This window comes from Kitasatospora sp. NPDC022785, assembly GCF_055561295.1.
Map to the genome: position 1 here is coordinate 56309 of NZ_JBVHHB010000031.1, position 56402 is coordinate 112710.

The following is a 56402-nucleotide window of genomic DNA, read 5'->3' on the forward strand; positions in this document are numbered from 1 at the left end:
ACTCGGCTTCCTTCTTCGTCTCGACGCTCGCACTGAGGATGATCCGGACTCCCTTCAACGGACGCCGCCGCCGTACCGGGGCGACGGTCCGGGCTGACATCAGCGCCGGTGTACGCCTTGTCATGGGGCATCCTGCGCTTCGGAGCGTCGCGATGCTGTCGGTCTTCTTCAACATCCTGAGCGGGACTATCTGGTCGCAGATCGTCTACTTCGCCCATGTGCACCTCGCCGCCGACGGCACCCAGGTCAGTCTGCTGTTCGCTGCGGACGGCGTCGGCATCGGTGCCGTGACCTTCGCCGCGGGCCGGATCACCCGGCGCCTCTCCTTCCGCAGCGTCATCCTGGGCATGCCCACCGCGTGGGGCTGCCTCATCTTCGCCATGTCCCGCAGTTCCTCGTTCTGGCCGTCCTGCATCCTGTGGGCGGCGGCCGCCGGGTTACCCGTCCTGTTCGCCATCCGCACCCTCACACTCCGCCAGAGCATCGTGCCCGAGGAGTACCTGGGACGAGTCCAGTCCGTCGCCATGGTCATAGCCGGCGCCGGACAGCCGATCGGCGCGCTGGGCGGCGCCTGGCTGATCCAGCGGACCGACCGGGTCGCGGACGTCTACGCGGGCATCGCGCTCGCCGTCGTGGTGAGCACCCTGTCGTTCTGGGCGGGCCCGCTCGGCAAGCCCGACAGAGTTCTCGTCCCGGACGTGCCGGCCGAGGGATGCCGCGGTGAAGCTCGACCGTCCGCTTGAGGTGCGATGTCCCGTCGCGGACGCCTCGCTCCGAGGGGGGCGTTGCCGCTAACCGGAAGGAGGAGGTCATAGGCCGAAGTCGCCCACGGCTTCGGGCATTTCCGGGCGCGCGTTCGGGTACGCGTCCTACGATGGTGCTCCGGGCACGGGGCCTCGGCACGGGTGAGGTGGGGGCCGCCGGCACCGTGGTCGGTCAACAGGGGAGGACGGATGGATCCGCTGGCACTGGCAGCCGGATCCGCGTTGGTGGGCGCCATGGCCACCGACGCGTGGCAGCAGGCGCGTTCGGCGACCGTGGCACTGTGGCGCAGAGTCCGGCCGGAACATGCCGACGACGTGGGGAGCGACCTGGACGTTCTTCGCCGTCAGGTGCTGGCCGCGCGGGTGGCCGAGGACGCCGATACCGAGCAGGCACTGGCCGCGCCGTGGCGCCTGCAGCTCCAACAGCTCCTGCGCACCGTGCCGGGATTCGCTGACGAGCTGCGCCGCCTCCTCGACGATCACCTGTTGCCGATGCTGCCCGAGGAGCGACGGGAGGGGCCCGCCCAGGTCGTCATGCGGGCGGAAGCCCACGACCACGCACGAGTCTTCATGGCGGGCCGGGACCAGCACATCACGGGTGAATGACCGAGCCAGGGGATGAGGTCCCCCCGTCGCGGGTGACCCGGATGGAGGCGACCGCGCACGGCCGGGCGAAGGTCTTCCAGGCGGATCGGGACATTGTCATCCGCACCATCAACATCAGGGCCGGGAAGAGCGTCCCGCTCGTCGCCGCCCTGCTTGTGGCCGTACCGCTGGCCGTACTGGTTCTCTCCTTCGTGCCGGTCGGCCAGGTGCTGGGAAGCCGGGGCGGGGTCACCTGGCTGATCGTGGGGATGGCCGCGTCGGCGGCGGCGTCCCTTCCGCTGCGCAGAGAGTGGCAGCGGCTGCGCCGGGCCCGGTTGAGCACGAGTCCGGAGCTCAGACAGCGCCTCGCCGAGCAGATGGACGCAGCTGCCGAGAACCTGGCCCATGAGGTGCGCCGCGAGTGCGAGCGGGAGGAGGCCGTCCGCCGGCTCGGCCACCCGCAGCCCCTCGCGGTGCGTTGGCTCACCGCGGAGGCCTTCTCCGATCACTGGGCCAGCATCCGGGCAGGTGAGTCCGACGAGCCGCTCGACCTCGCGGGAGACTCCCGCGACGTAGCCGCGCTCTACTCCCGTGTGCCCTCCGGGCGCCTGCTCGTGCTCGGCCCGGCTGGGAGCGGCAAGTCCGTCCTCGCTCTGCGCCTGGCCCTGGAGTGTCTGACGCTGCGACAGCCCGGCGCACCGGTCCCGGTGATCCTCCGGCTCGCCTTGTGGGATCCGACCACGGAAGGCTTCGCCGCTTGGGCGGTGCGACGCCTGGCCGCCGACTACCCGGCACTGGCAGCACGGAGCGTCGGCGGGTCGCGCCTCGGCGAGGAACTCCTCACTGCGGGGCGGCTGTTGCTGGTCCTCGATGGATTTGACGAGATCGACTCCACCGTCCGTGCCGCCGCGCTGAAGGCGCTCCGCAAGGAGCTGCGTCCATCGGACCGCTTCGTCATGACCAGCCGGATCGCCGAATACGACGAGGCGAGCAGGGCAGTGGGTTCGGCGCTGCCGGGAACGGCCGCAATCCGGCTGCAGCTCCTGTCGTTCGACGAGGTGGCCCGGTACCTCCGCCACAGCGCCGGCACGGCGACAGCCTCGGCCTGGGACGCGGTGCTCGCCCGGCTCACCGGTCCGCAGCCCGGTCCGCGAACCCGGGCGGCGCGCGAGGCTCTCTCCACTCCGTTGGGAGTCGCCCTCGCGCGCGCCGCGTACAGCAACACCGGACGCGACCCTGCCGAGCTGCTGGACATCCGGCGGTTCCCGGACAGCACCGCGATAGGGCATCACCTGCTGGACCAGCTCCTGCCCGCGCTCTACGCCGACCGCCCGGAGGAGGCACTGCGGCATCTCTCCTACCTCGCTGCCCGACTGGAGTCCCGGGGCGAACAGGACCTGGCCTGGTGGCGGCTGGGGTGGGTGTCGCGCGTCGTCGGCCGGGCGGTCGGCGCGCTGATCGCCTCGGCCGTGGTGGTTGGCGCCGTCCGGTACCTGTTCGGATCGGCTCAGGTGGATCTTGTCGAAGGGACAGCTCTGCCGGTCTGGCTCGTGTGCGCGGTACTCGGGCTGGCCGGTACCCTCGGCCTCGTCGTCTCGTTTCCCGAACTGCCGTGCACACCCCGCTTCTTCAGCCGCCCGAAGTCGTTCGTTCGACTTCTGTTGACCTTCATTCTGCCGTTCGGCGGCCTGCCGGTGCTGGCCGGCGCGGCGATGGGGGTTCCGGCGCTGGCCGTTCCGTGGTCCCTGCCCGTCGTCGGCCTCACCCTCGCGAACCTGTTTCCCAGGTGGCCGGAGGCGGCGGCGAGCAGCCCTCGCGAGGCTTTCCGGTCTGACCGCCGGGTGACCGTGGTCTCGCTGGGCCTGGCAAACATCGCCCGCTTCAACACGCCGGTGCTGCTGGCGGCCGGGGTCTGCGCGTTGCCCGTAGCGATGCTGCTGACGTGGCGGGATTCCGGCGGACGCGACGCGGTCGGTGCTGGCGACTGGGCCGTCGCCGTCGGCGCTTCAGCTCTCGCTCTCATGGTTCTCGGGGCGTCACTGTCGGCGTGGAGCGCCGCCGTGGCCTCCAGGGTCTGGCCGTGGCTCACAGGCCGTCTCCCCTGGGATGTGCCGGGGCTTCTGGACGACGCGCACCGGCGTGGCATCCTGCGCCAGGCCGGCATGGTCTACCGGTTCCGCCACCTCACGCTTCAGCAGCGGCTCGCCGCCCAGGCCGCACACGTGCCGTTCCACCGCGTGCCTTCCGCCGCGGCAGGGCGCATCCGGCGGCTCGCCAGGAAAGCCGCCGCGGCGCTGCTGACCGGCACGACCTTTCTCGGCGGAGTCGGCATGTGCACTGTCACGGCGGAGCTGCCAGGCGCGCCGGGGCCGCGATTCTCCGTGCCGCCGGCTTGCGAGCTTCTGGGCCCCGTCGAATTCCAGAACGTGCTGAGCGCCAGTCTCCACCCGGACGACTCCGTGACGCCGGCAGGCCGCCCGTGCATGTGGCTGCAGGACCGAGACCGAGAACTCCGCTGGCAGAGTGCGTTTCTCCAGGTGGAAGGCTATGAGCCCCGTGGTGGCAAAAGCGCGGTGCAGGCCGCGGAGTGGCACTTCTCGGCCGCTACGGACCAGGACTACCAGGCCTCCCGAATGACCCGCCGCGTCGTCGGACTGGGCAACGAGGCCATCACGACGGTGGCGCAGCGCAACGCCGCGGTGACAGTCGTTGTACGAGTCGACAACCTGATCCTCACCCTCGAGCTCATCCCGGAGCCCACGGACGCCTTCACAACGGACGACGAGGTGCAGCGCAGCGCCGGGGCCGCCGAGCGACTGGTGTACCTCGCCCTCGAACGGCTCGGCCCGCCCGGCACCCCAGCCGCGGGCTGAACGTGAGGTCGTCGTCCTCCGGTCCGCGGAACGCGCGGAGCGCCCGCAGGGCGCCGAACCCGCGAGAACCCCGCCGGCCGGTGCCTGAGCTGGAACTACGACGGCGCGTCGTACGTCGTAAAGGCGGGTGATCGGCCGGGGGGACAGGCCGCCTCGGCACGTTAGGCTGAACTTTCGGGGTGCGGCCTGGGTGCCGCCATCGGATCGACGCCGAGACCGCCGGCCAGGCACCGCCGCGTGCCGCCACCGCGGCTCGTCCTGCCACGGAGGTACTGGCCTTGCACATCGACGCCTGGATCGAGAGCGTCCCACCGGGTGCGGTCTACGCCCTGGTCGCCCTGATCATCGGGCTGGAGTCCCTGGGCATCCCGCTGCCCGGGGAGATCGCGCTGGTCTCGGCGGCGCTGCTGTCCGCGCGCGGTGTGGTCAGCCCGGTCTGGGTGGCCGTGTGCGCGATCCTGGGGGCGATCATCGGCGACTCGATCGGCTACTCGATCGGGCGCAAGGGCGGGAAGCCGCTGTTCGAGAAGCTGGGGCGGAAGTTCCCCAAGCACTTCGGGCCGGACCACCTGGCCACGGCCGAGCGCTCGTTCCAGAAGTGGGGCATGTGGGCGGTCTTCTTCGGCCGCTTCATCGCGCTCCTGCGCATCTTCGCCGGGCCGCTGGCGGGCGCGCTCAGGATGCCGTACTGGAAGTTCCTGATCGCCAACGTGCTCGGCGGTGTGGTCTGGGCCGGTGGCACCACGCTGCTGGTGTACCAGGTCGGCAAGGTCGCCGAGCAGTGGCTGAAGCGCTTCTCCTGGCTGGGCCTGGTCCTGGCCGTGCTGGTCGGCATCTCCTCGGCCTGGCTGATGAAGCGCCGGGCCGCCAAGGCCGCCCGGGAGCGCGAGGCCGAGGAGGCGGCGGCCGCGACCACCGCCGCGGAGCCCGCACCCGCCGTCGACTGACGGACCGCCGGAGCCGGCACACCGCCGGTTCTGCACGCGACTGCCTTCAACCTCTCAAGTAGGTTCGCGCGCTGGTTGCGGGCTCGGTGCACGGCTGGATTGTCAGTGGCTCCGGCTAGCGTCTGGGACATGGTGGTTCGGGCACCTTCTGCTGGGGCGGTGTCGTCGCCCGAGGGGGCGGCGACACCGTCCGGATCGGGGCTGCGCTCCTTCGACGCGCCGTTCCTCGTCCAGGGACCGTCCTGCGTAACGGTCCGCACGCGGTTGCGGCTGACGGCAGACGAGGCCACGGTGGTACGCGCTGTCGGCGTGCACCGGGGCTCCCTGGCCGGTCGGGATCTGGCGGCACGGTGTGGGGACGGGCTGGGGCACACCACCGAGCGGTGGCGGTGCGTAAGCGGGAGCTGACTGCGGAGTCGTCATCGCGGTGGGCGGGGAGCATTACGAAAGCCACCCACGACCAGTGGGCGCTGGCGCGGAGGGGCCAAGCCGCGCATCTGGAGACTCTCGAGACCGGTATCGCGGTGATCCGCCATCGGCTGTCCCTACCCGTCGGCGAGAAGGGGACCAATCGTGCTCCGGGTGGCTATCGGTCCCGCCAGGAGTGGCACGTGAAGTCCCGTCGTCTGGCCGTACTGGAGGAACGTCGGGGGAAGGTCGCCGCCGATCGTGTGGCCGGGGTCGTACATGTGGTCCGCGGAGCGAAGAGGCTCGCGAATACCCGCCACAACCTGGCCGCGGCTGATCTCACTGTCGGGCAGTGGCGGCAGCGCTGGGATGACGCGCGGATGTTCCTATCCGCCGACGGGGAGTCCGGGAAGCGGTACGGCAACGAAACCATCCGCGTCACCCCCCGCGGCACCGTGAGTGTCAAGTTGCCGGTCCCACTCGCCCACCTCGCAAACGACCGGCACGGGCGGTACACCATCACCGCGCAAGTGGCCTTCCGACACCGGGGTCGGGAATGGGCCGAGCACATCGAGGCCAACCGCGCTGTCGCCTACACCATCCGCCATGACAGCGACCGCGATCGCTGGTACCTGGCTGTCTCGTGGCAGCCCCCGGCAGTCCGCGATATCCCTCTGGCCGCAGTGCTGGCGTGCGGTGTGATCGGCGTGGACACCAACAACGATCACTATGCCGCCTGGCTCCTTGACACCCATGGCAATCCGATTGGTTCGCCACGCCGTTTCGACTATGACCTGACCGGTGGGGTGGACCGTCGGGATGCGCAGATCCGCCACGCGACCACGCGGCTTTTGCACTGGGCGCGGAAGTGTGGCGTCGCGGCGGTCGCAATCGAGGACCTGGACTTCACCGATGGGAAGACCCGGGAGAAGCACGGCCGCCGCAAGCAATTCCGGCAGCTCATCTCCCGCTTCCCGACAGCGCGGCTTCGCTCGCGTCTGGTGTCGATGGCCGCTGAGGCAGGCATCGCGATCGTCGCCGTGGATCCGGCGTACACCTCTCGCTGGGGTGCCGAGCATTGGCAGAGGCCGACCGGCACCCCAGCCCGGAAGACCACCCGCCACGAGGCCGCGAGCCTCGTGATCGGGCGGCGCGCACAGGGTCACCCGGCCCGGCGACGGACACAACCGCCCCGTAGCGACCGGAGTGATCGTTACGGGCATCGGAGCGTCCAGGCCCGGCCGGGGGACCCCGTGTGCGAGGAAGCCCGCCCCCGTCGTCCCGGACCGCGGACACGATCCGTAGCGCCCGGACGCGGAGTGAACGCGGTCAACCAGGACCCCCAAGACCGTTCGGGGTGTCCGGCTGATGCGGGGACCTGGCAACAGGACTTACTCCTGCGCAGTCCTAGGAACGGTAGCATCGAGCTACCCCGGCGGTGGCATGTAAAGCGGCAGGTGGAGGGCACAATGGCGGAGCAGGCGCAGCAGACGTGGGACGCGGTGGACGCGTACTTCTCCGAGAAGCTGGTCGGCCGTGATCCGGTGCTGGAGGCCGCGGTGGCCGCCGCCGACGCGGCCGGGCTGCCGCGGATCGCGGTGGCCCCCAACCAGGGCAAGCTGCTCCACCTGCTGGCCCTGACCCAGGGCGCCCGGCGGATCCTGGAGGTCGGCACGCTCGGCGGCTACAGCGCGATCTGGCTGGCCCGGGCGCTGCCCGCGGACGGCAGGCTGATCACCCTGGAGATCAGCCCGGCCCACGCCGAGGTCGCCCGGGCCAACCTCGCCCGGGCGGGGCTGCAGCAGGTCGCCGAGGTGCGGGTCGGCCGCGCCGCCGACGCGCTGGCCGCCCTGGTGGCGGACGGCGTCGAGCCGTTCGACCTGGTCTTCATCGACGCGGACAAGACGGGCAACCCCGAGTACTTCGCCCGGGCGGTCCAGCTGACCCGGCCCGGCTCGCTGATCGTCGTCGACAACGTGGTGCGCGGCGGAGCCGTGGCCGACGCCGGCAGCACCGATCCGGCGATCACCGCCACCCGGCGGCTGCACGACCTGATCGCGGCCGAGCCGCGGGTGACCGCGACGTCCGTGCAGACCGTCGGCACGAAGGGCTACGACGGGTTCACCCTGGCCCGCGTACAGAGCTGAAGTCGGTACACCGGCAGGCGAGAAAGCAAGGAGCGCGAACGGCATGCGAATCGGACTGCTGGGCACCGGCCCCTGGGCGGAGCGGGTGCACGCGCCCGTCCTGGCGGAGCACCCCTCCTACGAGTTCGCGGGCGTCTGGGCACGCCGCCCCGAGGCGGCCGACGCGCTCGGCGCGGCCCACGGCGTCCCCGGGTACGCGGACCTCGACCGGCTGCTCGCCGAGGTGGACGCCGTCTCCATCGCCCTGCCGCCGACCGTGCAGGCCGACCTCGCGGTGCGCGCGGCCGAGGCCGGCTGCCACCTGCTGCTGGACAAGCCGGTCGCGCTGACCGTCCCGGACGCGCGGCGCGTGGTCCGGGCGACCGAGGCGCACGGTGTCGCGTCGGTGGTCTTCTTCACCGTCCGCTTCGGCGGCGAGCAGATCCCGTGGATCGAGAAGCAGGCCGCCGCCGGTGGCTGGTTCACCGGCCGCTCCGACTGGCTCGGCTCGGTGTTCGCCCCGGACAGCACCAGCCCGTACGCGGCCTCGCCCTGGCGGCAGGAGAAGGGCGCGCTCTGGGACGTCGGCCCGCACGCGCTCTCCGTGTTGCTGCCGGTGCTCGGCGACGCCACGCAGGTGACGGCTGCGGCCGGCCCGCTGGACACCGTCCACCTCGTCCTGCGGCACGCCGGCGGCGCGTCCAGCACGCTCGCGCTCAGCCTGACCGCGCCGTTCGCGGCCGGTGGCACGGGCATGGAGCTGCGCGGGGAGTCCGGCGTGGTTCACCTCCCCGAGCGTGGCGAGGGCCCGGTCGCCGCCCTCCACCGTGCCCTGGACGCCCTGGCGGAGTCCGCCCGTAGCGGCGAGCCCCACCCGTGCGGGGCCGCCTTCGGCCTGCGCACGGTGGAGATCCTCGCCGCCGCCGAACGCTCGCTCGCCTCCGGCGGCCCGGTCGAGGTCTGAGCCGTCGCGGCGCCGTCGGCGCTTCGTGCCACCGCGGCACCGGGCGCCCGGCCCGGCTCGGCCGTCGTGCTCGGCCGTCGTGCTCGGCCCCCGCCCGGCCCCCGTGCCCCCGACACGCCCCGGCGGCGGGGTCACGCCGTCACGCCCGCCCCGCCGTCACGCCCGCCCCGCCGTCACGCCCGCCCCGCCGTCCCCGGGCGGCGGTCGGCCGGGCGGGCCGGGGGGATGGACGGGGCGTGGAAGTCGCGCGGGCCGGTCCAGAGGGAGGGGACGGCGTCGCTGCGGCGGGCCAGCTCGTAGGCCAGGGCCTCGTAGTTGACGCGCCAGCCGTGGAAGTGCGGCCACGCGTCGGCGGTGGCGCGGTCACGGGGGAAGCCGGCTGCGGTGATCATGGCGACGGCCGCGTCGAACTCGGTGTAGGTGAGGCGGATAGGCGTCTCCGGGTCCGGATCGGGGTCGAAGCCGACGCGCAGCGAGCGGGCGATGTCGCGCAGCGCGGTGAAGCCGGCGCGCAGGACGAGGCGTGCCTCGGGCGGGGCCGTGCGCGGGCTGACCGCGAGGTGGATAGCGGCCGCGTCCATGACGGCGACCAGGCCGACGACCCAGCTCCGGTTCGGCTGCGGGGAGCGGAAGGAGAGCAGCACGGGGTAGTTGGAGTGGCTCTCGCCGATGTCGGCGGCGAGCCGCTCCCAGTCGCGGTAGAGCTGGGGGAGCGCGGTCTCGGTGTCCACCAGGGACTGGCGGGCGAGCAGCTCCGGCCCCCAGGCGGGCTCGCCGGCGCGGGACTGCAGGAGGGTCACCTCCACCTCGCGGCGGTTGTAGGCGCTGTACAGGGTGGGCAGGTAGGCGATCTGCAGGGCGATCACCAGCGGGCCGCTGGCGGCGGCGAGGAAGTCGATGACCGAGAGGTGGAGCCGGTCCCCGCTGGCGAAGCCGAGGGTGAAGAGGCTGGACCCGGCCTCCCGGAAGGAGACCGTCCAGTCCAGCTCCGAGGTGCCGTGCAGCAGCAGCGTGTAGGCGACCAGCATGCTGCCGAGCCACACTCCGAGCATGCCGACCAGGATCAGCGGGGCCAGCCAGGTCTGTGCCCGGTCCTGTGCGCGGTAGGTGCCGAACGGTGTGGCGGAGAGCCGCAGCAGTGTGCGCAGCATCCGCCAGAGCCGGTGCACCAGGGACGAGTACAGGCCGCGCGGGACGACGAGCGTGCGCAGGATGCTGGCGATGGTCAGCAGCAGGAGCAGCACGCCGGCCAGGGTGTGGATCAACCTCATGGCGCCCATTCTGGCGGTGGTGGCGGGCGGGCGGCCGCCCGGGCCGCCGGCCGGGCGGTCGGTGCGGCGGCATTGACAGGGCGCACCCCTCGGCTGAATGCTAAGCAAGCGCTTAGTCAGCACGTCTCGACCAGGCTTTCGACCAGGAGAGTGAGCCCATGCCCGACACCCCCGCCGACCCGCCCGGGCTGGACCTCGCCCGGCTCCGCGCCCACCTGGAGCGGGAACTGCCCGGCACGGTGAACGGCCCCCTGCGGGCGGAGCTGATCGAGGGCGGCCGCTCCAACCTCACCTACGTGCTCACCGACGGCGCCGCCCGCTGGGTGCTGCGCCGGCCCCCGCTCGGGCACGTGCTCGCCACCGCCCACGACATGGGCCGTGAGCACCGCGTGATGACCGCCCTGCGCGGCACCGGGGTGCCCGTCCCCGGCACCCTGCTGCTGGACGCCGGCACGGAGGTGCTCGGCGCTCCCTGGTACCTGATGGAGTACGTGCCCGGCACCGCCCACCGGGACGTGGCGCCGCTGGCCGCGCTCGGCGCGGAGCGTGTCCACGCGCTCGGCGAGCAGCTGGTCGACACCCTCGCCACCCTGCACCGGTTGGACCCGGCCGCGGTCGGGCTCGCCGACTTCGGCCGCCCGCAGGGGTACCTGGAGCGGCAGCTGCGCCGCTGGTCCACCCAGCTGGCCGCCTCCCGCAGCCGTGAGCTGCCCGACGTCGACCGGCTCCACGACCTGCTCGCCGCCCGGCTGCCCGACTCCCCGGCGCCCGCGCTGGTCCACGGCGACTACCGGCTGGACAACGTCCTGGTCGACGAGCACGACACCATCACCGCCGTCCTGGACTGGGAGATGTCCACCCTGGGCGACCCGCTCACCGACGTCGGCCTGCTGGTGATGTACACCGAGCTGGCCGGCGTCGGCGGCGGCATCATCCCCTCCGCCGCCACCGCCCCGGGCTTCCCCCCGGCGGGCGAACTCGTCGCCCGCTACGCCGGGCTCACCGGACGCGACGCCGCCGAGCTCGACTGGTACGTCGCCTTCGCCTCCTTCAAGCTCGCCGTCGTCGCCGAGGGCATCCACTTCCGCTTCCGGCAGGGCCGCACCCTCGGCGCCGGCTTCGAACGGGCCGGCGAGATGGCGCCCGTCCTCGCCGACCACGGCCTCACCACCCTCAAGGACCGCTGATGGACTTCGCCCACGACACCCGCACCCTCGAACTGCGCGAGCGCCTGCTGGCCTTCATGGACCAGCACGTGTACCCCGCCGAACCCGTGCTGGAGGCCCAGCTCGCCGACCCGGCCCGGGAGGCCTGGGCCGTCCCGCCGATCGTCGCCGAGCTCCAGGCCGAGGCGCGCAAGCAGGGGCTCTGGAACCTCTTCCTGACGGACCGGCAGGGCCTTCCGGGCGACGGGGGCGCCGGCCTGACCAACCTCCAGTACGCGCCGCTCGCCGAGATCACCGGCCGCAGCCCGCAGCTCGCCCCGCCCGCACTCAACTGCGCCGCCCCCGACACCGGCAACATGGAGCTGCTCGCCCAGTTCGGCTCCGACGCGCAGCGGGAGCAGTGGCTGGCACCCCTTCTCAACGCCGAGATCCGGTCGGCCTTCGCGATGACCGAGCCCGACGTCGCCTCCTCCGACGCCGCCAACATCGCCACCCGGATCGAGCGCGACGGCGACGAGTACGTCGTCACCGGCCGCAAGTGGTACATCACCGGGGCGATGAACCCGCGGTGCCGGATCTTCATCGTGATGGGCAAGACCGACCCGGCCGCCGACCCGCACCGGCAGCAGAGCATGATCCTCGTCCCGCGTGACACCCCCGGCGTCACCGTCCGGCGCGGCATGAAGGTGTTCGGCTACGACGACTCCGACCACGGCGGCCATGCCGAGGTGCACTTCGACGGCGTCCGCGTGCCCGCCGCCCACCTGATCGGCGAGGAGGGCTCCGGCTTCGCCATCGCCCAGGCCCGGCTGGGGCCCGGCCGGATCCACCACTGCATGCGGGCCATCGGCATCGCCGAGCGCGCCGTCGAGCTGATGTGCCGGCGGACGCTGGACCGGGTCGCCTTCGGCCGGCCGCTCGCCGAACAGGGCGTCGTGCAGGACTGGATCGCCGAATCCCGCGTCCGGATCGAGCAGTTGAGGCTGCTGGTGCTCAAGACCGCCTGGCTGATGGACACCGTCGGCAACCGCGGCGCCCACACCGAGATCCAGGCCATCAAGATCGCCACCCCGAGCACCGTCGAGTGGATCCTCGACAAGGCCGTCCAGGCCCACGGCGCGGCCGGCGTCAGCCAGGACACCCCGCTCGCCCAGCTCTGGGCCGGCAACCGGACGCTGCGCCTCGCCGACGGACCGGACGAGGTGCACAAGCGCTCGCTGGCCCGGCGCGAGCTGAAGCGGTACCGCTGACCGGTGTCATACCGGGGTAGTACCCGGCGGGTTGGCACCGCAGTATGACGTTCGTGCACCACCCCGGCCCGTACTGTCGGCGTACGGGCCGGCCGGCGGACGGCGGGCCACCACGACGGGGAGCCGGGGTATGACGGGGAGCTGGGGCACGATGCACGGGCGGGGACAGGGGCGGGCGGCGCGGACGGGGATCGCCGCGGTGCTGGCGGCGACGACGCTGCTGGGCGTGGCGGCCGCCCCGGCGACGGCGGTGACGGCACCGGCCGTGACGGAACGGCAGGCCCAGGCCGGGCTCCCGCAGCCCACCGGGCCGTACGCCGTCGGCACCACCGCGCTGCACCTGACCGACCTCGGGCGGCAGGACCCGTGGCAGCCCGGGCGGCTGCGCGAGCTGATGGTCAGCTTCTGGTACCCGACCACCCGACCCGCGTACGGCGACGAGCGGGCCCGCTACATGGAGCCCCGCGCCGCCGACCACTTCGGGGGCAAGGACGGTGCCTCCGTCTTCAACTACGGGGCGGAGCCCGGCCGGACGGACTGGTCCGGAGTGCGCACCCACGCCCGGCAGAACGCACCCGTGCTGCCCGGCGGCGGGCCCCGCCCGGTGGTGCTCTACTCGGCCGGGCTCGGCGACCCGCGCACCTGGGGCACCGGCCTGGCCGAGGACCTCGCCTCCCGCGGCTACGTCGTCGTGACCGTCGACCACCCCTACGACGCCTCCGAGGTGGCGTTCCCGGACGGCCGCCTCGCCGAGTCCGTCCTCCCCGGCATGGCGGGCCCCGGCCTGGACATCGGCGCCCTGCTGCGCAAGGCCATGCAGACCCGGGTCGACGACACCCGCTTCGTGCTGGACGAGCTCGCCGCGCTGCGCACCGACGGCCGGCTGCCCGCCCGGCTGGGCGCCTCGCTGGACCTCAGCCGGATCGGCATGGCCGGCCACTCGGCGGGCGGCTTCACCGCCGCCCAGACCATGCACGACGACCCCCGGATCGCGGCCGGCGTCAACATGGACGGCCAGCTCCACTTCCCGGGCCCGGACGGCACGGGCGTGCATCTGGGCAGTGTCGCCGAGGACGGCCTGGACCGCCCGTTCCTGCTGATGGGCACCGGGAGCGACGACTCCGGCGACTACCACCACCAGCCCGGCTGGGACGCCTTCTGGCAGCACACCCGGGGCTGGAAGGCCGACGTCACCCTGACCGGCTCCCGGCACGGCTCGTACACCGACGCGCAGTCGCTGCTGCCCCAACTCGCCCGCCAGGGCGCGGTGTCGGGGGAGGCCGTGCGGGCCGACGTCGGCGACATCCGCCCGGACCGGGCGGTGCTCGCCACCCGGGCGTACGTCGCGTCCTTCTTCGACCGCTGGCTTCGCGGGCACGACGACCACCTGCTGGACGGGCCCTCGCCGCGCTTCCCCGAGATGGAGTTCGCCCGCTGACGCCCGCTGACGCCCGCTGACGCCCGCTGACGCCCGAGTGCCGACGCCCGCTGACGCCCGCTGACGCCCGAGTGCCGACGCCCGCTGACGCCCGAGTGCCGACGCCCGCGTTCACGCCCGTGTGCCGGCGCCCGCGCCGCGCTAGCGGATCTCCGAGCCCGGGTTGGCGGCGTCCCAGGCCTGCCGGGAGTCGACGATCGTGTCGTGGTGGTCGTAGGACCAGTCCGCCATCGCCCGGATCAGGTGGGTCAGGCTGTGGCCGAGCGGCGTCAGCTCGTACTCCACCTGGGGCGGGACGGTCGCGTGGACGGTCCGCGACACCAGGCCGTCCCGCTCCAGCCGGCGCACCGTCAGGGTCAGCATCCGCTGCGAGATCCCCGCCACGGCGCGCTGGAGATCGCGGAACCGCCGTACACCCTGGGCGAGTTCGACCATCACCAGGACCGACCACTTGTCGCCGAGTCGGTCGAGCAGGTCGCGGATCCCGCAGTCCACGCCGTCCTCGCACCAGACCACCGGCCGGGGGGTGGTTACCGCGGTGTGCCCCACAGACATGGAAGTGCCTCCTTACGTCGGACGCCCAGGCTACCGAGGATGGTCGCAGAGCAGGGCGCGGTGCTCGGCCGCAGGCCCAGGAACGGTTCTGGAGGAATCATGCTTCTCGTCACCGGTGTCAACGGCGGACTCGGCACCCTGGTGCTGGAGCGGCTGGCGAAGCTGCCCGGCGGCCTCGACGGCGTGGTGGCCGGCACCCGCACCCCCGAGCGGGCCCCGGCGCTCGGCGTCCCCGTCCGGACGGTGGACTTCGACCGGCCGCAGACCCTGGCCGAGGCCTTCGCCGGGGTGCGGACGCTGCTGCTGATCTCGGCCGGCTACGGCGAGGACAACGTGGTGATCGCCCGACACCGGACCGCGATCGAGGCCGCCGAGCGGGCCGGCGTCCGGCACGTCGTCTACACCAGCCTCTCCGGCGACGGCGACCACCTCGCCTACGCGCTCGCGCACCGCTGGACCGAGCGCCGGCTGCGCGAGTCCGGGACGCTGCGCTGGACGATCCTGCGCAACGGCCTCTACGCCGAGCTGCTGGGCTTCCTCGCCTCGCCGGACCGGGACGGCGTGATCAGCGCGCCGCTCGGCGACGGCCGGCTCGCGGCGGTGGCCCGCGCGGACCTCGCCGAGGTCGCGGCCACGGTGGCGCTGGCCCCGGAGGGGCACGCCGGGCGGGTCTACGAGCTGGTCGGCGAGGAGGCGGTCGGAGGCGCCGACGTCGCGGCGGCCCTGACCCGGGCGAGCGGGAAGCCCGTCGAGTACCGGCCCGGCACGCTGGCCCAGGCGCGGGCGGCGGTCGCCGCCTCGGGTGCCGAAGCCTTCCAGGTGCCGATGGTGGCCGGCACCTACTCGGTGATCGCGCACGGCTTCCTGGCCGGCCCGGGCAAGCCGGGCGACCTCGCCGCGCTGCTCGGCCGGACGCCGCGCCCGGCCCTGGACGTCATCGCCGAGGGCACGGACGCGGCCTGGTGAGCCGCCCGTGAGCCGGCGTCACCCGCCGACCCGCTGGGCCGGTGTCACCCGCCGGGCCGCCGGGCCGGCGTCACCCGCCGAGGACGACCACCCGCCCGGTGCTGCGCCCGTCCGCGACCCGCTGGACGGCCTCGGCCGCCCCGGCCAGCGGCAGGCGGGCGCTCACCAGCGGGCGGACCACGCCGACCTCGGCCAGCTTGGTCAGCTCCTCGTGCGCGGCCCGGACGGCCTGCGGGTCACGGGTGTTGTAGAGGCCCCAGTGCAGGCCGAGGACGCCGTAGTTCTTCACCAGCGCGTGGTTGAGCGCCGCCGCCGGGATCTCGCCGCTCGCGAAGCCGACGACGACGATCCGGCCCTCGAAGGCGATGCACTTGGTGGACCCGGTGAACGCGGCACCGCCGACCGGGTCGAAGACCACGTCCGCGCCGCGCCCGCCGGTGGCCTCCTTGACCGCGGCGACGAAGTCCCCGGCCGTCCGGTCCACCACCAGGTCGGCGCCCGACTCCCGGGCGACGGCGGCCTTCTCGGGCCCGCCGGCCACGGCGATCACCCGCGCCCCCGCCGCCCGTCCGAGCTGGACGGCCGCACTGCCGACCCCGCCCGCCGCCGCGTGCACCAGCAGCGTCTCGCCCGGCCGCAGCCCGGCCCGCCGGTGCAGCGCGAACCACGCGGTCTGGTAGCCGATGTGCAGCGCGGCCGCCTCGGCGTCGTCCAGCACCCCGGGGGCCGGGAACGCGGCCGCCGCCTCCAGCAGCGCGTACTCGGCGAAGGCACCGCCGGGCAGCACCGGGTTGCCGATCACCCGCTCGCCGGCGCGCTCCCCGGCCACCACCTCGCCGCACAGCTCCACCCCGGGGGTGAACGGCAGCGGCGGGCGCACCTGGTACTGGCCGCGCACCATCAGCGCGTCCGGGAAGTTGACGGCCGCGGCCCGCACCCGGACCAGCAGTTGGCCCGGCCCGGGGGCCGGCCGGGGGACGTCCTCGACGAGCCGCATGGCCTCCTGCGGCTCGCCCAGCTCGGTGACCTGCCAGGCCCTCACAGCGCCTTGCTCCTCTCCAGCCCCTGCTGGAGCCGGTTGACGCCGGCCAGCCAGCGGTCCGGCTCGGTGGCGCGGACGGCGTAGTACTCGGCGACCTCGGGGTGCGGCAGGACGAGGAAGCGCTCCCGGCGCACCGCGTCCAGGGTCGCCTCGGCGACGTCCTCGGCGTCCAGCGCGGTGGGCGCCAGCAGCGCCTCGCCGACCGCGCCGGTCGAGGTGAGCATGTCGGTGCGCACGCCCTGCGGGCAGAGCGCGTGGACGCGCAGGCCGCGGTGGCGGTAGGTGGCGGAGAGCCATTCGGCGAAGGCCAGCGCGCCGTGCTTGGAGACGGCGTACGGGGCCGAGCCGAGCATGGTGAGCAGCCCGGCGGCCGAGACGGTGGCCACGAACCGGCCGGTGCCGCGTTCCAGCCACCGGGGGAGCAGCAGGTCGGCGGCCCGGACGTGGGCGAGTACGTTCACCTCCCAGGCGCTCGCCCAGACGGCGGCCGGGGCGCCGGCCCCGCCGACCGGGGCGACGCCGGCGTTGGCGCACCAGACGTCGATCTCGCCGAGTGCTTCGCGGGCCCGGCCGACCAGGGCGGCGACGCCCTCGGCCGAGGCGGCGTCCCCGGGGGCGGCGGTGCCGCCGGTCTCGGCGGCCACCGCGCGGGCAGCCGCGGCGTCCAGGTCGTTGACGACCACGCGGGCGCCGGCCGCCGCGAAGGCGCGGGCCAGCGCGGCGCCGATGCCCCGGCCGGCGCCGGTGACCACCACGCCCTGGCCGGCGAGGTCCGTGGTCCCCCCGGTGCCGCTCACAGCCCGCCGCCCAGGGTCACGCCGCCGTCGACCACCAGGGTCTGGCCGGTGATCCAGCCCGCGTCGGAGGAGAGCAGGAAGGCCACCGCGCCCGCGATGTCCTCCGGCACGCCGAGCCGGCCCAGCGGGTAGGCGGCGGCGACCTCCTCCTCGCGGCCCTCGAAGAGTGCCTCGGCGAACCGGGTCTTCACCACGGCGGGCGCGACGGCGTTGACCCGGATGCCCTGGCCGCCGAGTTCGGCGGCCAGCTCGGTGGTGAGCCGGATCAGCGCGGCCTTGGACACCCCGTACATGCCGATCCCGAGCGAGGAGCGGATGCCCGCGACCGAGGCCACATTGACCACCGAACCGCCGTGCTCGCCCATCCATGCGGCGTGCGCACGGCGCGTCCAGGCGAGCGGGGCCAGCACGTTGACGGCGAGGATCTTGGCGGCGGCCGCCTCGTCGGTGTCCAGCACCGGGCCGTAGACCGGGTTGATGCCGGTGTTGTTGACCAGGTGGTCCAGCCGTCCGAAGGCCTCCAGGGTGCGGGCGACCGCCTCGTCCTGGTGGGCCGGGTCGTCGGCCTTGCCCGCGATGCCGATGGCGACCTCGGGGCCGCCGAGGTCGCGGACGGCCTCGGCGAGCGGCTCGGCGTTGCGGGCGGTCAGGCAGACCCGGGCGCCGCGCGCGACCAGCTCGCGCGCGATCCCGAGGCCGATGCCCCGGCTGGATCCGGTGATGACGGCCACCTGGCCCTTGAAGGAGTGCACCACGGAGGTCCTTTCACGTGCTCCGGCCGCGGGGGCGGCCGGTCGGTGTCGCCGGGGCGGTGTCGCCCGGGTGGTGTCGCCCGGGTGGTCGTTCCCGGCCGGTGGCGGCCCGGCCGGGTGTCCGGGCCGGGCTCTGACTAAGCGCTTGCTTAGCATGCTGTCGGTGCGGGACCCTGTCAACAGTCCGCAGCGCCCGCCCGTCACCGACGACGGACCGTGCGACCGGAATGCCTGTACGACCGATCTGGGAGGATGGCGCCATGACCAGCACGCCCATCGCCGACCTCTGGCCCCCCCTGCCCGGCGGCGCCGACGCCCGCCCGGAGGCGGCGTACCGGCTGCTCCAGGCCGCCGTCGAGTCCTTCGCCGAGCGCGGCTTCCACGCCACCACCACCCGCGACATCGCCACCGGTGCCGGCATGAGCCCGGCGGCGCTGTACATCCACTACCCCTCCAAGGCCGCCCTGCTGGCCGAGATCAGCCGGGCCGGCCACGCGGCCACGCTGGAGCTGGTCCGGTCCGCGGTGACCGGCGGGGGAGACCCGGTGGCCCGGATGCGGCGGCTGGTCGAGCAGTTCACCGCCTGGCACGCCCGCGCCCGGACGGTCGGGCGGGTGGTCAACTACGAGCTGCACGCGCTCCCCGAGGACGCGTACGCGGTGGTCGCCGCCCTGCGGCTGGACATCGAACGCGAGGTCAGCGACCTCATCGAGGAGGGCGCCGCGGCCGGCGCCTTCGAGGTCGCCGAGGTGCGGACGGCCGCCCGCGCCGTCACCTCGCTGGGCATCGACGTCTCCCGCTGGTACACCGGGCGCAGCAGCGAGACACCGGAGGAGCTCGGCCGGCGCTACGGCGACCTGGTGCTGCGGATGCTCGGCGCGAAGGTCTGACGGCTCAGGGCTTGACCGCGGTGTGCACGTACCAGGAGACGTGGTCCCGGATCTGGTACATCTCCACCACCGACCGCAGGCCGAGCCACCGCTCGGCCGGGCCGAACAGCCGCAGCAGCGCGTACGGCGCCCGGAAGTACGCGTAGAGCGCGTCCGAGGTCGGGCGGTAGCGGGCGGTGGCGTCGAGCGCCTCCTCGATCCGGAAGCCCGCCCCGGTCAGCAGGTCGTTCAGGCTCCGGGTGTCGTACCGCTTCGCCCCCGGGAACGACATGGCGTCCAGGTACGGCTCCAGCACCGCGCGGTCCCGGGGGCTCATCTCCTCCGCCGGCGCTCCGACCGGCCCGAGGATCACCAGCCGGCCGCCCGGCCGCAGCACGCGGTGGAACTCGGCCAGGGCGCGCGCCGGGTCGTAGGCGTGCACCAGGGTCTCCATGGAGTACGCGCCGTCGAAGGAGCCGTCGGCGAACTCCAGGTCGTGGTAGTCGCCCCAGGAGAAGGTGGTCCGGTCCTCCAGCGCGGCCCGGACGCTCAGCCGGCGGGCCTCGCGGACGTGGAAGTCCAGCACGTCCACGCCGGTGATCCGCAGGCCGAACCGCTTCGCCAGCTCCCGCGCGACCACGCCCGCGCCGCAGCCGGCGTCCAGCACCCGCGAGCCGGCCGGCAGGGCCAGCTTCCGGCCGAGGACACCCTCCAGCTGTCGCTGCGCCCGCCAGCAGCGCCACTTCGACTGCCCGGGCTCCGTCCACCCCCAGTGCCGGGCGTTGCGGCAGACCGCCGTGTAGAAGAGCCGGCTGCCCGGCCGTCCGTAGACGCGCCGGAGTCCGGTGAGATCGAGTTCGCCGCTGGCCATCTGCACCCGCCCGATGATCCGCTGCCGTGCGCCGCCGTCTGCGGCGCGCCGCCGTCCCACCCAAGCTACCGACGCGCCCCCGCCGGCGCTGGCCCGATGCGCCCGCCCGGGTGTCGCGGACGGGATTCGGCGGCCCGCCCGGGTGTCGCGGACGGGGGCGGCCCGCCCTTGACCGGGCTCGGAGGTGCGCGGAGACTTGTGTACAAGGTATGCGTGCCTCGTAGGTGTACGTGCCCCCGTCCGCACCCGCGGATCCGGGACCCGACCACGTACCCGAAGCGAACCCCTCCCCGTGGGCGGCCTGCCCCCCGACCGGCGGCCCCGACGGGGCCGACACCCGACCCGGGCCGGTGCGGCCGGTCGCGCCCGTGAGCGATCACACCGGGCGTGGGCGCCACGCGGGGCCCGGGCGGCAGAGAGGGGAGGCGCCGAGATGCCCTTCCACTCCGAAAGTCCGGTCCGCCCGCTCTTCTGGCTGGAGATCGCCCTGGGGAGCCTCTCCGGGCTGCTCTTCCTGGTCACCCTGGTCTGGCCGGACTGGATCGAGCTGCTGCTCGGTCTCGACCCCGATGCCGGCAGCGGCGCGGCCGAGTGGCTGATCGTCGCCATCACTGCCACGGTCACCGTCGCCTGCGCCGTCGGTGCACGGACCGAGTGGCGCAGGACCCATCCGGCCGCCGCCCGGGCAGCGCGGTGACGGCCGACCCAGGGAAGGAAAACCACCATGCCTGATGGCACGCCTGCCGTGACGCCGGAGTCCATACCCGAGCTGGTCCGGCAGGCCCCACTGAGCTTCGTCGGCAGGGTCACCCGGCTGGGCGGCACGCCCCTGGCGGCCGTCACCGCCGACGAACGGACCGCGGTCGTCCAGGTCGACGAAGTGCTGCACGCGCCCGACGCGTTCCGCAGACTCGCCGGCAGCGAGGTCACCGTCCAGCTGTCCGCCGACCTCGCCCCGCCGGCGGTCGGCGATACGGCCGCGTTCTTCACCAAGGGCGCGGTCTATGGCGAAGGGCTCGCCGTGGACGAGGTCGGGCGGCTGCCCGCCGACGACGTCCAGCCGCACCTGACCCTCGCGGCCACCACGGCCGACGCGATGCCCTTCTCGGCCGTGCTGCGCGGTATCAGGGACGAGGACATGACCGCCCACGCCGGTGAGGCGGACGCGGTGGTCATCGGCACCGTCGTGGGCCTGGAGAAGCTGCCGGGCAACGAGGGCCGCCCGATCTCCGAGCACGACCCCGACTGGTGGCGGGCCCAGCTGGACGTGAGTCACGTGGAGTCGGGGGACGTCCCCCCGGGACGGCTCTCCGTCCTCTACCCCAACAGCCGGGACATCCACTGGTACCGGGTCCCGAAGCCGAGTCCGGGACAGCAGGGCATGTGGATCCTGCACGCCACGGAGGGCGCCGACGACGAGTCCGCCGCCCTGCGTGATGCGGCGCGATTCCAGCTGCTCCATCCCGACGACTGCCAGCCGACGCGGATGCTCGCGGTGCTGCAGGAGCGGAGGTGAGCCGTCGTGCCCACACTGAAGATCGTCAACATCACTCCGAGGTCGCTGAGCGGTGACATCAGCCAGAAGGGCGAGCCCAACCTCGCGGTCAACCCCGAGAATCCCGACGAGCTCGTCGCGACCGCCTTCACCCCCGACCCGATGGGCGGCCCGCTCGCGCCGATCTACGTCTCGACGGACGGCGGCGACACCTGGGTGCTGAGGAACGTCGTCCCCGGTGGTGTCCCCGGCACCGGGACGGCCGACATCACCGTCGGCTTCACGCCCACGGGCGGCACCCTCTACGCGGGGATCCTCAACGCCCGGCTGAGCACCGCGACCCGTCTCCGGATGCAGATCCTGCGGACGCCGGACCCGCGATCGACGACGCCGATGCAGATCCTCGTCGACCGCGGCGGGCCGGACCAGCCCTGGGTCGTCACCGAGCCCGTCGCGAACGGCGACGGCCGTGGCCGGGTCTACGTCGGCAGCAATGACTTCGGTCTGAGTGGCGGACGCACCGCCTCCGTGGATGCCTCGGACGCCTCCCCGACCGCGCCGGCGCCGTCCGGGTTCGTGGCCACGCCGATCGAGCGGCGCTCGACCGCCGGCCAGGACGGGCCGCCCGTGCGGATCGCCGTGCATCCCGACGGCACGGTGTACGCGGTGTTCACGAGCTGGCAGAACCGGACCGGACCCAACCTCCGCAACATCACCTTCGACGTCGTGGTGACCCGGGACGACAGCGGGGGCGTCGGACCCAACCCGTTCCGGTCCCTCACCGACTCGAACGGGATCGTCGGCCAGAAGGCCGCGGCCCAGCGGTTCGTGGTGTTCGACGACGAGATCGACGGGCAGCGCCTCGGCGGTGACCTGACGATCGCGGTCGACCCCCGCGACTCGGCAAGCGTCTGGGTTGCCTGGTGTGACCGCGTCGGCGGGCCGGCCGGGGTGGACAACACCCTGCATCTGCAGCACTCGGCCGACCGGGGCCGGACGTGGTCCGCCGCCCGCACACCGCCCGTCAACTCCGCGCCCTCCACGGCCATCAACCCCGCGCTGGCGGTCAACTCCGACGGCCTGGTGGGGCTGCTCTACCAGGAGTTCGTCGAGGACCAGTGGCGGACGGTGCTGGAACTGACGGCCGACGGCTGGCAGACGGCGCCGGCACGGCAGGTGCTGCACCAGGCCGCGCTGAGCCCGTCGGTGGGACTGAACGGGAAGCCGTTCCTCGGTGACTACATCCGGATGATCACGGTCGGCCGGGACTTCTACGGCGTGTTCGCGGGCGACAACCTGCCGGACAACGCCAACTTCCCGGCAGGCGTGACGTACCAGCGCCGGGCCAACTTCGTGACCCGTCAGCTGTTCGACATCGATGGCGTCCACCGGGTGCCGACCTCGCTCGACCCGTTCTTCTTCCACCGGGCCGCGTAGCCCGTAGTCCCCGGCACTGCCCGAGGCGCCCGCCGGCCGGCGGGCGCCTCGATCGCAGTTCAGACCACTGATGTGGTCGGTCGGTGTTCGGTCCGGGGCTCAGAGTGCCGCCAGGCAGAACTGGACGAGCCCGGCGTCGACGTCGAGGACGATCTGCTCCATCTCGGGCCAGAGCGGCTGGAAGATCGTGCCCCACTCGACGGTGAAGGCGAGGATCTTGCCCTTCTCCGGGTCGACGAGGTGGCGCGAGAACGCGTAGTCGTCGCTGGTTCCACTGGTCGGGTACAGGTGGAACCCGGACATCGGCTTGTAGGTGCGGCCGCGCACGCCGTGCAGTCCCCGGCAGAACTGTTCGGCGAGCAGGGCGGCGTTGTCGGCGTCGACCTTCTCGATGAACTCCGCGTAGGCGAGGTCACCGGCCACGCCGCGCCTGCCGTCGAACATGGGGTTGCGGAAGTTCATGGCCGGTTCGATGGACTGGTTCTCGTCGTCGCCCCAGACGAAGAGGATGTCCTCGGCGTGACTGTGCACGTCGACGAACCAGCGCGTCCGCGGGAACTCGTCGAGGAGCCAGCGGACGTTGCGGGTCTCGGGCTCGGAGAAGGCGTGCGGGCCCTCGTACACCTGGCGGTCGCACGGATCGGCCGAGACGCGCGGGCCGGCGGTCGGCGCGAAGGCGGTGGTGAAGTCGAAGAGGAAGTCGAAGTTGCGGTTGATGTCGACGCCGATGCATTCCGGGCGGCCCCCGGAGTTGGCCGGGTTGCGGTTCTTGCGCCACATCGTGTCGACGCTCTGGCTGTAGCGCCGGCCGTCCGGGTTGACGAGCGGGAAGATGACGAGGTCCCGCTCGTTCAGCACGCGTTGGACCTGGTCGGCGGTGAAGGCGGTACCGCCGTAGGCGAGACCGGTGTGGGAGTCGTAGGCCTCCAGCAGGTCGGCCGCGAGGTGGATCAGCACCTCGCAGCTGCCCCACTCACGCGCGTGCAGACCTCCGGTCAGGACGACGCAGTCCTTGGGGGCCAGGGACTCGGCGCCGATCCGCAGGGCGTGGCTCGTCCGGCCCTCGACGGTGCGTTCGGGCAGCTCGATCAGGCCGGAGAGGGAGGGGAACGCGGTGGAGAGGCTGGCCACGGCGGACTCGACCTCGGTGACGTTCAGGTAGGACATGGCGGGTCAGTCCCTCACCTTGACGGCCAGGCCGCGCGGACGGGCGTCGGCAGGGGCGAACCGGTCGCCCTCACCGACCTGGGCCTGGGCGAGACGGCCGGCCTCGGAGGCGTTCTGGATCTCCTCGACGGTCACGCCCTCGCGTTCGAGGGCCGTGACCTGGTCGGAGGGGACGTAGGCATCGATGCTGCAGCGGCCGTCCGGCTCCCGGGTGGGGTGGCCGCCGACGTCGGGGCGGACCTCGCGGAGCAGCGCGCGCAGGGTGTCGGCGTCCTTGGCGGTGACGCGGACACGGAGAATGTCGTAGTGGGCAGTGGACATGGCGACCTCTTTCGGGCGCCGTCGGGTCTCACATCAGCGATTCCGACGGCGCGGGGCGCTGATGTACGTGTATGTCCGATGTGTACCTCGTATCCTCAGCGTGCGCTTCCGCCGTAGAAGGAGTCAAGGGGATCCTGCGGCATCCCGCCCAGCAGGCGGTCCAGGCCGGCCAGCAGCTCGCGTTCCTCGTCGTAGTCGGAGAGCCGCGGGACGAGTGCGCGCAGCCGGGGGTAGTCGGCGGCGGGCAGCCGGTGCAGGCCCAGGCGCAGCAGCGGGTCCGGCTCGTCGGGGTTGTCGACCACCTGGCGCTTGTCGACCAGGAGGAAGCCGACGTTCCAGGCGACGAAGGCGCGGTAGACGGTGAGCGCGGCGGAGTCGTCGAACCCGGCCCGGCCCAGCACGGCGAGGATGTGCTCGGTGAGCTGGAGTGCCGGCGCGGGGCGGCGGGCCACCGGGACGATGAGCGGCCGGGTGGCCACCAGCGGCAGGATCGCGGGGTGGGCGTGGGCGACCGAGGCGAAGGCGCGGGCGATCCGCTGCAGCTCCGCGCGCCAGGCCGGGAGCGCGGGATCGGCGGGGGTGGCGCCCCGGACCACCTCGGCCGAGCTGCGCAGCCGGTCGTTGATCTCGGCGAAGAACGCCTCGACCAGCCCGTCGAGCAGCGCCTCCTTGCCCGGGGTGTAGCGGTAGAGCGCCATCGACTCGACGCCGAGGCCGGTGGCCAGGCGGCGCATGGTCAGTGCAGCCAGCCCCTCCTGGTCCACCAGTGCGACGGCGGCCGCGAGCACCAGCGGGCGGCTCAGGCGCCGCCGCTTCTCGGGACCGTCCAGCTCCACCATGTCCGCACTCCTCGCACGCCGGTCAGGCGGATGGGACGAGATGGGACCAAGGATACAAGGTAAATATCGGGCATACGGCCCATGTGTCGGTCGGTCCTCAGTGCTTGCGGCCGACGCCGGCGTACATCCAGCGGGTGGTGCCGGTGGTCGGGCCGTCCGGCCGCCAGAGCGGGACGAAGTCGACGCCGGGCTCCAGGAGCTCCCAGCCGTCGAAGAGCCCCTCGATCGCGGTGCGGCCGCGGTCGGTGATCCCCGACGCGGTGTTGTCCCAGGTCTTCGCCACCTCGGCGGCCCGCTGCGGGTTGCCCTCGGAGGTGCTGTGGGAGACCAGCAGGTGGCTTCCCGGGGCGAGCCGGCTGTGGATCGCCCGGACCGCGGCGCGGGCGTGGTCGTCGTCGACGAAGTGCAGGACGGCGAGGAGCAGGACGGCCACCGGCTGCGAGAGGTCGATCAGCCTGCGCAGCTCGGGGCGGTCCAGCAGTTCGTCCAGGTCGCGGAGGTCGCCGGTCAGGACGGTGGTGGAGCGCTTGTCCGAGAGGAGGGCCCGGCCGTGGGCGAGCACGATCGGGTCGTTGTCGATGTAGACCACCCGCGCGTCGGGGGCGATCTCCTGCGCGACCTCGTGCACATTGCCCTGGGCCGGCAGGCCGGAGCCGACGTCGATGAACTGGCGGACGCCCGCCTCGACGCAGAGCCGGACGGCGCGGCGCAGGAAGGCGCGGTTCTCGCGGGCCGCCTGCGGGATGTCGGGGGCGGCGGCGATGGCGTGCTCGGCCGCGGCCCGGTCGGGCGGGAAGTTGTCCTTGCCGCCGAGCCAGTAGTCGTAGATGCGGGCCGGATGCGGACGGTCGGTCTGGAGGTCGGTCACATCGCTGGAGCCTCTGGCGTCGAACATCCGGTCCCCTCCGGTGAACTGAACGGCTGTCATCCGCGCGGGGCGGGACGTCGGCCGGTCTGGCGTCCACGCATGATAGCGGGCCCGGTCCGCGGCGGTGCCGGCCGCGTCTCCCGTGGATAGGGGTTCATCTCTGCATGTCCATGACGTTAGAGTGCTGCGACGTCAACAGCCCACCGGGGGAGTGGAGTTCCATGGACATCGCGCGCAGGTCGATCCTCAGAGGCTCCTCGGCGGCCGGTGCCGCGCTGGTGGCGGCCGGTGCGCCCGCCGCAGCGGCGGCGCCCGCCCCGGACGCGGCGCCGGGTGCCACCCCGCTGCTCCAGTCCACCCCGCACCGGCTCGGGGCGCCGAGCGTGAGCGGGCTTCACCTGCAGTTCGGGACGGACGCCTCGTCCGAGATGATCGTCTCCTGGATCACCCCGCAGTCGGTGCGGCGTCCGCACGTCCGGCTCGGGTCGCCGGACGGCGGCCTCGGCCGGGTGGCCGACGCCGAGACGCGGACCTACCGGGACGCGCTCTCCAAGGAGGAGGTGTACGTCCACCACGCCCGGCTGTCCGGGCTCCGCCCGGCGACCACCTACCTGTACGCCGCCGGCCACGAGGGGGCGAGCCCCGAGACGGGATCCTTCACCACCGCGCCGCGCGGCCGGGCCGCCTTCACCTTCACCAGCTTCGGCGACCAGGCCACCCCCAACCTCCGGCGGCAGGTCGTGTTCCCGGACGGCGTCCCCTCGCCGCTCGGCCGGTACCCCGTGTTCACCAGCAGCCAGGTCGGGACCGCCGCGTCCGCCGACATCGTGGCGGCCGTCGAACGGGTCGGCCCGCTGTTCAACCTCGTCAACGGGGACCTCTGCTACGCCTCGTACAGCGGCCGCCACGGGCAGAGCCGGGTCGCGACCTGGGCGGACTGGTTCATCAACAACAGCCGCTCGACCAGACTGCGCCCGTGGATGCCGTGCGCCGGCAACCACGAGAACGAGGCCGGCAACGGCCCGATCGGCGCCGAGGGCTACCAGACGTACTTCACGCTGCCCGACTCCTCGGCCTCCCTCGACGAGGAGACCCGCGGGATGTGGTACGCGTTCACCGTCGGCGCGGTCCGCTTCATCAGCCTCGCCAACGACGACGTGGCGATCCAGAACAGCGGCGAGACCTACCTGCGAGGCTACTCCGGCGGCGCCCAGCAGCGCTGGCTGGAGCGCGAGTTGCGGGCCGCCCGGGACAGCCGGGCGGTCGACTGGATCGTCGTCTGCATGCACCACCCGATGATCTCCAGCTCCCTCCACGGCAGCGGCAGCGACCTCGGCATCCGCGAGACGTGGGGCCCGCTCTTCGACGCCTACGGTGTGGACCTCGTCGTCAGCGGCCACGAGCACTACTACGAGCGCTCCCACCCCGTCCGCGGGACCCTCCCCAACGACACCCGCACCCCGGTGCCGTCCGACACCCGGCTCGACCTGATCGACACCGACCGCGGCACCGTCCACATGATCATCGGCGCCGGCGGCAACGCCGCCACCACCCAGGACGACCTGTTCGAGCAGCCCAAGGGCCGGGTCGTCGTCGCCCTGGAGGACAAGCCGCGCCCGCCCGCTCCGTACCGCGAGTCGATCTGGGTCACCGAGGACGCCCCCTGGGCCGCCGTCCAGGACCGCAAGCACACCCACGGCTTCGCCGCCTTCGACGTCGACCCCGGTGACCGCCGTAGCGGCCGCACCCGTATGCGGGTGACGTACTACACCTTCGACGGCCCGCACGGTGACCTGACCCCGGTGGACACCTTCACCCTGGAACGCAGCCGCTCCGACGTCCGGGGCTGAGTCGGGACGCCCGGAGCCGGGGTGAGGGCGGGGCCTTCGGTCCGCACGCACAGGCGGTCGGCGGGGGCGGTCGGCGGGGACGGACGGTCGGCGGGGACGGCCACGGCAACCGCACCCGCCGACCGGCCGCCCGGGGTCGCAGGGGCGGGGAGGGGAGGGGGGCGGTCAGCAGCCCCAGTCGACCTTGTAGAAGCTCGCGTAGTGGTCCGAGGTGTAGTAGTCCTCGTGGTAGACCAGGCCGGTGATGACCCGTCGCGCGCCGCGGGTCGGGCTGCCCGGGGTGATGACGGTGTACTCGTGGTAGTAGCCGGAGGACTTGGAGGGCAGGATGCGCTCCCGGTTCTGGAAGACGACACCGTCCTGCGAGTACGGGAACGGGCCCCCGGCGTCGATCAGGTCCAGGGTGTCCCAGGCCTGGCTCGGCAGGTCGGACAGGCAGACGCTGCCGCTGACGGCGGCGTGGGCCTCGGTGGCGGACACCGCGGTGGGGGCGAGGGCGAGCAGGCCGACAACGGCAACGGAGGCGGCGCGGTTCTTCAACGCGCGTAGAGCAGTTCGCATGACAGCAGTGTGAATCGTTGTCAGGTGCAGGAGGAAGGCTTGCCGGGGTGGTGCGGAAACACTTCATTCCCGCGTAACTGTCCCAGTACCGGGATGACTTGTGGCGTACCGCCATCATGAGCGTCCCGGCGCTGCGGTCCTGTCACCCGGGGTGCCGGCCGGTCGGGTCCGGCTGCGGTGCCGGCTGTGGCGCCGGCCCGAAAAGCGATTGACGCCTCCCGGGGTTCGCGGTCGGATGGCATCCCATGAGCACAGCGCAGACGCACCCCGGCCGGCACCCCATCGACGAGACCCTCGTCCGGCGGCTGGTCGCCGGGCAGTTCCCGCAGTGGGCCGGGCTCGCGGTGGAGCGGCTGCCGTCCGGCGGCACGGTCAACGCCGTCTACCGACTGGGCGACGCGATGGTCGTACGGCTGCCGATGACGAGCGGCGGTGCCGAGGACGTGTCGATGGAGCGGAGGTGGCTCCCGCGCCTCGCGCCCCTGCTGCCCACGGCCGTCCCCGAGGTCCTGGGGGCCGGGGAGCCCGCCGAGGGCTACCCCTTGCCGTGGTCGGTGTACCGCTGGCTCGCCGGGGAGCACCCCGAGGCGGGCGACCTGAGCGAGCCCGTGGTGCTGGCCGAGGACCTGGCCGGGTTCGTGACCGCGATGCGGGCCGTCACCCTGCCGGGTGCGCCGCCCGCCTACCGCGGCGGGCCGATCGCCTCGCTCGACGCGGCGACCCGGCGGGCGATCGAGGCACTGCGCGGCCTCCCGGAGGAGGGCGTCGACGGTGCTGCCGTGACCGCCGCCTGGGAGGAGGCCCTGCGGGCCCCGGGTTGGGACGGGCCGCCGGTGTGGCTGCACGCCGACCTCATGCCCGGCAATCTGCTGGTGGCCGGCGGCAGGCTGAGCGCGGTGATCGACTTCGGCTGCACCGGCGTGGGAGACCCGGCCTGCGACCTCTTCCCGGCGTGGAACCTGCTGCCGGCCGACGCCCGCAAGACCTTCCGCGAGGCCCTGGGGGTGGACGACGCCACCTGGACCCGTGGCCGGGGACGGACCCTCTCCCAGGCGCTCATCGCCCTGCCGCACTACCGCAGGACCAACCCGGCGATGGCACGGAACGCCCGGCACGTGATCCGGGCCGTGCTGGAGGAGGGCTGAGGCTCCCCCGGCCGCTCCCGCCGCTCGACGGGACCGGCCGGCCCGTCGCCCCGGCCGAGGCCTCACCCCTTCGGGCCGCGACCGCGCGCTCAGCCGGCGGCGCCGCCGAACCAGCGTGGCAGCACACCGAGCAGATCCTGCTGGTCGTCACCGACCCACGCCACGTGGCCGTCCGGCCGCAGCAGCACCGCGGGGACGTCCAACTCCTCGCTGACGTCGATGACGTGGTCGACCCGGTCCGCCCAGCCCTCCACCGAGAGCAGGCCGGACCGGTCGAGCAGAATCCCGCGGCCGCCGCGCATCAGCTCGTAGAGGCGCCCCTGCTTCAGCGTCACGTCCCGCAGCCGCCGGCCGAGCAGGTCGTGGCCCTCGCCGAGGTCGTAACGGACCCCGACCGCGGTGATCATCTCCGTCACGGAGCGGTTCACGTCCTCGAAGTCCAGCAGCTCGGAGAACAACTCCCGCAACGCCCTGGCGCCCGCGGTGTCCTCGAGCAGCACGCCCTGCGCGAGGGTGCTGCCCAACACGCGGGCGCCCTCCGCGTGCCGCTCGGCGTGGTAGCTGTCCAGCAGCCCCTCCGGCGCCCAGCCGTTGACCTCGGCGGCCAGCTTCCACCCGAGGTTGAACGCGTCCTGGACACCGAGGTTGAGCCCCTGTCCGGCGGTCGGCGGGTGAATGTGCGCCGCGTCGCCGGCCAGCAGCACCCGGCCGACCCGGTAGCGCTCGGCCTGGCGGGTCGCGTCGCCGACCCGGGACAGCCAGCGCGGTGAGTGCGCGCCGAAGTCGGTGCCGGCGAACGCCCGCAGCCGCTCCTTGAACTCCTCGAAGGTCGGCGCGGCCGCCCGGTCCTCGGCCGGCCCTTCGGCGGGAACGATGACGCGGAACACCCCGTCCCCCAGGGGAACGGCGCCGAACCGCACGTGCTTCTTGCGGATCTCGGCCATGACGGCGGCCATCGCCGTCGGCTCCGCCGTCACCTCCACATCACCCAACAGCGTCTCGACCTTGGTGGGCTCACCGGGGAAGCCGACGCCGAGCAGCTTGCGCACCACACTGCGGCCACCGTCGCAGCCGACGAGGTAGCGGGCCCGCAGCCGGGCGCCTCCCCCGCCGGCTACGCCCTCAATGGCGGGGGTGCCCGCACCGGCCAGTTCGACGCTCACCCCGTCCTCGTCCTGGCTCAGCCCGACCAGTTCGCAGCCGCGCCGGATCTCGGCGCCGAGCTCGACGGCACGCTCGGTGAGCAGCCGCTCGGTGACCGTCTGCGGGATGGCGAGGCCGTACGGGTGCGCGGTGTCCACCCGGCCCGGCCAGGGCTTGACGATGGCGGCGAAGAACCCGCCGGCCTGGAACTTCTCGCCGACCGCGAGGAACCGGTCGAGCATGCCGCGCTGGTCCAGCACCTCGATGCTGCGCACGTGCAGGCCGCGTGCGCGGGACTGCCCGGTCGGCTCGGCCAGCCTCTCCAGCACGACCGTCCGCACTCCGGCCAGCTGGAGTTCGCCGGCCAGCATCAGCCCGGTCGGTCCAGCGCCGGCCACGATCACGTCGATCATCACAAACCCCCGTCAACTTCCACAGAACCCGGCTCAGGCTGGTGATTCTGCTGTACGACCAGGGCCTTGCCGCAAGCCCCCTGGTGCGCTATAAGTTGAGAGTGGCAAGGAGCGGGCAACCTCCTTGCCTCTGTCTTTTGTTGAGCGCTGCGGGCGGACGCCCTCCCCGCGAAGCAGCGGCGCGGCCTTGGATGTGGTGTGTCCCGTGAGGCGCGGCCCTGCGTGCGTCGAGTCTTTTGATCCGGCCGGTGGAGTGGGGGGGCCCCCCCCCGGGGGGGGGCCCCCCCCCGGCCGGGGGGGCGGGGGGGGGGGGGGGGGGGGGGGGGGGGGGGGGGGGGGGGGGGGGTTCTTGGGTTTTTGTGTGGGGGGGGGGGGGGGGGGGGCCCCCCCCGGGGGGGGGCCCCCCCACTCCGGATCGCGGTCAGCCGTTGGCGAGGGCCTGGAGGCGGTCGTAGGCGCCGTTGAAGAGGTTCTGGTCGCCGGGGAAGGTGCCGGAGTCGGCGTACTGCCAGAAGGTCTGGTAGCCCCAGCCGTTGGGGAGGGTACCGACGCCGGAGGCGTAGCGGGCTATCCAGAGCGGGTTGGTGGTGCCGAAGCCGCCGTTGTCGCCCGTGCACTGGCTCCACCAGTTGGTGGTGGTGTAGATGGTGGGGTAGCGGCCGGTGCGGGTGTGGACGGTGTTGCTGAAGGACCGGATCCAGCTGACCATCGCGCTCTGGCTGAGGCCGAAGCAGGTGGCGCCGTAGGGGTTGTACTCGATGTCGAGGGCGGGCGGGAGGGTCTTTCCGTCGCGGGACCAGCCGCCGCCGTGGTCGACGAACCAGTTGGCCTGGGCGGTGCCGGAGGAGCGGTCCGGGAGGGCGAAGTGGTAGGCGCCGCGGATCAGACCGGCGTTGTAGGAGCCGTTGTACTGCTGGGCGAAGTACGGGTTGGTGTAGGTGGTGCCCTCGGTGGCCTTGACGTAGGCGAAGCGGGCGCCGTTGGCCTTCACCGAGGCCCAGTTGACGTTGCCCTGGTAGCTGGCGACGTCCAGCCCGGGGGTCTGGGTGGCGGCGAGGGCGAAGATGCCGGCGGTGCTTGCTCTGCCCTCGTGGGCCGCGACGGTGGAGCCGGCGAAGTCGAGGTCGGGGTGGATGGGCGGGAGGTGCCGTGCGGCCTGCTCGGCCACCTCGGAGGGGGCCGGCTCGGCCGCGTACGCGGGTGCGGCGGCGCCCGTGACGAGGGCGGCCGCGGCGGCGAGCGCGGCGGCGACGGGGAGCCTGCGGGACTTCGGTGTCCCGGTGGTACCGGTGGGGCTGGCGGAGCGGGAAGTGCTGAACATGAACACTCCTCTGGTCCGGTGCTGGTGACCCGTGGATGGCGGTACAGCCGGTGTGGGGCCGGCCGGGAGCAGACTAGCCATGTACCCGCCAGCCTGACCAGGTATCCCGGGTCACATCCTGAACCACCGTCACATCTGTGTGGTTACCGGCCGGTTGGCCCGGAAGGTCCCGCCTCGCGGCCGGCTGGCCGCGGGCTCCGGTTCCGGCCCGTGCCGGTCCCCTGGGCGGCTGTGGCACGATGCCGGGAGCCGACTGCCGGAGCCCGCCGCCCGCTGGAGAGAAGAGGACCCCCGTGCCCGAGACCACCCGAGACGCCGCCCAGCCCGAGCCGGGCGGCCTCGCCTTCCGCGCTGCCACCGTCGCCGACGTGCCCGCCCTGGTCGAGCTGATCGAGTCCGCCTATCGCGGCGAGACCAGCCGGGCGGGCTGGACCACCGAGGCGGACCTGCTGGGCGGACGGCGCACCGACGTCGAGAACGTCACCGCCGCCGTCACCCACGCCGACGGCGTGGTCCTGCTCGCCGAGCACGCCGGCGAGCTGCTCGCCTGCTGCCAGCTGGAGCGCCGGGGTGAGCACGCCTACTTCGGGATGTTCTCGGTCCGCCCGGGCCGCCAGGGCGGCGGCGTCGGCCGGGCGGTGCTGGCGGAGGCCGAGCGGTTCGCGGCGGAGGAGTGGGGCGCCGTCGAGCTGGAGATGACGGTTATCGAGCAGCGCGCCGACCTGATCGCCTGGTACGAGCGCCGGGGCTTCTCCCGCACCGGGGTCCACTCCCCGTTCCCGTACGGCGACGAGCGTTTCGGCATCCCGCTCCGCCCCGACCTGCGGTTCGAGAAGCTGGTGAAGAAGCTTACTTGACAGTAGGTTTGAGGATTCGTCAATGCTGACCTGCGGCAACGTGGAGATGTCACACCTCGTTCATGATTGGTCTAGGCCAATGTGAGAGGCTGGCGGACGAACGGTCACGTTCCGTCCTGCCCAGGGGGGCCATTTCCGCATGCCCGCACTCCATGGCACCGCCATGCCCGCAACCGACACCGCTCCGCCCGCCATTACCGGCGCCACCCGTCCGGCGATCGAGGCGGCTCGTCCCGCGATCGACGCCACCCGTCCGGCTGCCGCCGTCGCCCTTCCCGCCTCCGCCTCAGCTGCCTCTACCGGTGCCGTCGTGCGCGGCCCCGCCGCTGCCGGAGGCCCGCCCGCGGGCGGTGCGCAGCGTCTGCCCAGCCCGCCCGACGACGAGGAGCTCTACTGGTACTTCGGCCCCCAGCGCCGTTGGGTGCTGCTCTGCGCCACCCTCTCCTACGCCGGCGCCACCGCCACACTCGGTCTCTTCGCACTCAGCCGGCCACTGCTCTGGCCGTTCCTGGTCCTGACCGTGCTCAACGCCGCCACCTGGCTGCTCTCCCTCGCCGACGGCCAGCGCGCCCGCCGCTACACCCGCGACTCGCACGACCTGCTGCTGCGGGCCTGGCGGCCGGCCCGGTACCCCGGCGTCGACCTGCTGCTGCCCACCGCCGGCGAGCCGCTCGACGTCCTCGCCAACGCCTACCGGCACACCGCGGCCGTCCGCTGGCCCGGCGAGCTGACCGTCCTCGTCCTCGACGACGCCGACCGCCCCGAGGTGCGCGAACTCGCGAAGGCCCACGGCTTCCAGTACCGGGCCCGGCCCGACCGGGGCCGGTTCAAGAAGGCCGGCAACCTCAACCACGGCCTGGCCGAGAGCACCGGCGAGATCGTCGCCGTCCTCGACGCCGACTTCTGCCCGCGCCCCGACTTCCTGCAGCACCTGGTGCCCTACCTCGACAACCCCGAGGTCGGCATCGTCCAGAGCCCGCAGTGCTTCGACACCGACCCCGGCATGTCCTGGCTGGAGCGGGCCGCCGGAGCCACCCAGGAGATCTTCTACCGGTGGATCCAGCCCTCCCGGGACGCCCAGGACGGCACCGTCTGCTGCGGCACCAACGCGCTCTACCGGCGCGCCGCACTGAAGCGGGTCGGCGGCTTCGCCGAGATCGACCACAGTGAGGACCTCTACACCGGCCTCTCGCTCGCCCGCGCCGGGTGGACCACTCGGTACGTGCCCGCGCTGGTCGCCAAGGGCATGTCGCCCACCGGCCTGCCCGCCTTCATCAGCCAGCAGTACCGCTGGTGCCTCGGCTCGCTCGCCCTGGTCGGCGACCCCGGCTTCCGCAGCGGCCCGCTCTCCCGCTCGGCCCGGCTCTGCTTCTGGAACGGCATCCTCGGCTACCTCACCAGTGCGGTGAACGTCTTCGCCGTTCCGCTGCCCGCGCTGATCATGCTGTTCTTCCGCCCCGACGAGATCCGGCCCTGGCAGGTCCTGCCCTTCCTGCCGCCGATCTGGGTCGCGCTCGTCCTGCTGCCCGCGATGTCGCGCACGCGCTGGCGCTTCGAGGTCACCCGGGTCCAACTCCTGGGCGGGCTCTGCCACGTGGTCGCCATCGCCCACGCGCTGCGTCGCCGCAGCGCCGACTGGGTGCCCACCGGCGCCGTCTCCGGCGGAAGTTCGCTGGCCCGCACCGTCGCCCGGATCGGCGTCGGCTGGCTCGGCCTCGTCGTCCTCGCCGGTGTCGCCGGCCTCGCCCGGGCCGTCGCCCTGTACGGCTGGCAGCCCTACTGGGCACTCGCCGCGCTGCTCGGACTCACCGCCTACACCACGATTCCGCTCCTCCGGGCCCTCCGGCCCCTGCTGCGCGGCGGCAACGGTGCCGCCGTCGCCGAAGTCGCCCCGCCCGCCCGGCGCGTCTCCGACCTGGGCTTCGGCCGGGCCGAGGCCGTCGCCCTCACCGCCGTGCTGCTGCTCTGCGGCCTGCTGGCCTCCGGCTGGGCCGACCCGCTCATCCTCTGACGCTTCGTCAATTCATCTCTCTTTCGCACCCCTTGCGCGTCGCCCCACCGGCGCGGACCCACCGCTCGGCCGCCCCATCGGCCGGCGGTCCCCGAACACCGCTGCCAGTCACTGCAAGGAGCACCGCCGTGCCCACGGCCGTACCACCGAGCGCCGGACGCCCGCCCGTCGAACCGCCGAGCGCCGGACGCCCGCCCGTCGAACCGCCGAGCGCCGGACGCCCGCCCGTCGAACCGCCGAGCGCCGTCCGCACCGATCCCGCACCCGAACCGGGGCCGCCCGACACCCTGGTCGAACTCGTCCACCGCCCCATCACCGCCGCCGCTGCCGAGTCGGCGCCGCAGCCGGACGGGCCGAGCGCCGGGGAGCCCCGCGGGCGGGCCGCCTTCCGGCCCGACATCGAGGGCCTGCGCGGCGTCGCCGTGCTCGCCGTCCTGGCCTTCCACGCCGCCGTCCCCGCCTTCACCGGCGGCTACGTCGGCGTCGACATCTTCTTCGTCATCTCCGGATTCCTGATCACCGGCGTGCTGCTGGGCCGCCCGATCGGCCTCCGGGACTTCGCCGCCCGCCGGGCCCGCCGCATCCTGCCCGCCGCCGCCGTCGTCCTGGTCGCCACCGCGCTCGCCGGCGGCGCCCTGCTCGACCCGCTTCGCGGGACCGACCTCGCCCGTGACCTGATCGCCGCCGCCGGCCAGTTCGCCAACTGGCGGTTCGTCGGCCGGCAGACCGACTACCTCGCCGCCGAACGCGACCCGAGCCCGCTCCAGCACTTCTGGTCGCTGGGCGTGGAGAACCAGTTCTACCTGCTCTGGGGCGTCCTGCTGCTCGGCCTCGCCCGCCACCTCGCGGGCCGCCGCCGCACCGCCGCGATCGCGCTCGCGACCACCGCGATCGGCGGCGTCTCGCTGGCGCTCTGCATCCGCTGGACGGCCGGCTCCGCACCGCTCGGCTACTTCTCCACCGCGAGCCGGCTCTGGGAGTTCGCCGCCGGCGCCGGCGCCGCCCTGCTCGGAACGGCCCTGGCCGGCCGGCTGCCACGTGCGGGCCGGGCCGCCCGGCCCGCCGGCTGGGCGCTGCGCCTGCTCGGCTGGGGCGGCGCGGCGGCCGTCGCCCTCGCGGTCCTCACCTACGACCGCAACACGCCCTTCCCCGGAAGCGCCGCCCTGCTGCCCGTCCTCGGCACGGCGGCCGTCCTGCTCGCCGGACCGGCACACCGCGCCCTCGGTCCGGCCGACGCCGGCCGGCTCCTCGCCACCCGGCCGCTGCGCGCCGCCGGCCGCCTCTCGTACGCCTGGTACCTCTGGCACTGGCCGGTGCTGACCATCGCCCAGGCCCGCTACGGCACCCTGCCGTGGACCACCCTCGCCGCGCTCACCGCCGCCAGCGCCCTGCCGGCCTGGCTCACCCTGCGGCTGGTCGAGCAGCCGCTCCGGTACGGCAGCAGCCCGGCGCCCCGGCGGGGCCTCGCGGTCGGTGCCAGCGCCCTGGTCATCCCGCTGATCGCCGGACTGACCCTCGGTGGCGGCACCGTCCGGGCTCTCGGCGGCGCCGAGCTGCCCGTGGCGGTCCCGGCCGGCGCGGTCGACGGCCCCGCCCTGCTCGCCCCCGGCACCCGGGTGCTCACCCTGACGCCCTCGCTCGCCCGGGCCCGCGAGGACTTCCCGCCCGGCCGGGGCTGCGAGATCCCGCTCGGCGCCGACACCAGCCCGCGCTGCCTGTTCGGCACCGAGTCCAGCCCCGACCGGATCGTGCTGGTCGGCGACTCCCACGCCGGCCAGTGGATCTCGAGCGCGCTGGCGCTGGCCGAGCAGCGGAAGTGGGCGCTGGAGGTGCTGGTCAAACCGGGCTGCCCGCTGGCGACCCTGACCGTGCGCAACAACGTCCTCGGCCGTACCTTCGACGAGTGCGACCGCTGGCGCGAGAACACCCTGACCCGCCTCGCCACCGGCCCCAGGCCGCGCCTGATCCTGATGGCCGGCCTCAACCGCTACGGCAGCCAGGACGAGCGCACCGAGGGCTGGACCCGCACCCTCGACCGGCTCTCCGCCGTCGGCGCCCCGCTCGCCTACCTCGCGGACACGCCGATGCCCGGCAAGGACATTCCCACCTGCCTGGCCGCCTCCGACGGCCGCTCGGACTCCTGCTTCTTCCCCCGCGAGTCGGCCTTCGAACGCGACCCGCTGACCGACGGCGGCCTCGCCGGCCGCTACGGCGTCCGCGTCCTCGACCTCGCCCCGCTGCTCTGCCCGGGCACCGGGCCGGACTGCCCGGCGGTCCTGGAGGGCGTGGTGCTCTACCGGGACACCGGGCACATCACCGACACCCTGGCGCGGGTGCTGGCGCCCCGGCTGGACAGGAAACTGCTGGGAGCGTGGTGAGCCGGGGGCCGGCGCCGGGGCCTCAGCCGTAGATGCCGTGGCAGAGCCGGGCCTGTTCCGAGCCGGCCGGCCAGCGGCCGAAGCGCTCGGCCTGGTCGCAGACGGACCCGGGGCCGACGGCCGTCGGCACGCTCGGGGCCCTGCCCGGAGCGGGCGCCGGCACCGCCGCGGGCGGGGCCGGCGCCGCAGTGGTGGCCGGCGGGCGGGACGGCGCCGGGCGCGGTGCCCGGCTCGGCCTGGGCCGGGCGGTGCCGGGGGCGGCGTGGTCCGCCCCGGCGGGCTCGTCCTCGCCGCCCGTCTGCGGCGCGGGGGCGGGGTCCGCCTCCGGTGAGGAGGCGGGCGTGCCGGTGGGCGGCGCGTCCGAGGCCGGCAGCAGGTCGGGCGACAGGGGGAACGAGGGCTCCAGGGGTAGGGCCGGTGCGGCGGACGCCTCCGTCGAGGAGGACGTCGAAGAGGACGTCGAGGAGGACGTCGACGGGGAGGGCGAGACCGACGGGAACGCCACCACCCCCGTGGTCTCGTCACCCGACCCGGGCCCGCACATCACCAGGACGGAGGCCATCGCGGTGACGATCCCGGCCGCCGTCGCCGCCCACACCCAGCGCGGCTTCCGCGCCGGAGCGGGCACGGCCCGAGCAGCTGAGCCCGGGGCAGGAGCGCCCGGAGCGGATGCGCCCGGACCGAAGGACGGAGCGGAGGCCGCAGCGGCCGGTGGCGGCGGTACCGGCGGCGGCTCCCACCGCTGCGCCGGCCACTGCCACTGCCCGCCTGCCGGTTGCCTGCCCGTCGCCCGCCCGCCTGCCGGTTGCCCGCTCATGCCCTGAGTCCTCCTGCCGGCCGTCGCCGACCACCGGCGACCCGCTCGCCGTGCTCAACGAGCGCGCGGACGCCGGGACATGACCCGGAAGAGGGTTCTCTGGCGCCCGCCTCCCGGCCGTCCGCCCCGCCGGTACGCTGCCTGCCGTACCCCGGGTGCGGAGGTCCCCGGTCCGCCACATGCTGGGGGCATGGAAACCAACAGCACGTCGAAGCCCCTGGTCGAGGTCGCCGAGTTCCGCACCGACAGCCGCTACCGCCTGGTCCACTTCGAGGGCCACGGCTGGGAGCCGTTGGCCCCGGAGGAGTTCGAGCCGAGGGTCCACCAGCTCTTCCCCGATCTCGACCCGCGCGACCCCGTCCGCGTCCACTGGGCCGACCGCCCCTGGGAATGGCCCGCCTGGCACCCCGGCGAGGCCTGACGGCCGTCGGGCCTTCCGGCCGTCCGGACCCGGATGGGCGCCGGCCTGGACACGGGGCGGTGGCCTGATCCCGGGGCGCCGGCCGGGCCTCAGGGCCGGGTGCGGGCGCGGTAGCCGGCGATCTTGGCGAGGTTGCCGCAGCGCTCCATCGAACACCAGCGGCGACGGCGGGCCTGGGAGTCGTCCAGGAAGAGCAGCGAGCAGTCCGGGTTCTCGCACTCCTTGACCCGGCCGAGAAGCGGGCCGCCCGCCAGCAGCACGGCGTCGCGCGCCACCGCGGCGAGGGCGGCCCGGACGCCGTCCGCGGGGGCCCCGGTGTGCCAGTGAAGCCGGAGTCCGCCGTCCGCCGGGTCGAGTTGGGGGGCGAGGTCGGGGGCGGCGGCGGCCGCGTTGGCCTCGGTGAGGTCGCCCGCGGCCGGGGGGATGCCCGCCATCGCGGCGCGCAGCAACCGGTACAGGGCCTCGCGCAGCCGGCGCGCGTCCGTCAGGTCGCGGTCGGTGGCCTCGGCGGTCGCGTCGTCGGGGCGCAGCGCCGCCTCGGTGAGCCAGCGGGTCAGTGCGTCGTGGTCGGGCAGGCGCTCGACGGGGGTGGCGTGGCGCCGGCCGAGGGTGGCGACGAAGTTCAGACAGGGGCGGCCGCCGAGGAACGGGAAGGCGAGCTGCGGGTCGGTGGCGTGGGCGCTGCGCGGCATGGGGAGAGCCTACGCCCGGAACCACGCTTGACACCACTTCATCCGGTGTCGCAAGGTGACACCTGTTCATCAGGTGTCACTCACGAGGGCGGGTACGCAACCATGCGCGCAGTACGGATCGAGCAGTTCGGCGGCCCCGAGGTGCTGCTCCCGGCGGATCTCCCGGATCCGGTGCCCGGCCCCGGAGAGGTGCTGGTGCGGGTCGCCGCGGCGGGCGTCAACCGGGCCGACGCGCTGGTCCGTTCGGGCGTCTACCACCGCGCCGGACGGCCGCCGCTGATCCTCGGTGTCGAGGCGGCCGGCACCGTCGCCGCCCTGGGGGAGGGGGTGACCGGCCTGGACGCCGGGCAGCCCGTCCTGGCGATGGATGCCGCCGCCGGCTCCGGCTTCTACGCCGAACTCGCGGTCGTCCCGGCCGCCCGGGTCACGTCCCTGCCCGAGGGGGTCGGCATGCTCGCAGCCGCCGCGCTGCCCTCCGCCTGGCTCACCGCCTGGTACTGCCTGCACCGGCTGGCCCGGGTGGTCGCCGGGGAGACGGTGGTCGTGCAGGCGGCGGCCAGCGGGGTCGGCAGCGCGGCGGTGCAGATCGCCGCCGAGGCGGGCGCGCGCGTCATCGCCGTCGCCGGCTCCGCGGCCAAGGCCGAGTGGGCGGCCGGCTTCGGTGCCGACGCAACCGTCGACACCTCCGCCCACCCGGAGGACGCCGCCGTCGGCGAGGTGCTCCGGCTGACCGGCGGGCGCGGCGCCCACGTCGTCCTGGACACCGTCGGCGGGCGGGTGTTCGGCCGGAGCCTGCGCCAGGCCGGCCAGGCCGGACGGGTGGTCGCGCTGGCCAACGTCGCCCTGGAGCCCAGCACCATCGACACCCGGCACTTCTACCCGAAGAACGTGTCCATCCACGGCTTCCAGATCACCAACCTGCTGGACCACGGCTACGACCCCCGCCCCGACCTGCGGGAGATCGCCGCCCGCGTCGCCACCGGGGCGTACCGGGTGCCGGTGGAGTCCGTGTTCCCCCTGGAGGAGGCGGCCGACGCCCACCGGCGGTTGGAAAGTCGCGCCAACCGGGGCAAGATCGTCCTGACCGTGGCGGCCGACCCAGCCTGACCGCGGCGCACGCGACGGGCGAGGGGGATACGTGGACCGGCTGGCGAGCAACGCGGGTTACGGCGAGGCGGCGGAGCAACTCGCCGTGCAGTACGAGGAAGTGACGTTCGAGGAGGTCCACCGCGAGGTGCTGCACCTGTTCCCCGAGCGGCCGTCCGACATCCTCGACATCGGCGCCGGCACCGGCCGGGACGCCGCCGCCCTGGCCGCACGCGGCCACCGCGTCGTCGCCGCCGAGCCGACGGCGGAGCTGCGCCGGGCCGGCCGGCGCATCCATGCCGGCAGCGCCATCCGCTGGGTGGACGACGCGCTGCCCGCCGCCACCGTGCTCGGCACGGCGGGCGAGCGCTTCGACCTGATCCTGCTCTGCGCCGTCTGGATGCATCTGGCCGAGGACGAACGACCGTTGGCGATGGACGCCCTCGCCCGGCTGCTCGCCCCCGGCGGCCGGGTCCTCCTCTCGCAGCGCCACGGCCCCGTCCCGGCCGGCCGCCGGATGTTCGACGTCCCGGCCGACGAGACGGTCGCGCTCGCCGGGGCCCGTGGGCTGGACCTGCTGCTCCGCACCGAACGCCCCGATCTGCACGACCGCCCGGGTGTGCACTGGACGGTGCTCGCCTTCGAGTCGGCGGGTGGGCAGGCGTCGTAGCCTGGCGGGCGGGTGTCACCGGGGGCGTCCGGTGCCTGCGTTCGGCCTGCCTCCGGTGCCGGCGTCCGGTGCCGGCGTCCGGTGCCTGCGTTCGGTGCCTGCGTTCGGTGGCTGCCTCCGGTGACCGCCGTACCCGTACTACTCAAGACCGTTCCCGTCTGCCACCCTTGGTCTTCGTCGGGCGCTGTCGAGCGATCTGCCCGGCGGGCAAGGCGCGACCATGAGACGCGGGTCCCGCTGCAGTTGCGGTCGAAGTGCGCCGCTGGAACCGGCCGCGGAGCTGGACCTCAAGTCCGTCATCCTGCGGGTCACCGTCGGTGGTCGCGAGGTCGTCACGACCGCGCTCGGCGAGTCGATGACGGGGGTCCCGGCCGACCCCGCGATGCACTTCCGGAACGGCAACGTGGCGATCAGCTACATGGGCACGGCACTGCTGCGGCTGGTCGACGAGGGCAGAGTCGGCCTCGACGACCCCGTGTCGCGTTGGCTGCCCGGCCTCCCGCACGGCGAGGGCGACCGGATCACCCTGCGCATGCTCGCCGCCTCCACCTCCGGTCTCGTCGACTACGTCACCACCCCGGGGTTCTCCGACGCCGTCTACGCGGACCCGTTCCGCCAGTGGACGGCGGAGGAGCTGGTGGCCATCTCCACCGGCGAGCAGCTGTGGTACGAGCCCGGCACCAACTGGAGCTACTCGCACGCCAACTTCGTCCTGCTCGGTGCCGCCCTGGCAAAGATCACCGGGATCCCGCTGGACGTCCTGCTCCAGCAGACGGTCATGGGGCCGCTCGGACTGAGCGAGACCCGCAACAGCTTCACGCCCGACATCCCCACGCCCGTCCTGCACGCCTTCACCGCCGACCGCGGGAGGTACGAGGAGTCCACCTTCTGGAACCCCTCGTGGACCACCCCCCCCGGCGCTGTGCAGACCACCGACATCTGCGACCTGGCCCGCTCGGCCGTCGGCATCGGCTCGGGCGAGCTGCTCTCCCCGGCCGCCTACCGGGAGCTGCTGAACCCGGGGACGGTGGGCCTGGGCCACCCGACCGACAGATGCCCGGAGACGGTCTGCATCGCGCAGACCGAGGCCACCCACTACGGAATGGGCCTGCTCGTCCTGAACGACTGGGTCTCCCAGCACCCGTTGTTCTTCGGTTACTCCGCCTCCCAGGACTACCTCCCGTGCGAGCACCTGGCCATCGCCGTCTCGACCACCGACGGCCCCAAGGCCCCGGGTGGCCACAGCGCCCACACGATCGCCCAGCGGATCGCGGCCGCCCTCGCCCCGGACCACCCGATCCCCGACTTCGGCTGATCCTCACCCCCGGCCCGCCCGACGCCCGCGTGCTCCTCGATTCCCACCGTCCCCGCGCCGTTGAGGTGCTCCGGCTGGCGGAGGCAGTGCGCGTACCCACCCCGCCGACCGCTGCCCGCTGACCACGACCCGTTGACCACGACCCGCTGACCGCAGACCCGCCACCCCGGCAGCTCCTGGTGGCTCGCACCTCCGTCGCTCCCGGGCGGAAGAGGGTGGAAGAGGCGCGGGCGGTGGGCGGGCGGTCGGCAGGGGTGGTCCCAGGGAAGCGCCCGGCGGCCACGGGCGGTAACGGGCGGTCAGGCGGCCGGGACAGGCCGGTTCGGAGCGGGCGAACCGACCGGCCGTGCCCGCGCCGACCGGCCCGCCGGTTCACCCCACGGGTCCCCCCTCGGAACGCCTTCGAGCATCACCAGCCCGCAGTGGAGGTGTCGATGCCGTCCGCGAGTCCGGCGTCGTAGCGGAGCGGGCGGGAGTCGGCGGGCCCGGGCCCGGCCGTGGTCCGCGACGCGGCACTGCGCGGGACGCCCGGGATCACGTGGACCGGCACCGGGCATGCCCGGATCAGGGCGGCCACCTCGGCCCGTCCGGCCGGGCGCCCCGCCTCGCGGAGCCTGCGGGCGGCGCGCCTGGCGGCGCCGGGGCGATGGGACGGGTGCGACGCCGAAGGGGTGGTCGGCCGGCCGGTGCGCGACCGGAGGAACGGGGTTTCGACCAGGACGACCCCGGCCACGGTGCGCGGGTGGGCGGCCGCGTAGCGCAAGGCCGTGGTGGCGGAGGCCGCGTGGGCGACCAGGACGGGGCGTGAGCGGACGGGCGCCAGCAGGTCGGCCAGCCAGTGGTCGTCCGGGACGGATGCGGGGGAGGAGCGGCCGAGGCCGGGCAGGTCGGCCGCCAGTGCGGGTGCGCTCAGCCGGGCGACCACCTCGCGCCAGGCGTCGGCGTCCTCGCCCGGCCCGTGCAGCAGGACGTAGCGGAGAGCCTCGACGTCCCCGGCGACGTAGCTGCGGGAGCCGGCGACGTCTGCGAATGCGCCCGGGAGCGCCGCGCCCTGCGGCGAGGATCCGAAACCGTCGGCGACCAGCCGGGTGGCCCAGCGGCGCAACAGCTCGGCGACCGGCGGGTGTTGGAGACCGGCCGCGTGGGCGAGCCGGTCGGCGGAGGCGGTGTCGTAGGTGTCCTCGGAGAGGAAGGTGAGCGTCTCGGGGTCGGCGCCGGTCAGTACGCGGGGCAGTCGGCGGACCAGGCCGACCGGGACGAGCCGCCGGGGCGCGGGCACGCCGAGGTGCTCGGCCAGCAGCGCGATCAGCTCCGGCAGGGGCGGGGTCTCGGGGTCGAGGACGGTGTGCGCGTGGGCCGGGCCGGCGTCGTGCTCGGGGACGGCCGCGAGGAACCGGGCCAGGTGGTCGACCGCGACCACCGGCAGGAACGTGCGCGCTGATCCCGGCAGCAACGGCAGCCGCCCGTGCCAGAGTTGGCGCACCAGCTCGGCCGGGCCGATGTACTGCCCGGTCTCGCCGGTGACCGAGTGCCCGATCACGCTGCTCGGGTTCACCGTGGTGATCGGTACGCCGAGCCGGGCGGCGGTGACGCGGACGGCGGCGTCGCCCAGCTGCTTGGACGCCTCGTACGCGCCGAGCCTGGCGTAGAGCGCGTCGGCTTCGGCGGCGGGCAGCGGATGGCGCGGTGCGGCGTCCCGGCCGACCCGGTAGCCGGAGAGGTGGACCAGCCGCCGGAGGCCGGGGAGGCCGGCGGCCCAGTCCAGGGCGTGCAGTGCCCCGTCCACGTTGGCGGCGTGTGCCTCGGCCCGGGAGAGGCCGAAGCGGTAGAGGGCGGCGAGGTTGTGCACGTCGCGGACGTGTGTGAGCCGGGCGTCGTCCTCGGGCGACAGGCCGAGGCCGGGCCGGGTGAGGTCGGCGGCGACGGTGGTCAGGGCGTCGGCGTCGGCGCCGTGCTCGTGAAGCCAGCTGCGCAGCTCCTGGTCCCGTGCGGTTCCGCGCCCGCCCCGGACGGCGGCGGCCACCGGCTCGCCCCGTCCGAGGAGTTCGAGGACGAGCCAGCGGCCGAGGAACCCGGTGGCGCCGAGGACGAGGGTGCGCGGGGGGAGGGGAGCCGGGGTGGGCGCGGATGAGGATCCGGATGTGGACGTGGGGGTGGTGGAGGTGGTGGCGGCTGTGGCTGTGGTGGAGGCGGTGGCGGCGGCTCGGACGTTCATGGGCAGGGTTCCTTTTCTGTAGACCGGTCCACTTATGTAGACCGGTCTGCATATTTTTTGGCGCTGAGAGGGCGGGGCCTGCGGGCGTGGGCGTTGTGTCGTGCCCTGGCCCGAGTTTCTGTAGACCGGTCTGCATATTTTTTGCGCGACGACATGCCCCCGGCCTGAGGGGCCAAGGGGAGCAACGGCGTACGCAGGTGAACATACCGCTGCCGGGGAGCCCGGAGGAAGTGGGGACGGCGATCCTGCAGGGGCGGTGGTCCTGCAGGGGCCGCGAGATCGTCCGGCGAAGTGGTGGGCGGCGCTGCGCCGACGTGGCCCGCGGCGCGTGTGGCGTCAGGCGGGGCGCGGGTCCTCAAGGAACCGGCGGAGCGAGTCCGTCATCGCGGCCACGAAGGCGTCGCGGGTCTGCTCGGTGACCAGGTCCAGGGACAGGTAGGGGTTGAGGTCCTCCAGCTCGACCAGGAGCAGTTCGCCCTCCTGCGTGCGGCAGGCGTCCACACGCTGGATGCCGTGGTCGAGGGTGTTCCACTCGATGAAGCGGCGGGCGAAGGCGAGGTCGGCGTCGGTGGCCTCGTAGGGTTCGAGGGCCCAGCGCCGGTCGGGGTCGGGAGCGTGGAGGGCGTACTGGAAGGCGTCGTCGACGTAGTAGAACGACACCTCGTAGCGGAAGTCGATGCGCGGCTGGACGAGGATGTGGCCGTAGGCGAGGCCGCTCAGCTGGTCCGGGGGTATGAAGGAAAGGCCGATGGAGTCCGCGCCGGCCTTCGGCTTGACGGCGTACTGCGCGGCCTCGGGCAGCAGGTGCAGGTCCTGGGGCCGGTCGATGGTGGGGATGACCGGGTGTCCGGTGGCGGTGAGGTCCAGCAGGTACTGCTTGCCGGCCATGTCGCCGCGCCCGGACAACGGGTTGTAGACCCGGGTGCCGAGGGCCCTGGCGCGGTCCCGAAAGGCGTCGTACTCCTTCTGGTAGTGCAGCACGGGACCGCTGTTGCGGACCACGACCGCGTCGAAGGCGTCCATCAGCGCGGCGGCGTCGAGGGGGTGGCAGAGGGCGAGGTCGAAGTCGTCGCGCAGGCGGGAGGTCAGGAGGATGTCCTCGTCGCCGTAGCGCCGCCCGCGGGCCGGGTAGGCGAGATCGGTCACGAACAGGACGCTCGGGCGGGCGGGCATGGCGCATCTCCTCGGGGCGGGGCCCGCCAGCCTACCCAGCGGGGGCGGCGCGCCCGACCCGGCACCTGGTGCCGGAGGCGGACGGTGGCGGTGCCCGGCAGCAGGCCGGAGGGGCCGGGGCAGGCTCGGGGTGGTGGGCCGCCGTCGTCGTAGGGCTCGCCGTCGTCGGGGCGGTCGCCGTCGTCGGGGTCGCCGTCGTCGTCACGGGGCCCCCGGTGGAGGCCGCCCGGTCACCGGCGGGGGCCGTAGTTCCAGTAGTGGTCCGGGTAGTCCCCGCACGGGTACTGCATCAGGGGAGCCTGCGGGGCGCTGCTGCGGTAGGAGACGGCGAGGCACTGGTGGCTGTTGTCGTTGACGAAGCGGAGGCCGTTCGGCCACTTCTCGATCTTCCAGGACTGCCCGGGGCTGTTCCTGCACGTGGACTGGATGACGGGGGCGGCGGCTTCGGTGCTGGAGTCCCGGACGGAGAGGCACAGTGCGCTGTTGTAGCTGACGATCCGGTAGTAGGTCTCCCCCTCGGCGTCGGTGTAGGACTTCTGGGCTTCCCAGAAGTGGTCGGGGTAGTCCCCGCAGGGGTACTGCTGGACCTCCCGGCCCTCCTCCCTGGTGCCGCCGGCTGTGGCCATGCACTGCGAGCTGTTGCCGTTCTTGATCGCCACCGGCACCGGTGGCGGGACGGCCGGGGTGCCGCCGAGGCGGCCGGGCATCGAGGGCTCCGCGCCCGGTTTCGGTACGGAGGTGGCGGACGCCGGCGGCGGTACGGGCCCGCCGCTCGCGTTCGGTGCCGAGGGGGCGGCGGGTGCAGGCAGGGTGCCGGGGGCTGGGGTCGGAGCCGCCGTACCCCCCGGCGCCGGGGCGGCGGGTGCGGGGGTGGCGGGTGCGGGAGCCGCCGGGGCAGGGAGTGCGGGGGCTTGAGCCGCCGGTGCGGTGGCAGCCGCTTCGGTTCGAGGGGCTGTGCCGCTCGGCGGGGGAGAGGGCGAGGGGGTGACCGGCGCCGCTCCCGGAGCCGGTGGAGGACTGCCGTCTGCCGTTGCCGAGGAGGGGCCGGCGGTCGTCGCACCGGCTGCGGGCCCCACCCGGGCCCCGGCTGCCTGGGGGGCCGAGTCGAAGCGGGCCGGAGCGTCCACGCCGACGCGCATGCCCACCAGTACCCCGGTCAGGAGCAGCACTGCGGCCAGTGCCGCCCCAGCCGCGCCCATGGCTGCGCCGCTGCGGGCCGTTCGGCGGCGCCGTGGGCCGGGGCCCCCGCCGCGCGGGGGGCCGACCGTCGCTCGGCCCAGCACGAACGGACCGGTCAGGCGGTTGTCCGGGGCCCGGACCAGCTCGCCGCGGACAATCCTCGGGCCGGCACAGGCGGGGGCCATCCGCATCACGTCCCGGCAGCGGTCGGCCAGGGCCTCCCGCACCCTGACCAGGTCGGTTTCCAGGCGCCGCAGCACCGGGAGGTGTGCTGCCACCTCGCCGGTCCCGGTCGGAATGCTCCCGGCCGGTTCGATGCCGGTCGTCGGTTCGATCCCGGCCGGCACGGTCCCGGTCGTCTGTTCGGCTCCGGCCGGTACGCTGCCGGTCGTCCCGGCCCCCGGCGTCCTGACGACGGCCGCCCCGGCTCCCGGCGGCTGCCGGTCGCCGCTCGCCAGGGCCTGCGTCCGCGTCCGGTCGACCAGGAGACCTACGGCGTCCTGTTCCCGCTCGGCCGTCCGCTGCACCTCGCGCGCGGTCTCCCTGATCCGCCGCACCTCGGCGAGGCAACGCGTCGCCTCCCGCAGCCGGGCCCGCCGCAGCTCCGCCGGCTCTCCGTCGTTCAGGGTCGGGGACGCGGGGCCCGCCTCGTCCGTGGCACCGGCGCCCAGTTCACCCCGTAACTCGGCCACGATCGCCACCAGCACCCGGATCAGTTCCTCCGACTCCGCGACGCCCGCCTCGGCCTGCCGTTGTGCCTGCCGGGCCCGGTCCAGTGCCTGCTGCGCGGCCGAGCGTTCCGCGGCGGGCGGACGGAGCCCCTCGGCCGCCCGGGCGGCCTGTTCGTGCAGGTGCGCGGCGCGTGCCAGCAACACCGCCCGGGCCCCCGGGTCCGCCCGGTGGTCGTGTATCAGCCGCTGGAGCAGGTGCCACGGGATGTCCTTCTCCGCAGAGCGGTACTCGCTCCAGCTGGTCCTGCCGGCCGGGTAGCGCTGCGCGAGCTTGCGGACGGTGATCCCCGCGGTCACCTCCCGCACGAACCGGGCCAGGGCGTCCGCCTGTTCGGTCTCTCCCTTGAGCCGCCCCTGCGGGCGTCCAGCACCAACCACCCCGTGCCCCCTGCCTTGTCCGCGGCCAAACCGGATTGTCCGTCGCTCACCTGAGCGCCGGCGGATTCTTGTAGATGGACAATCAAAACAGGTCGCACTCTGGAGTCTCCACCGGTTCTTCGGACAACTTGCCGGCCTCCCGGGAAGTCGGGGAGGCGCCCCGGTCACCGCTGCGCCCGGCGGACTCCTGACGCACGACTCGCGCCGCGCGACCGGGGCCGTGCTCGGCGGGAGTAGCCCCTCCTCGCAGGCGTCGGGAGCGCTGCGGGCGGATGGCGCGGAAGCCCTCAGCACCGCCGAGTCCGCAGCACCGGCAAGTCCTCGGTACCGGCGGGCCCGCAGTGCCGGCGAGTCCTCAGTGCCGGTAAGTCCTCAGCAGCGACAGGAAAGAGGAACGAGATGCGCAACCGGTTCGAGCCGGCGACGGCCGGAGGAGTCTTCCCCGGCGTCGGCGGCAACGGGTGCACCGACACCGCGTGGAGTCTCACCGGCGGCACGGCCGTCACCCGTGGGACTGCCACGGTGGTGCGACGCGGGGGTGGCGTCCGTGAGCATCACTCCGGGTGAAGGCCGGTCAGGCACGGTCCGACCGAGGAACAGGAGTGTACGGGTGTCGAAGAAGACTGCCGTTGTCGCGACCGCTGTCGCAATGGTTCTCCTGCCGTTCGCGGGGGTCGCCTCCGCGGCCACGCCGCTGCCGTGCGGATCGGGCTACCAGTGCGACGACTTCGATCCGGGGAAGGCCAGTTGGGACAAGAAGGACACCGATGACCGGACGAGCCTCGGCTGCTCGACGGTCGAACTCCGGTCCGGCAAGAACAACGGTTCCTGGTACGCGTGGGGCCGGCTCACCGTCGGCAGTGTCTGCGGCCGGTACGACGCCTGGATCGACCGCTCCTACGACGGAGGGAAGAGCTGGACGCTGGTCGGCTACTTCGAGGTGACCGACATCGAGGGGTCGAACTTCGGCAACATGTTCTACTGGCCGGACGGTGCCAAGATCAGGGCCGGTCTCAAGAAACATGGGGACCCGTTCAGCAAGTGCAAGACGACCGCCTGGCACTGAGCCGGGACCGGTCGGCCGGTGCGTCGCTCCCGACCCTGGGCCGGGCCGGGAGCGACGCACCTGTACGGTGCCCCGAGCCGGTCCGGCGCGTGTCCGGCGGGGGCAGCCAGGGGGTTCCTCTGCCGGAGACCTCTCAGGCGCCGCTGTTGCGGAGCATCTCCTCGCGCTCCACCACCTTGACCCGCTCCCGCCCCTGCGCCTCGCCGAGCGCCCGCTCGTGGGCGTCGAGCCGCTGCCAGCCGTCCCACGTCGTGTAGCGGACGCCCCGCTCGCGCAGGTGGGTGACGACGGCCTCCGGGTCCGGCGCGGCGGCGCCCGGCAGCCGTCCGGCGGTGTGGTCGGCGAGCAGGCAGGCGACGGTCTCGTTGGCGTCGCCCTTGGTGTGGCCGATCAGGCCGACCGGGCCGCGCTTGATCCAGCCCGTGACGTAGGTGGCGGCCTGGTGCGAGCCGTCGCCGGCCAGGACGCGGCCGGCCTCGTTGGGGACGGTGCCCGAGACGGGGTCGAAGGGCAGCTTGGGCAGTTCGTCGGAGTAGTAGCCGATCGCCCGGTAGACGGCCTGCACGTCCCAGTCGGTGAAGCGGCCGGTGCCCCGGACGTTGCCGGTGCCGTCGAGTTCGGTGCGCTCCGTGCGCAGGCCGCTCACCCGGCCGTCCGCGCCGATCACCTCGACCGGGGACTCGAAGAAGTGCAGGTGGATCCGGTGGGGCCGGTCGCCGACATCGCGGATCGCCCAGTTCTCGAGCGTCGACGCGACCATGTCGACGTGCTTCGCGCCCCGGCGCTCGGCGATCGACCCGTCGTCGTACTCGATGTCCTCGGGGGCGACGATCACCTCGATGGTGGGTGAGTGGTCGAGTTCGCGCAGCTCCATCGGGCTGAACTTGGCCTGGGCCGGCCCGCGGCGGCCGAAGACGTGCACCTCCAGCGCCTTGTTCCGCCGGAGCCCGGCGTGGACGTTCGGGGGGATCTCGGTGGACAGCAGCTCGTCGGCGGTCTTGGCTAGGATCCGGGCGACGTCCAGGGCGACGTTGCCCGCGCCGAGCACGGCGACCTTCTCGGCCTCCAGCGGCCAGGTACGGGGGACGTCCGGGTGTCCGTCGTACCAGGAGACGAAGTCGGCGGCGCCGTACGAGCCGTCCAGGCCGACGCCCGGCATGTCGAGCGCACGGTCGGCCGTCGCGCCGGTGGCGAAGACGGTGGCGTCGTAGAAGCGGTGGAGGTCGTCGAGGCCGAGGTCCCCGGGGTAGTCGATGTTGCCGAAGAGGCGGATCTGTGGCTTGTCCAGCACCTGGTGGAGTGCGGTGACGATGCCCTTGATCCGCGGATGGTCGGGCGCCACGCCGTAGCGGATCAGCCCGAACGGGGCGGGCATCCGCTCGAACAGGTCGATCGAGACCCCGGGCTCCAGGGCGGCGTCGGACTTCAGCAGGGCGTCTGCGGCGTAGATGCCGGCGGGGCCGGCTCCGACGATCGCGATACGGATCGGGCGGGACATGTCGGGGCGTTCCTCCGGGCAGACGGGCAGACGGACGGCGAGCAGACAGGCGGCGGGGGCGAGGGGGCGGGAGGTCGGGTGTCTGAAGCAAACCCGCTCCCCACCCGCGGCTGTAGCCGCCTGGGGCCTATGGCCCCATAGAGCACACCTATGACTCGCCCGCCCGCCGGGCGCACGCTCGACGTCGCGCACGACCGTCGCTGTCGCGTACCGACGCCGAGCGTCAGCGCTGCGCCCGGCCGGCCCGTACGACGAGGAGGTGGCGGACGGCGTGGCGGGCGTCCTCCAGGGGGTGGCGGGAGCGGCGGACGCGGGCGAGCAGGACCGCGCCCTCCAGCAGGGCGAGGGCCTGGCCGGATGCGGTCTCCGCCTCGGCCTGGTCGAAGCCCTCGGACGTCAGGCGTTCGGTGAGGACGGCCTGCCAGCTCGCGTAGACCTCGGCGCAAACGGTGCGCAGCGCCTCGTTGGCGCCGGCCACCTCCAGGCCGACGGTGGCGATGGGGCAGCCCTTGGTGTAGCCGGACTCCTCCAGGCGGGTGGTGAAGACCTCGGTGAGCTGTCCGACGATCGCGGCGGCGTCCGCGTCCTTGCGGGCCAGGGCCTTGAGGAGCTCCTCGATCTCCCGGCCGGCCTGGCGCAGGGCGGCGGCGACCAACTGGTCCTTGCCCTCGGGGAAGTGGAAATAGAGCGAGCCGCGCGGTGCGCCGCTCTCCGCCACGATCTGGTTCAGGCCGGTGCCGAAGTAGCCCTGCGCCTCGATCAGACTGCGCGTCCCGGCGATCAGCCGGGCGCGGGTCTCCTCACCCTTGACTCCCATGCGGAAACAGTAGACCGGTCTGCATATTCCTGTCGACCAGGTGAGAACGCCGTCGTCCGTCGTCCGGCGTTCGTCGTCCGCCGCCGTTGTCCTCTGGTCCGCCCTCCGCCAGTGCGCCCTCCGCCAGCGCGCCCGTCCGTCCGGCGGCAGGGCTCAGGCCGCCTGCTTGGCCGTCCGCCACTCCGGGGCCAGCACCGACCAGATCTCCTCGTCGTGCCGCACCCCCCGGTACAGGTAGCTCTCCCGGAGCACGGCCTCCCTCGTCATCCCGAGCCGGCGGGCGACGGCGATGCTGGGCTCGTTCCCCGCCGAGACCCACCACTCCACGCGGTGGATGCCGCGCTCCTCGACGGCCCAGTCGATGATCGCGCGCACGGCCCTGGTCACCAGACCCTTGCCCGCGGCCGCCGGCTCCAGCCAGCAGCCCGCCTCGGCGATGCCCTGCCCGACCTCGAACCGCCGGAACAGCACCGCGCCGACCAGCAGGCCCTCGGCCGTCCGGATACCGAAGAGCCGCCCGCTGTCGGCGGCGGTCTTCTCCGCGTACGCCTGGAGGAACGCCCGGCTCGACTCCACGTCCGTGACGGCGTCGGGCAGGCCGTTGAACCGTCCGATGAACTCCCGCCCCCGGTCCACGTGAGCCAGGAACTCCTCGGCCTGCCACGGCTCCAGCGGGCCCAGCACCGCGCCGTCCTCGCCCAGCGTCATCGCGTACATGGTCACCTTCCGGGATCGGGGGCGGCACACGCCGCCGGGCGATCTTCTCACGGGGCGGCCGGCGCGGGTCCGTCGCCGGAGCACCGGTGAACCGGTGGGCGGGTGAGCCGCCTGCGGTGCGCCAAGTGCCCTTGTTCCGCGTGGAGATGGAACGGAGAGGGAGCCATGGACGGCACGATCGCGGTGGCCCGGGCCCGGGCCACCCGGCCCGTACCGCACCCGCGTTACTGCTCCTAGGAGAAGGAGCCGAAGGTCGCCCGCCCCGTCGGACGGTACGTGTGGATGGCGATGCCGCTGCCGGTGGTGACTGAGCCGGCCAGCCGGAAGGAGGTCGGTAGCCCGTCCTCCGGGAAGAGCCGCCGGCCGCGGCCCAGGACCACCGGGTACACCAGCAGGTTGTATTCGTCGATCAGGTCATGGGCCATCAGCGACCGCGCCAGGGCGCCGCTGCCGTGGATCTGCAGTTCGCCGTCGGGTGCGTCCGGCAGCCGTTCCTTGAGCGCGGTGACCTCGGCCGCTGTGGCGCCGGCGAGCACCTGGCTGTGCGCCCACTGCGGGTCGGTCAGCGTGCGGGAGGCGACGTACTTGGGCAGGGTGTTGAGCCGTTCGGCGGTCGGGTCGGTCATCTTCGGCCAGTAGGCGGCGAAGAGGTCGTACGTGCGCCGGCCGAGCAGCAGCGCCCCGGCCCGGCCGAGGACCCCGGTCATGAAGCGGTTCATGTCGTCGTCGGCGAAGGGAACCAGCCAACCGCCGTACGGGAAGCCCTCGCCCGGGTCCTCCTCGGGGCCGCCGGGTGCCTGCATCACGCCGTCCAGCGTGAGGAAGGTGGTGAGGGTGAGCTTGGCCATCGGACGTCTCCCTGTCGGGCCGGTTGCGGGTTGCTCCCCCCTCGGGTTCCACCCCGGCCCCAATCTCCCAGACTCCGCCGTCCCGGCCGCGCCCGCCGCGCCGGAGCCCGTCCGGTCCTGCCCCGGCCCTTCACCGGTCCTGCTCCCGGCCCCTCCCCGGCCCTTCACCGGTCCTGCTCCCGGCCCCTCCCCGGCCAGTCTCCGGCCCGTCTCCCGTCGCGGTGTCCCGGCCTGTTTCCCGGCCCCCCGTCTCGCCTGCGTTGTCCGCCTCCGTTGCCCGTCCGCGTGTGTGCGGACCTCCGGAGTCGTGCGGACCTCCGGAGTCGCGCGAAAACGGCTGTGGGCCCGCCGAGATGACGGGCCCACAGCCGGGAGGGAGGATCAGCCGACCGAGACGGCGCTCCAGGCGGCCGCGACCGCCTTGTACTCGGTGCTGTTGAGACCGTAGAGGTCCTTCGCGGCGTTCAGGGACGCGGTGCGCGCGCCCTTGTAGTCCGTGGTGGACGTCATGTAGACGGTCAGCGCGCGGTACCAGATCTTGGCGACCTTCTGGTTGCCGATGCCGGTCACCGTCGAGTTGTTGCAGGTGGGGCTGTTGTAGGTGTAGCCGTTGATGGTCTTGGTGCCGCTGCCCTCACTGGCCAGGTAGAACCAGTGGTTGCCGACGCCCGAGGAGTTGTGCACGTCGAGCTGGCCGACCTTGCGGCTCCAGCAGTCGGCGGACCGGCCGTCCAGCGAGGGCTTGTCCATCCGGCGCAGCCACGGCGGGGTGGACTGGTCGCTGAACAGGTAGTCGGGGGTGTCCACCTTGTTGTTGGCGTACCACTCGACCATCGTTCCGAAGATGTCGCTGGTGGACTCGTTGAGGCCGCCGGACTCGCCGCTGTAACGGAGGTTGGCGGTGGCGCTGGTGACGCCGTGGGTCATCTCGTGGCCCATGGTGTCGAGGTCGACCTGCTCGGGGTCGGTGGTGCCGTCGCCGTCGCCGGTCATCATGCAGAAGCAGCTGTCGGACCACTGGGCGTTGTCCCAGTTGGTGCCGACGTGGACGAAGACGGTGGCGCCCTTGCCGTCGTTCTTGATGCCGCTGCGGCCGAAGGTGTTCTTGTAGTAGTCGTACGTCCAGGCGGTGTTGGCGTGGGCGTCGACGGCCGCAGTGGCGCGGTCGGTGGAGAACTTCTTGCCGTCGCCCCAGACGTTGTCGGCGTCGGTGAAGAGCGTCCCGGAGTTCGCGTTGAGCGAGCCGGACGACGCGTTGTGGGCGTCCTTGGTGATGGTCCCGCGCACCGGGTCGATCAGCGAGAAGCCGCTGGTCGTCTGCGTGGTGTCGATGGTGACGTCACCGGTGTACTCGGAGTGGCCGGTGCCGGCGGCCTGGTGCTCGGAGTCGTAGGACTCGATCTGCTCGCCGGTGGTGGCGTCGGTGACGACGACCTTGCCGGCCGGCTGGCCGTGCTCGCCGACGCCGGCGACGGTGGTCTTCCAGGCGAGCCGGGGCGTGCCGTCGGCGGCCCAGACGACCAGCTCGGGCGAGCTGGTGGCGGCGCCGATGGTCGGCGCGGCCTGGAGCGCCTGGCCGGCGCTCGCCTGCGCCGGGACCTTCGGGACGGTGGACTTCACCGAGGCGTCGTGGGCCGCCGCGCGGGTGGAGTCCTTGAGCCGGCCGCGTGCGTCCTGGTGGACCACCAGGTCGCCGCCGACGACGGGCAGTCCGAGGTAGGTGCGGTCGAAGCGGACGTGCTGGGTGCCGTCGGCGTCGATGATGACGTCCTTGACCTGAAGGTCCTGGCCGTCGCCGAAGCCGAAGACTCCGGCGTTGTGGGCGACGTTGGCCCTGGCCTGGGCGATCGCCGCGTCACGGCCGGTGGGGGCGGCGGACGCCGTGCCGGCCTGGAAGGTGGCGGCGACGAGAGCGGCGGTGGCCGCTATGGCTCCGGCCGCGAGGTGGCGGCGGTGAGAGGAGGTGGGGCTCACTCTGACTCCAGTCGGGGTAGCTGCAGGGAAAGAGCTGCGACCGAGATTGACGGTGGGCAGCCAACCTCGGCTAGACATTGCGTCAGATCTTGACCAAGTTGTGTCCTGTACTGATCAAATTTGATCGACTGCGAACACTTTTTTGAGGTCGGCCCCATGACGATTCGCTACACCTGGCGCGACGCCTTCACCGACGACGAGCTCAGCGCCCTGCACGCCGAAGGCTTCGGTCACCCGGCCGTGAGCGTCGACTGGCGCTCCCGGCTGGAGCGCCACAGTCTCGGCTGGGTCTGCGCCCGCCCCGCCGGCGGCGGTCCGCTCACCGGCTTCGTCAACGTCGCCTGGGACGGCGGCGCCCACGCCTTCCTCCTCGACACCGTCGTCGCCACCACCGCCCGGCACGCCGGCGTCGGCACCCGCCTGGTCGCCGCCGCCGTCGACGGCGCCCGCGCCGCCGGCTGCGAGTGGCTCCACGTCGACTTCGAACCACACCTCCGCGGCTACTACCTCGACGCCTGCGGCTTCCGGACCACCGACGCCGGCCTCTTCCGCCTCTGACGCCCCCGCAGAGGGCGCCTCCGACGCCCCGGCCGAGCACGTCCCCGCCCCCCGACGCCCCGGCCGAGGACGCCCTACCGGAGGCCCCCCGCCGTTGGCCGCCGCCCTCTGGACACCTACGCCTCGCCCATTGGCACCCCGCCCGTGCCCGGCAGACCGTAGGCTCGCCGGATGGACGGATGGGTGGGGGCCTGGACGGGTGGCCGGCGGGCCGTGCACCTCGGCAACGTGGCCGATTTCAACGAGCAGTTCTTCGCGGCCGGCATGGGCGAGGAACAGCGGGCGCGGCGGCTGCGGCAGGCGCACCACTACGCGGGCATGGCCACCTGCTACAGCCCGGAGCCGGCGCTGGTCGTCCTGCCGGCGGAGGTCGAGGCGGCCTGGATCGACTGGCTGGCACGGGAGTTGGCGTGGGGGCCGGTCGAGCTGTACAGCGGGGTCGCGCCCGGGGAGACCATCGCCCGCGCCCTGGCCGCCCGGCCGGCGCTGGCGGCGCGGATCGTGGACGGCCCCGAGGCGGTGGTGCCCTGGGGGCGGACGGCCGCACAGGGGGAGGGGCCCGGCCTGGCCGCGGTACGGCGGTACGAGTCCAAGGCGGCCGCACACGGGCTCTTCACCGAACTGGCCCCGGAGCATCCGGGGATCGTCGTGCCGCGCCAGGAGCAGCCGGACTCCCCGCGCCGCACCGCCCGCCGGCTCACCGCCCGGGCCGGCCGTGGCCTGACCACGGTGGTCAAGAGCCCGCACGGCGTCGGCGGCTACGGCACCGTCGTGGTCACCCCGCAGCAGCTGTTCGC

49 protein-coding genes and 1 pseudogene (2 of these 50 running past the window's edge) are annotated in these 56402 nt (G+C 73.7%); 28 read left to right on the top strand and 22 right to left on the bottom strand.

What is annotated here, in order from left to right; all coding sequences use genetic code 11:
* The 7 genes and pseudogenes from ACZ3YO_RS34350 to ACZ3YO_RS34380 form a co-directional block, all read left to right on the top strand.
* Window positions 1-743, top strand: partial view of an MFS transporter gene (locus tag ACZ3YO_RS34350; protein WP_465577374.1) — the 3' portion only. Its footprint begins 469 nt before the window's first position; 743 of the gene's 1212 nt are visible here — the last part of the coding sequence; the start codon falls outside the window, past its left edge; the stop codon is at window positions 741-743.
* Between the two features lie 210 nt (window positions 744-953).
* Window positions 954-1370: a hypothetical protein gene (locus ACZ3YO_RS34355; protein WP_396325209.1), complete on the top strand. Its 417-nt coding sequence runs from the start codon at window positions 954-956 to the stop codon at window positions 1368-1370.
* A gap of 41 nt (window positions 1371-1411) precedes the next feature.
* On the top strand, window positions 1412-4222 hold the full coding sequence (locus tag ACZ3YO_RS34360) for an NACHT domain-containing protein (RefSeq protein ID WP_465577378.1): 2811 nt from the start codon (window positions 1412-1414) through the stop codon (window positions 4220-4222).
* A 278-nt stretch (window positions 4223-4500) separates the two neighbouring features.
* Window positions 4501-5169 (top strand): DedA family protein, encoded by a 669-nt coding sequence (locus ACZ3YO_RS34365; RefSeq protein ID WP_465577380.1) that lies wholly within the window; start codon window positions 4501-4503, stop codon window positions 5167-5169.
* Window positions 5170-5298: 129 nt separating this feature from the next.
* Window positions 5299-6942 (top strand): annotated as a pseudogene (locus ACZ3YO_RS34370) (IS200/IS605 family accessory protein TnpB-related protein); the annotation flags it as partial.
* 104 nt (window positions 6943-7046) lie between these two features.
* The gene (locus ACZ3YO_RS34375) at window positions 7047-7724 is read left to right on the top strand and encodes an O-methyltransferase (RefSeq protein ID WP_465577383.1); all 678 of its coding nucleotides are present in this window, start codon (window positions 7047-7049) and stop codon (window positions 7722-7724) included.
* Window positions 7725-7767: 43 nt separating this feature from the next.
* Entirely contained in the window at window positions 7768-8667 is a 900-nt protein-coding gene (locus ACZ3YO_RS34380) for a Gfo/Idh/MocA family protein (protein WP_465577385.1), read from the top strand.
* Between the two features lie 173 nt (window positions 8668-8840).
* On the opposite strand, the gene ACZ3YO_RS34385 is transcribed toward ACZ3YO_RS34380, so the two are convergent.
* Window positions 8841-9938: a hypothetical protein gene (locus ACZ3YO_RS34385; protein WP_465577388.1), complete on the bottom strand. Its 1098-nt coding sequence runs from the start codon at window positions 9936-9938 to the stop codon at window positions 8841-8843.
* 158 nt (window positions 9939-10096) lie between these two features.
* Between ACZ3YO_RS34385 and ACZ3YO_RS34390 the strand changes: the two genes are divergently transcribed.
* The 3 genes from ACZ3YO_RS34390 to ACZ3YO_RS34400 all read left to right on the top strand — a co-directional run bounded on the left by ACZ3YO_RS34390 (window position 10097) and on the right by ACZ3YO_RS34400 (window position 13792).
* The gene (locus tag ACZ3YO_RS34390) at window positions 10097-11125 is read left to right on the top strand and encodes a phosphotransferase family protein (RefSeq protein ID WP_396325215.1); all 1029 of its coding nucleotides are present in this window, start codon (window positions 10097-10099) and stop codon (window positions 11123-11125) included.
* Window positions 11125-12354 (top strand): acyl-CoA dehydrogenase family protein, encoded by a 1230-nt coding sequence (locus ACZ3YO_RS34395; protein WP_465577392.1) that lies wholly within the window; start codon window positions 11125-11127, stop codon window positions 12352-12354. Before ACZ3YO_RS34390 ends, ACZ3YO_RS34395 begins: the two co-directional genes overlap by 1 nt.
* A 130-nt stretch (window positions 12355-12484) precedes the next feature.
* Window positions 12485-13792 carry an alpha/beta hydrolase family protein gene (locus ACZ3YO_RS34400; RefSeq protein WP_465577395.1) on the top strand — a complete coding sequence of 436 codons (1308 nt, stop codon included), beginning with the start codon at window positions 12485-12487 and terminating at the stop codon, window positions 13790-13792.
* A gap of 141 nt (window positions 13793-13933) precedes the next feature.
* Here ACZ3YO_RS34400 and ACZ3YO_RS34405 read toward each other — a convergent pair whose 3' ends face one another.
* Window positions 13934-14347 carry a winged helix-turn-helix transcriptional regulator gene (locus tag ACZ3YO_RS34405; protein ID WP_465577398.1) on the bottom strand — a complete coding sequence of 138 codons (414 nt, stop codon included), beginning with the start codon at window positions 14345-14347 and terminating at the stop codon, window positions 13934-13936.
* Window positions 14348-14446: 99 nt separating this feature from the next.
* Here ACZ3YO_RS34405 and ACZ3YO_RS34410 point away from each other — a divergent pair, with 99 nt between their 5' ends.
* Window positions 14447-15313: an NAD(P)H-binding protein gene (locus ACZ3YO_RS34410; RefSeq protein ID WP_465577400.1), complete on the top strand. Its 867-nt coding sequence runs from the start codon at window positions 14447-14449 to the stop codon at window positions 15311-15313.
* A 70-nt stretch (window positions 15314-15383) separates the two neighbouring features.
* Here the strand turns inward: ACZ3YO_RS34410 and ACZ3YO_RS34415 are convergent, their stop codons facing one another.
* The 3 genes from ACZ3YO_RS34415 to ACZ3YO_RS34425 are packed head-to-tail and all read right to left on the bottom strand — an operon-like array spanning window position 15384 to window position 17907.
* Window positions 15384-16355, bottom strand: coding sequence for an NADPH:quinone oxidoreductase family protein (locus ACZ3YO_RS34415; protein WP_465577402.1), 972 nt, complete (start codon window positions 16353-16355; stop codon window positions 15384-15386).
* Complete coding sequence (locus ACZ3YO_RS34420; protein WP_465577405.1) at window positions 16352-17152, bottom strand: SDR family oxidoreductase; 801 nt, start codon at window positions 17150-17152, stop codon at window positions 16352-16354. The genes ACZ3YO_RS34415 and ACZ3YO_RS34420 overlap by 4 nt, the downstream gene beginning before the upstream one ends.
* Window positions 17149-17907, bottom strand: coding sequence for an SDR family oxidoreductase (locus ACZ3YO_RS34425; protein ID WP_396325222.1), 759 nt, complete (start codon window positions 17905-17907; stop codon window positions 17149-17151). Before ACZ3YO_RS34425 ends, ACZ3YO_RS34420 begins: the two co-directional genes overlap by 4 nt.
* A 257-nt stretch (window positions 17908-18164) precedes the next feature.
* On the opposite strand from ACZ3YO_RS34425, the gene ACZ3YO_RS34430 reads away from it, so the two are divergent.
* A complete protein-coding gene (locus tag ACZ3YO_RS34430; protein WP_465577407.1) occupies window positions 18165-18794 on the top strand; it encodes a TetR/AcrR family transcriptional regulator in 630 nt (209 codons plus the stop codon).
* A 4-nt stretch (window positions 18795-18798) separates the two neighbouring features.
* On the opposite strand, the gene ACZ3YO_RS34435 is transcribed toward ACZ3YO_RS34430, so the two are convergent.
* Complete coding sequence (locus ACZ3YO_RS34435) at window positions 18799-19644, bottom strand: class I SAM-dependent methyltransferase (RefSeq protein ID WP_465577518.1); 846 nt, start codon at window positions 19642-19644, stop codon at window positions 18799-18801.
* A gap of 433 nt (window positions 19645-20077) precedes the next feature.
* Between ACZ3YO_RS34435 and ACZ3YO_RS34440 the strand changes: the two genes are divergently transcribed.
* The 3 genes from ACZ3YO_RS34440 to ACZ3YO_RS34450 are packed head-to-tail and all read left to right on the top strand — an operon-like array spanning window position 20078 to window position 22576.
* Entirely contained in the window at window positions 20078-20341 is a 264-nt protein-coding gene (locus tag ACZ3YO_RS34440; RefSeq protein WP_465577409.1) for an ABC transporter permease, read from the top strand.
* Window positions 20342-20368: 27 nt separating this feature from the next.
* Window positions 20369-21160 carry a hypothetical protein gene (locus ACZ3YO_RS34445; RefSeq protein ID WP_465577411.1) on the top strand — a complete coding sequence of 264 codons (792 nt, stop codon included), beginning with the start codon at window positions 20369-20371 and terminating at the stop codon, window positions 21158-21160.
* 6 nt (window positions 21161-21166) lie between these two features.
* On the top strand, window positions 21167-22576 hold the full coding sequence (locus ACZ3YO_RS34450) for a hypothetical protein (RefSeq protein WP_465577414.1): 1410 nt from the start codon (window positions 21167-21169) through the stop codon (window positions 22574-22576).
* Between the two features lie 99 nt (window positions 22577-22675).
* Here the strand turns inward: ACZ3YO_RS34450 and ACZ3YO_RS34455 are convergent, their stop codons facing one another.
* From ACZ3YO_RS34455 to ACZ3YO_RS34470, 4 genes are all read right to left on the bottom strand, one after another.
* The gene (locus ACZ3YO_RS34455) at window positions 22676-23743 is read right to left on the bottom strand and encodes a M14 family metallopeptidase (RefSeq protein WP_465577416.1); all 1068 of its coding nucleotides are present in this window, start codon (window positions 23741-23743) and stop codon (window positions 22676-22678) included.
* A gap of 6 nt (window positions 23744-23749) precedes the next feature.
* Window positions 23750-24064: a hypothetical protein gene (locus tag ACZ3YO_RS34460; RefSeq protein ID WP_465577418.1), complete on the bottom strand. Its 315-nt coding sequence runs from the start codon at window positions 24062-24064 to the stop codon at window positions 23750-23752.
* A 95-nt stretch (window positions 24065-24159) separates the two neighbouring features.
* Complete coding sequence (locus tag ACZ3YO_RS34465; protein ID WP_465577421.1) at window positions 24160-24903, bottom strand: TetR/AcrR family transcriptional regulator; 744 nt, start codon at window positions 24901-24903, stop codon at window positions 24160-24162.
* Window positions 24904-25000: 97 nt separating this feature from the next.
* Window positions 25001-25798 carry an SAM-dependent methyltransferase gene (locus ACZ3YO_RS34470; protein ID WP_465577424.1) on the bottom strand — a complete coding sequence of 266 codons (798 nt, stop codon included), beginning with the start codon at window positions 25796-25798 and terminating at the stop codon, window positions 25001-25003.
* Window positions 25799-25992: 194 nt separating this feature from the next.
* Here ACZ3YO_RS34470 and ACZ3YO_RS34475 point away from each other — a divergent pair, with 194 nt between their 5' ends.
* Window positions 25993-27621 carry a purple acid phosphatase family protein gene (locus ACZ3YO_RS34475; RefSeq protein WP_465552340.1) on the top strand — a complete coding sequence of 543 codons (1629 nt, stop codon included), beginning with the start codon at window positions 25993-25995 and terminating at the stop codon, window positions 27619-27621.
* A 165-nt stretch (window positions 27622-27786) separates the two neighbouring features.
* Here ACZ3YO_RS34475 and ACZ3YO_RS34480 read toward each other — a convergent pair whose 3' ends face one another.
* Entirely contained in the window at window positions 27787-28182 is a 396-nt protein-coding gene (locus tag ACZ3YO_RS34480) for a guanyl-specific ribonuclease (protein ID WP_465577427.1), read from the bottom strand.
* A gap of 245 nt (window positions 28183-28427) precedes the next feature.
* Between ACZ3YO_RS34480 and ACZ3YO_RS34485 the strand changes: the two genes are divergently transcribed.
* Window positions 28428-29327 (top strand): aminoglycoside phosphotransferase family protein, encoded by a 900-nt coding sequence (locus ACZ3YO_RS34485; RefSeq protein ID WP_465577430.1) that lies wholly within the window; start codon window positions 28428-28430, stop codon window positions 29325-29327.
* 89 nt (window positions 29328-29416) lie between these two features.
* On the opposite strand, the gene rox is transcribed toward ACZ3YO_RS34485, so the two are convergent.
* Window positions 29417-30883 (bottom strand): rifampin monooxygenase, encoded by a 1467-nt coding sequence (gene rox / locus ACZ3YO_RS34490; protein WP_465577433.1) that lies wholly within the window; start codon window positions 30881-30883, stop codon window positions 29417-29419.
* A 421-nt stretch (window positions 30884-31304) separates the two neighbouring features.
* Window positions 31305-32204, bottom strand: a complete 900-nt coding sequence (locus ACZ3YO_RS34495; RefSeq protein WP_465577435.1) for a lysozyme — start codon at window positions 32202-32204, stop codon at window positions 31305-31307.
* A 293-nt stretch (window positions 32205-32497) separates the two neighbouring features.
* On the opposite strand from ACZ3YO_RS34495, the gene ACZ3YO_RS34500 reads away from it, so the two are divergent.
* The 5 genes from ACZ3YO_RS34500 (at window position 32498) to ACZ3YO_RS34520 (ending at window position 38688) form a co-directional block, all read left to right on the top strand.
* Window positions 32498-33061, top strand: a complete 564-nt coding sequence (locus tag ACZ3YO_RS34500) for a GNAT family N-acetyltransferase (protein WP_465577438.1) — start codon at window positions 32498-32500, stop codon at window positions 33059-33061.
* 139 nt (window positions 33062-33200) lie between these two features.
* Window positions 33201-35072, top strand: a complete 1872-nt coding sequence (locus tag ACZ3YO_RS34505; protein ID WP_465577441.1) for a glycosyltransferase family 2 protein — start codon at window positions 33201-33203, stop codon at window positions 35070-35072.
* Window positions 35073-35200: 128 nt separating this feature from the next.
* On the top strand, window positions 35201-37450 hold the full coding sequence (locus tag ACZ3YO_RS34510; RefSeq protein WP_465577443.1) for an acyltransferase family protein: 2250 nt from the start codon (window positions 35201-35203) through the stop codon (window positions 37448-37450).
* 32 nt (window positions 37451-37482) lie between these two features.
* Window positions 37483-38274 carry a hypothetical protein gene (locus ACZ3YO_RS34515; protein ID WP_465577445.1) on the top strand — a complete coding sequence of 264 codons (792 nt, stop codon included), beginning with the start codon at window positions 37483-37485 and terminating at the stop codon, window positions 38272-38274.
* A 183-nt stretch (window positions 38275-38457) separates the two neighbouring features.
* Window positions 38458-38688, top strand: coding sequence for a hypothetical protein (locus ACZ3YO_RS34520; RefSeq protein WP_396325862.1), 231 nt, complete (start codon window positions 38458-38460; stop codon window positions 38686-38688).
* Window positions 38689-38777: 89 nt separating this feature from the next.
* Here ACZ3YO_RS34520 and ACZ3YO_RS34525 read toward each other — a convergent pair whose 3' ends face one another.
* Entirely contained in the window at window positions 38778-39380 is a 603-nt protein-coding gene (locus tag ACZ3YO_RS34525; protein WP_465577448.1) for a CGNR zinc finger domain-containing protein, read from the bottom strand.
* Window positions 39381-39482: 102 nt separating this feature from the next.
* Here ACZ3YO_RS34525 and ACZ3YO_RS34530 point away from each other — a divergent pair, with 102 nt between their 5' ends.
* The 3 genes from ACZ3YO_RS34530 (at window position 39483) to ACZ3YO_RS34540 (ending at window position 42451) form a co-directional block, all read left to right on the top strand.
* Entirely contained in the window at window positions 39483-40487 is a 1005-nt protein-coding gene (locus tag ACZ3YO_RS34530; RefSeq protein WP_465577451.1) for a quinone oxidoreductase family protein, read from the top strand.
* A 31-nt stretch (window positions 40488-40518) separates the two neighbouring features.
* Window positions 40519-41136 carry a class I SAM-dependent methyltransferase gene (locus ACZ3YO_RS34535; RefSeq protein WP_465577454.1) on the top strand — a complete coding sequence of 206 codons (618 nt, stop codon included), beginning with the start codon at window positions 40519-40521 and terminating at the stop codon, window positions 41134-41136.
* Window positions 41137-41356: 220 nt separating this feature from the next.
* Window positions 41357-42451, top strand: coding sequence for a serine hydrolase domain-containing protein (locus ACZ3YO_RS34540; RefSeq protein WP_465577457.1), 1095 nt, complete (start codon window positions 41357-41359; stop codon window positions 42449-42451).
* Between the two features lie 409 nt (window positions 42452-42860).
* Here ACZ3YO_RS34540 and ACZ3YO_RS34545 read toward each other — a convergent pair whose 3' ends face one another.
* The 3 genes from ACZ3YO_RS34545 to ACZ3YO_RS34555 all read right to left on the bottom strand — a co-directional run bounded on the left by ACZ3YO_RS34545 (window position 42861) and on the right by ACZ3YO_RS34555 (window position 48127).
* Window positions 42861-44666, bottom strand: coding sequence for an alpha/beta fold hydrolase (locus ACZ3YO_RS34545; RefSeq protein ID WP_465577460.1), 1806 nt, complete (start codon window positions 44664-44666; stop codon window positions 42861-42863).
* A gap of 336 nt (window positions 44667-45002) precedes the next feature.
* Window positions 45003-45839: an ATP-grasp domain-containing protein gene (locus ACZ3YO_RS34550; RefSeq protein ID WP_465577463.1), complete on the bottom strand. Its 837-nt coding sequence runs from the start codon at window positions 45837-45839 to the stop codon at window positions 45003-45005.
* Between the two features lie 230 nt (window positions 45840-46069).
* Window positions 46070-48127 carry an RICIN domain-containing protein gene (locus ACZ3YO_RS34555; protein WP_465577466.1) on the bottom strand — a complete coding sequence of 686 codons (2058 nt, stop codon included), beginning with the start codon at window positions 48125-48127 and terminating at the stop codon, window positions 46070-46072.
* A gap of 610 nt (window positions 48128-48737) precedes the next feature.
* On the opposite strand from ACZ3YO_RS34555, the gene ACZ3YO_RS34560 reads away from it, so the two are divergent.
* Window positions 48738-49193 (top strand): hypothetical protein, encoded by a 456-nt coding sequence (locus ACZ3YO_RS34560; protein ID WP_465577468.1) that lies wholly within the window; start codon window positions 48738-48740, stop codon window positions 49191-49193.
* A gap of 133 nt (window positions 49194-49326) precedes the next feature.
* Here the strand turns inward: ACZ3YO_RS34560 and ACZ3YO_RS34565 are convergent, their stop codons facing one another.
* The 5 genes from ACZ3YO_RS34565 to ACZ3YO_RS34585 form a co-directional block, all read right to left on the bottom strand.
* Window positions 49327-50691, bottom strand: coding sequence for an FAD-dependent oxidoreductase (locus tag ACZ3YO_RS34565; RefSeq protein WP_465577470.1), 1365 nt, complete (start codon window positions 50689-50691; stop codon window positions 49327-49329).
* Between the two features lie 223 nt (window positions 50692-50914).
* Entirely contained in the window at window positions 50915-51508 is a 594-nt protein-coding gene (locus ACZ3YO_RS34570) for a TetR/AcrR family transcriptional regulator (RefSeq protein WP_465577473.1), read from the bottom strand.
* A 153-nt stretch (window positions 51509-51661) separates the two neighbouring features.
* Window positions 51662-52225 (bottom strand): GNAT family N-acetyltransferase, encoded by a 564-nt coding sequence (locus ACZ3YO_RS34575; protein WP_465577476.1) that lies wholly within the window; start codon window positions 52223-52225, stop codon window positions 51662-51664.
* A gap of 233 nt (window positions 52226-52458) precedes the next feature.
* Entirely contained in the window at window positions 52459-53073 is a 615-nt protein-coding gene (locus ACZ3YO_RS34580; RefSeq protein ID WP_465577479.1) for a dihydrofolate reductase family protein, read from the bottom strand.
* 381 nt (window positions 53074-53454) lie between these two features.
* Window positions 53455-55047 (bottom strand): M4 family metallopeptidase, encoded by a 1593-nt coding sequence (locus ACZ3YO_RS34585; protein ID WP_465577482.1) that lies wholly within the window; start codon window positions 55045-55047, stop codon window positions 53455-53457.
* 156 nt (window positions 55048-55203) lie between these two features.
* Between ACZ3YO_RS34585 and ACZ3YO_RS34590 the strand changes: the two genes are divergently transcribed.
* Together ACZ3YO_RS34590 and ACZ3YO_RS34595 are read left to right on the top strand one after the other, a co-directional pair.
* Complete coding sequence (locus ACZ3YO_RS34590) at window positions 55204-55605, top strand: GNAT family N-acetyltransferase (RefSeq protein WP_465554751.1); 402 nt, start codon at window positions 55204-55206, stop codon at window positions 55603-55605.
* Between the two features lie 171 nt (window positions 55606-55776).
* Window positions 55777-56402, top strand: the beginning of a protein-coding gene (locus ACZ3YO_RS34595) for a hypothetical protein (RefSeq protein ID WP_465577486.1). 721 nt of this gene lie beyond the right edge of the window; the window shows 626 of its 1347 coding nt (coding positions 1-626); its start codon is at window positions 55777-55779; its stop codon lies beyond the right edge, outside the window.

Coding starts and splice junctions, on each gene's coding strand:
- ACZ3YO_RS34440 (WP_465577409.1), top strand. CDS start 20,078: ATGCCCTTCCACTCCGAAAGTCCGGTCCGCCCGCTCTTCTGGCTGGAG.
- ACZ3YO_RS34390 (WP_396325215.1), top strand. CDS start 10,097: ATGCCCGACACCCCCGCCGACCCGCCCGGGCTGGACCTCGCCCGGCTC.
- ACZ3YO_RS34580 (WP_465577479.1), bottom strand. CDS start 53,073: ATGGCCAAGCTCACCCTCACCACCTTCCTCACGCTGGACGGCGTGATG.
- ACZ3YO_RS34395 (WP_465577392.1), top strand. CDS start 11,125: ATGGACTTCGCCCACGACACCCGCACCCTCGAACTGCGCGAGCGCCTG.
- ACZ3YO_RS34455 (WP_465577416.1), bottom strand. CDS start 23,743: ATGTCCTACCTGAACGTCACCGAGGTCGAGTCCGCCGTGGCCAGCCTC.
- ACZ3YO_RS34570 (WP_465577473.1), bottom strand. CDS start 51,508: ATGGGAGTCAAGGGTGAGGAGACCCGCGCCCGGCTGATCGCCGGGACG.
- ACZ3YO_RS34545 (WP_465577460.1), bottom strand. CDS start 44,666: ATGAACGTCCGAGCCGCCGCCACCGCCTCCACCACAGCCACAGCCGCC.
- ACZ3YO_RS34380 (WP_465577385.1), top strand. CDS start 7,768: ATGCGAATCGGACTGCTGGGCACCGGCCCCTGGGCGGAGCGGGTGCAC.
- ACZ3YO_RS34410 (WP_465577400.1), top strand. CDS start 14,447: ATGCTTCTCGTCACCGGTGTCAACGGCGGACTCGGCACCCTGGTGCTG.
- ACZ3YO_RS34550 (WP_465577463.1), bottom strand. CDS start 45,839: ATGCCCGCCCGCCCGAGCGTCCTGTTCGTGACCGATCTCGCCTACCCG.
- ACZ3YO_RS34435 (WP_465577518.1), bottom strand. CDS start 19,644: ATGGCCAGCGGCGAACTCGATCTCACCGGACTCCGGCGCGTCTACGGA.
- ACZ3YO_RS34525 (WP_465577448.1), bottom strand. CDS start 39,380: ATGCCGCGCAGCGCCCACGCCACCGACCCGCAGCTCGCCTTCCCGTTC.
- ACZ3YO_RS34495 (WP_465577435.1), bottom strand. CDS start 32,204: ATGTTCAGCACTTCCCGCTCCGCCAGCCCCACCGGTACCACCGGGACA.
- ACZ3YO_RS34465 (WP_465577421.1), bottom strand. CDS start 24,903: ATGGTGGAGCTGGACGGTCCCGAGAAGCGGCGGCGCCTGAGCCGCCCG.
- ACZ3YO_RS34400 (WP_465577395.1), top strand. CDS start 12,485: ATGACGGGGAGCTGGGGCACGATGCACGGGCGGGGACAGGGGCGGGCG.
- ACZ3YO_RS34540 (WP_465577457.1), top strand. CDS start 41,357: ATGAGACGCGGGTCCCGCTGCAGTTGCGGTCGAAGTGCGCCGCTGGAA.
- ACZ3YO_RS34575 (WP_465577476.1), bottom strand. CDS start 52,225: ATGTACGCGATGACGCTGGGCGAGGACGGCGCGGTGCTGGGCCCGCTG.
- ACZ3YO_RS34405 (WP_465577398.1), bottom strand. CDS start 14,347: ATGTCTGTGGGGCACACCGCGGTAACCACCCCCCGGCCGGTGGTCTGG.
- ACZ3YO_RS34515 (WP_465577445.1), top strand. CDS start 37,483: ATGCCGTGGCAGAGCCGGGCCTGTTCCGAGCCGGCCGGCCAGCGGCCG.
- ACZ3YO_RS34480 (WP_465577427.1), bottom strand. CDS start 28,182: ATGCGAACTGCTCTACGCGCGTTGAAGAACCGCGCCGCCTCCGTTGCC.
- ACZ3YO_RS34470 (WP_465577424.1), bottom strand. CDS start 25,798: ATGTTCGACGCCAGAGGCTCCAGCGATGTGACCGACCTCCAGACCGAC.
- ACZ3YO_RS34445 (WP_465577411.1), top strand. CDS start 20,369: ATGCCTGATGGCACGCCTGCCGTGACGCCGGAGTCCATACCCGAGCTG.
- ACZ3YO_RS34360 (WP_465577378.1), top strand. CDS start 1,412: ATGGAGGCGACCGCGCACGGCCGGGCGAAGGTCTTCCAGGCGGATCGG.
- ACZ3YO_RS34485 (WP_465577430.1), top strand. CDS start 28,428: ATGAGCACAGCGCAGACGCACCCCGGCCGGCACCCCATCGACGAGACC.
- ACZ3YO_RS34530 (WP_465577451.1), top strand. CDS start 39,483: ATGCGCGCAGTACGGATCGAGCAGTTCGGCGGCCCCGAGGTGCTGCTC.
- ACZ3YO_RS34460 (WP_465577418.1), bottom strand. CDS start 24,064: ATGTCCACTGCCCACTACGACATTCTCCGTGTCCGCGTCACCGCCAAG.
- ACZ3YO_RS34505 (WP_465577441.1), top strand. CDS start 33,201: ATGCCCGCACTCCATGGCACCGCCATGCCCGCAACCGACACCGCTCCG.
- ACZ3YO_RS34475 (WP_465552340.1), top strand. CDS start 25,993: ATGGACATCGCGCGCAGGTCGATCCTCAGAGGCTCCTCGGCGGCCGGT.
- ACZ3YO_RS34590 (WP_465554751.1), top strand. CDS start 55,204: ATGACGATTCGCTACACCTGGCGCGACGCCTTCACCGACGACGAGCTC.
- ACZ3YO_RS34565 (WP_465577470.1), bottom strand. CDS start 50,691: ATGTCCCGCCCGATCCGTATCGCGATCGTCGGAGCCGGCCCCGCCGGC.
- ACZ3YO_RS34355 (WP_396325209.1), top strand. CDS start 954: ATGGATCCGCTGGCACTGGCAGCCGGATCCGCGTTGGTGGGCGCCATG.
- ACZ3YO_RS34375 (WP_465577383.1), top strand. CDS start 7,047: ATGGCGGAGCAGGCGCAGCAGACGTGGGACGCGGTGGACGCGTACTTC.
- ACZ3YO_RS34385 (WP_465577388.1), bottom strand. CDS start 9,938: ATGAGGTTGATCCACACCCTGGCCGGCGTGCTGCTCCTGCTGCTGACC.
- rox (WP_465577433.1), bottom strand. CDS start 30,883: ATGATCGACGTGATCGTGGCCGGCGCTGGACCGACCGGGCTGATGCTG.
- ACZ3YO_RS34430 (WP_465577407.1), top strand. CDS start 18,165: ATGACCAGCACGCCCATCGCCGACCTCTGGCCCCCCCTGCCCGGCGGC.
- ACZ3YO_RS34520 (WP_396325862.1), top strand. CDS start 38,458: ATGGAAACCAACAGCACGTCGAAGCCCCTGGTCGAGGTCGCCGAGTTC.